This window comes from Acetobacter sp. UBA5411, from assembly GCF_002409645.1.
Classification (GTDB): domain Bacteria; phylum Pseudomonadota; class Alphaproteobacteria; order Acetobacterales; family Acetobacteraceae; genus Acetobacter.
The window spans coordinates 1-57,671 of the sequence record NZ_DHNR01000001.1; the positions used below are offsets into that span (position 1 = coordinate 1).

General features: G+C 56.9%; 49 protein-coding genes (1 of these 49 running past the window's edge). 28 read left to right on the forward strand and 21 right to left on the reverse strand.

The genetic code is table 11. The features are described from left to right. Positions 1-197: 197 nt before the first annotated feature. Genes B3759_RS00005 through betB form a run of 4 tightly spaced genes read right to left on the reverse strand, consistent with a single transcriptional unit; the run spans position 198 to position 5,520 of the window. Positions 198-1,079, reverse strand: coding sequence for a carbon-nitrogen hydrolase family protein (locus B3759_RS00005; protein ID WP_291362429.1), 882 nt, complete (start codon positions 1,077-1,079; stop codon positions 198-200). Beyond that, positions 1,079-1,720, reverse strand: coding sequence for a GNAT family N-acetyltransferase (locus B3759_RS00010; RefSeq protein ID WP_291362431.1), 642 nt, complete (start codon positions 1,718-1,720; stop codon positions 1,079-1,081). The genes B3759_RS00005 and B3759_RS00010 overlap by 1 nt, the downstream gene beginning before the upstream one ends. Before the next feature lie 33 nt (positions 1,721-1,753). Then, positions 1,754-3,412 carry a choline dehydrogenase gene (betA, locus tag B3759_RS00015; protein WP_291362433.1) on the reverse strand — a complete coding sequence of 553 codons (1,659 nt, stop codon included), beginning with the start codon at positions 3,410-3,412 and terminating at the stop codon, positions 1,754-1,756. A gap of 11 nt (positions 3,413-3,423) precedes the next feature. Further along, the gene (gene betB, locus B3759_RS00020) at positions 3,424-5,520 is read right to left on the reverse strand and encodes a betaine-aldehyde dehydrogenase (RefSeq protein WP_291362435.1); all 2,097 of its coding nucleotides are present in this window, start codon (positions 5,518-5,520) and stop codon (positions 3,424-3,426) included. A gap of 501 nt (positions 5,521-6,021) precedes the next feature. On the opposite strand from betB, the gene choW reads away from it, so the two are divergent. The 3 genes from choW to choX all read left to right on the forward strand — a co-directional run bounded on the left by choW (position 6,022) and on the right by choX (position 9,220). Next, positions 6,022-6,867, forward strand: coding sequence for a choline ABC transporter permease subunit (choW, locus tag B3759_RS00025; RefSeq protein WP_291362437.1), 846 nt, complete (start codon positions 6,022-6,024; stop codon positions 6,865-6,867). 13 nt (positions 6,868-6,880) lie between these two features. Continuing rightward, positions 6,881-8,110 carry a choline ABC transporter ATP-binding protein gene (choV, locus tag B3759_RS00030; RefSeq protein WP_291362439.1) on the forward strand — a complete coding sequence of 410 codons (1,230 nt, stop codon included), beginning with the start codon at positions 6,881-6,883 and terminating at the stop codon, positions 8,108-8,110. Positions 8,111-8,284: 174 nt separating this feature from the next. Then, positions 8,285-9,220: a choline ABC transporter substrate-binding protein gene (gene choX / locus B3759_RS00035; RefSeq protein ID WP_291362441.1), complete on the forward strand. Its 936-nt coding sequence runs from the start codon at positions 8,285-8,287 to the stop codon at positions 9,218-9,220. Positions 9,221-9,298: 78 nt separating this feature from the next. Here choX and B3759_RS00040 read toward each other — a convergent pair whose 3' ends face one another. The 5 genes from B3759_RS00040 to B3759_RS00060 form a co-directional block, all read right to left on the reverse strand. After that, positions 9,299-9,805, reverse strand: a complete 507-nt coding sequence (locus tag B3759_RS00040) for a transcriptional repressor (RefSeq protein WP_291362597.1) — start codon at positions 9,803-9,805, stop codon at positions 9,299-9,301. A 58-nt stretch (positions 9,806-9,863) separates the two neighbouring features. Further along, entirely contained in the window at positions 9,864-10,631 is a 768-nt protein-coding gene (locus B3759_RS00045; RefSeq protein WP_291362444.1) for a TIGR03915 family putative DNA repair protein, read from the reverse strand. Beyond that, positions 10,628-11,860: a putative DNA modification/repair radical SAM protein gene (locus B3759_RS00050; RefSeq protein ID WP_291362446.1), complete on the reverse strand. Its 1,233-nt coding sequence runs from the start codon at positions 11,858-11,860 to the stop codon at positions 10,628-10,630. The genes B3759_RS00045 and B3759_RS00050 overlap by 4 nt, the downstream gene beginning before the upstream one ends. A 212-nt stretch (positions 11,861-12,072) precedes the next feature. Further along, on the reverse strand, positions 12,073-14,286 hold the full coding sequence (locus B3759_RS00055; protein WP_408736425.1) for a TonB-dependent siderophore receptor: 2,214 nt from the start codon (positions 14,284-14,286) through the stop codon (positions 12,073-12,075). A 416-nt stretch (positions 14,287-14,702) separates the two neighbouring features. Continuing rightward, the gene (locus tag B3759_RS00060; RefSeq protein ID WP_291362448.1) at positions 14,703-15,959 is read right to left on the reverse strand and encodes a dicarboxylate/amino acid:cation symporter; all 1,257 of its coding nucleotides are present in this window, start codon (positions 15,957-15,959) and stop codon (positions 14,703-14,705) included. A gap of 237 nt (positions 15,960-16,196) precedes the next feature. Between B3759_RS00060 and B3759_RS00065 the strand changes: the two genes are divergently transcribed. From B3759_RS00065 to B3759_RS00095, 7 genes are all read left to right on the forward strand, one after another. After that, positions 16,197-17,177 (forward strand): hypothetical protein, encoded by a 981-nt coding sequence (locus B3759_RS00065; RefSeq protein ID WP_291362450.1) that lies wholly within the window; start codon positions 16,197-16,199, stop codon positions 17,175-17,177. Positions 17,178-17,292: 115 nt separating this feature from the next. Then, a complete protein-coding gene (locus B3759_RS00070; RefSeq protein ID WP_291362452.1) occupies positions 17,293-18,753 on the forward strand; it encodes an amino acid permease in 1,461 nt (486 codons plus the stop codon). 264 nt (positions 18,754-19,017) lie between these two features. Then, positions 19,018-19,914, forward strand: a complete 897-nt coding sequence (locus B3759_RS00075) for a fructose bisphosphate aldolase (RefSeq protein ID WP_291362454.1) — start codon at positions 19,018-19,020, stop codon at positions 19,912-19,914. A gap of 169 nt (positions 19,915-20,083) precedes the next feature. After that, positions 20,084-21,766 (forward strand): alpha-keto acid decarboxylase family protein, encoded by a 1,683-nt coding sequence (locus tag B3759_RS00080; protein ID WP_291362456.1) that lies wholly within the window; start codon positions 20,084-20,086, stop codon positions 21,764-21,766. 307 nt (positions 21,767-22,073) lie between these two features. Then, a complete protein-coding gene (locus B3759_RS00085) occupies positions 22,074-22,817 on the forward strand; it encodes a (Fe-S)-binding protein (protein WP_010667856.1) in 744 nt (247 codons plus the stop codon). Positions 22,818-22,912: 95 nt separating this feature from the next. After that, positions 22,913-24,352, forward strand: a complete 1,440-nt coding sequence (locus B3759_RS00090) for a lactate utilization protein B (protein WP_291362601.1) — start codon at positions 22,913-22,915, stop codon at positions 24,350-24,352. Beyond that, on the forward strand, positions 24,352-24,969 hold the full coding sequence (locus tag B3759_RS00095) for a LutC/YkgG family protein (protein WP_291362462.1): 618 nt from the start codon (positions 24,352-24,354) through the stop codon (positions 24,967-24,969). The genes B3759_RS00090 and B3759_RS00095 overlap by 1 nt, the downstream gene beginning before the upstream one ends. A 119-nt stretch (positions 24,970-25,088) precedes the next feature. Here B3759_RS00095 and B3759_RS00100 read toward each other — a convergent pair whose 3' ends face one another. Then, positions 25,089-25,631 (reverse strand): YceI family protein, encoded by a 543-nt coding sequence (locus B3759_RS00100; RefSeq protein ID WP_291362464.1) that lies wholly within the window; start codon positions 25,629-25,631, stop codon positions 25,089-25,091. Positions 25,632-25,680: 49 nt separating this feature from the next. After that, positions 25,681-26,418, reverse strand: coding sequence for a hypothetical protein (locus B3759_RS00105; RefSeq protein ID WP_291362466.1), 738 nt, complete (start codon positions 26,416-26,418; stop codon positions 25,681-25,683). Between the two features lie 133 nt (positions 26,419-26,551). Between B3759_RS00105 and dnaE the strand changes: the two genes are divergently transcribed. The 6 genes from dnaE (at position 26,552) to recO (ending at position 34,551) form a co-directional block, all read left to right on the forward strand. Next, a complete protein-coding gene (dnaE, locus tag B3759_RS00110) occupies positions 26,552-29,971 on the forward strand; it encodes a DNA polymerase III subunit alpha (protein WP_291362467.1) in 3,420 nt (1,139 codons plus the stop codon). Between the two features lie 80 nt (positions 29,972-30,051). Beyond that, entirely contained in the window at positions 30,052-30,333 is a 282-nt protein-coding gene (locus tag B3759_RS00115; RefSeq protein WP_291362469.1) for a hypothetical protein, read from the forward strand. A 208-nt stretch (positions 30,334-30,541) separates the two neighbouring features. Continuing rightward, the gene (locus tag B3759_RS00120; protein WP_291362471.1) at positions 30,542-31,687 is read left to right on the forward strand and encodes an aromatic ring-hydroxylating oxygenase subunit alpha; all 1,146 of its coding nucleotides are present in this window, start codon (positions 30,542-30,544) and stop codon (positions 31,685-31,687) included. A 262-nt stretch (positions 31,688-31,949) separates the two neighbouring features. After that, positions 31,950-32,750 carry a 30S ribosomal protein S2 gene (gene rpsB / locus B3759_RS00125; protein WP_291362473.1) on the forward strand — a complete coding sequence of 267 codons (801 nt, stop codon included), beginning with the start codon at positions 31,950-31,952 and terminating at the stop codon, positions 32,748-32,750. Positions 32,751-32,856: 106 nt separating this feature from the next. After that, entirely contained in the window at positions 32,857-33,762 is a 906-nt protein-coding gene (gene tsf / locus B3759_RS00130) for a translation elongation factor Ts (protein ID WP_291362475.1), read from the forward strand. 18 nt (positions 33,763-33,780) lie between these two features. Continuing rightward, a complete protein-coding gene (gene recO / locus B3759_RS00135; protein ID WP_291362477.1) occupies positions 33,781-34,551 on the forward strand; it encodes a DNA repair protein RecO in 771 nt (256 codons plus the stop codon). A 167-nt stretch (positions 34,552-34,718) separates the two neighbouring features. On the opposite strand, the gene B3759_RS00140 is transcribed toward recO, so the two are convergent. After that, positions 34,719-35,486: a 2-keto-4-pentenoate hydratase gene (locus B3759_RS00140; protein ID WP_291362479.1), complete on the reverse strand. Its 768-nt coding sequence runs from the start codon at positions 35,484-35,486 to the stop codon at positions 34,719-34,721. Positions 35,487-35,670: 184 nt separating this feature from the next. Continuing rightward, entirely contained in the window at positions 35,671-36,123 is a 453-nt protein-coding gene (locus tag B3759_RS00145) for a hypothetical protein (protein WP_291362481.1), read from the reverse strand. A 45-nt stretch (positions 36,124-36,168) separates the two neighbouring features. Between B3759_RS00145 and parC the strand changes: the two genes are divergently transcribed. The 7 genes from parC to B3759_RS00180 all read left to right on the forward strand — a co-directional run bounded on the left by parC (position 36,169) and on the right by B3759_RS00180 (position 45,242). Beyond that, positions 36,169-38,388 carry a DNA topoisomerase IV subunit A gene (parC, locus tag B3759_RS00150; protein ID WP_291362483.1) on the forward strand — a complete coding sequence of 740 codons (2,220 nt, stop codon included), beginning with the start codon at positions 36,169-36,171 and terminating at the stop codon, positions 38,386-38,388. An 89-nt stretch (positions 38,389-38,477) separates the two neighbouring features. After that, a complete protein-coding gene (locus tag B3759_RS00155; RefSeq protein ID WP_291362485.1) occupies positions 38,478-40,244 on the forward strand; it encodes a hypothetical protein in 1,767 nt (588 codons plus the stop codon). After that, the gene (locus B3759_RS00160) at positions 40,241-41,275 is read left to right on the forward strand and encodes a hypothetical protein (protein ID WP_291362487.1); all 1,035 of its coding nucleotides are present in this window, start codon (positions 40,241-40,243) and stop codon (positions 41,273-41,275) included. The genes B3759_RS00155 and B3759_RS00160 overlap by 4 nt, the downstream gene beginning before the upstream one ends. Further along, positions 41,272-41,886 carry a hypothetical protein gene (locus tag B3759_RS00165; protein WP_291362489.1) on the forward strand — a complete coding sequence of 205 codons (615 nt, stop codon included), beginning with the start codon at positions 41,272-41,274 and terminating at the stop codon, positions 41,884-41,886. Before B3759_RS00160 ends, B3759_RS00165 begins: the two co-directional genes overlap by 4 nt. Continuing rightward, positions 41,886-43,070 (forward strand): hypothetical protein, encoded by a 1,185-nt coding sequence (locus tag B3759_RS00170; RefSeq protein ID WP_291362491.1) that lies wholly within the window; start codon positions 41,886-41,888, stop codon positions 43,068-43,070. The genes B3759_RS00165 and B3759_RS00170 overlap by 1 nt, the downstream gene beginning before the upstream one ends. Beyond that, the gene (locus B3759_RS00175) at positions 43,067-44,698 is read left to right on the forward strand and encodes an NADH:ubiquinone oxidoreductase (RefSeq protein ID WP_291362493.1); all 1,632 of its coding nucleotides are present in this window, start codon (positions 43,067-43,069) and stop codon (positions 44,696-44,698) included. Before B3759_RS00170 ends, B3759_RS00175 begins: the two co-directional genes overlap by 4 nt. Before the next feature lie 55 nt (positions 44,699-44,753). Next, on the forward strand, positions 44,754-45,242 hold the full coding sequence (locus tag B3759_RS00180; protein WP_099348112.1) for an NADH-quinone oxidoreductase subunit B family protein: 489 nt from the start codon (positions 44,754-44,756) through the stop codon (positions 45,240-45,242). Between the two features lie 53 nt (positions 45,243-45,295). Here B3759_RS00180 and B3759_RS00185 read toward each other — a convergent pair whose 3' ends face one another. Next, a complete protein-coding gene (locus tag B3759_RS00185; protein ID WP_291362498.1) occupies positions 45,296-46,186 on the reverse strand; it encodes a CDP-alcohol phosphatidyltransferase family protein in 891 nt (296 codons plus the stop codon). Between the two features lie 47 nt (positions 46,187-46,233). Then, a complete protein-coding gene (locus tag B3759_RS00190; RefSeq protein ID WP_291362499.1) occupies positions 46,234-46,929 on the reverse strand; it encodes a phosphatidylserine decarboxylase in 696 nt (231 codons plus the stop codon). A 172-nt stretch (positions 46,930-47,101) separates the two neighbouring features. On the opposite strand from B3759_RS00190, the gene B3759_RS00195 reads away from it, so the two are divergent. Both B3759_RS00195 and B3759_RS00200 read left to right on the forward strand, forming a co-directional pair. Next, entirely contained in the window at positions 47,102-47,806 is a 705-nt protein-coding gene (locus B3759_RS00195; protein ID WP_291362502.1) for a lysophospholipid acyltransferase family protein, read from the forward strand. A 419-nt stretch (positions 47,807-48,225) separates the two neighbouring features. Beyond that, complete coding sequence (locus B3759_RS00200; RefSeq protein ID WP_291362504.1) at positions 48,226-49,293, forward strand: DUF2125 domain-containing protein; 1,068 nt, start codon at positions 48,226-48,228, stop codon at positions 49,291-49,293. Positions 49,294-49,313: 20 nt separating this feature from the next. Here the strand turns inward: B3759_RS00200 and B3759_RS00205 are convergent, their stop codons facing one another. After that, a complete protein-coding gene (locus B3759_RS00205) occupies positions 49,314-50,432 on the reverse strand; it encodes a lipase (RefSeq protein ID WP_291362506.1) in 1,119 nt (372 codons plus the stop codon). 468 nt (positions 50,433-50,900) lie between these two features. Continuing rightward, positions 50,901-51,626: a hydroxyacylglutathione hydrolase gene (gene gloB, locus B3759_RS00210; protein ID WP_291362508.1), complete on the reverse strand. Its 726-nt coding sequence runs from the start codon at positions 51,624-51,626 to the stop codon at positions 50,901-50,903. A 28-nt stretch (positions 51,627-51,654) separates the two neighbouring features. Here gloB and B3759_RS00215 point away from each other — a divergent pair, with 28 nt between their 5' ends. Together B3759_RS00215 and B3759_RS00220 are read left to right on the forward strand one after the other, a co-directional pair. Continuing rightward, complete coding sequence (locus B3759_RS00215) at positions 51,655-52,392, forward strand: methyltransferase domain-containing protein (RefSeq protein WP_291362510.1); 738 nt, start codon at positions 51,655-51,657, stop codon at positions 52,390-52,392. After that, entirely contained in the window at positions 52,389-52,901 is a 513-nt protein-coding gene (locus B3759_RS00220) for a hypothetical protein (protein ID WP_291362511.1), read from the forward strand. The genes B3759_RS00215 and B3759_RS00220 overlap by 4 nt, the downstream gene beginning before the upstream one ends. Before the next feature lie 28 nt (positions 52,902-52,929). On the opposite strand, the gene B3759_RS00225 is transcribed toward B3759_RS00220, so the two are convergent. From B3759_RS00225 to B3759_RS00235, 3 genes are read right to left on the reverse strand one after another with little or no spacing between them, the layout of a single operon-like run. Next, positions 52,930-53,532, reverse strand: coding sequence for a YdcF family protein (locus tag B3759_RS00225; protein ID WP_291362513.1), 603 nt, complete (start codon positions 53,530-53,532; stop codon positions 52,930-52,932). After that, on the reverse strand, positions 53,529-54,491 hold the full coding sequence (locus tag B3759_RS00230) for a cell division protein FtsX (protein ID WP_291362515.1): 963 nt from the start codon (positions 54,489-54,491) through the stop codon (positions 53,529-53,531). The genes B3759_RS00225 and B3759_RS00230 overlap by 4 nt, the downstream gene beginning before the upstream one ends. Continuing rightward, the gene (locus tag B3759_RS00235; RefSeq protein ID WP_010667535.1) at positions 54,484-55,158 is read right to left on the reverse strand and encodes a cell division ATP-binding protein FtsE; all 675 of its coding nucleotides are present in this window, start codon (positions 55,156-55,158) and stop codon (positions 54,484-54,486) included. Before B3759_RS00235 ends, B3759_RS00230 begins: the two co-directional genes overlap by 8 nt. Before the next feature lie 177 nt (positions 55,159-55,335). Between B3759_RS00235 and B3759_RS00240 the strand changes: the two genes are divergently transcribed. Next, positions 55,336-57,243 (forward strand): zinc-ribbon domain-containing protein, encoded by a 1,908-nt coding sequence (locus tag B3759_RS00240; protein WP_291362519.1) that lies wholly within the window; start codon positions 55,336-55,338, stop codon positions 57,241-57,243. A gap of 104 nt (positions 57,244-57,347) precedes the next feature. Here the strand turns inward: B3759_RS00240 and B3759_RS00245 are convergent, their stop codons facing one another. Further along, a protein-coding gene (locus B3759_RS00245; protein ID WP_010667533.1) for a hypothetical protein crosses the window boundary here: on the reverse strand, positions 57,348-57,671 show its 3' portion. 84 nt of this gene lie beyond the right edge of the window; the window shows 324 of its 408 coding nt (coding positions 85-408); its start codon lies off the right edge, out of view — the gene reads right to left on this strand; its stop codon occupies positions 57,348-57,350.

The window sequence follows — 57,671 nt, forward strand, 5'->3', positions numbered from 1 at the left end:
TCCGCCAACGAAGACTGGAAAAAACTCTTCAACGTGTCCGTGCTCATGATTTTTGCCGTGCCCTGAACTGATGTTCGGCAGTGAAAGAATGGAAGGCCATTCTTCGGGCTGCCGCTATTACATGAAAATATAGGAACAAGGAGCCGTTTGAGACTTTCATATTTGCGACGTCTCCTTGCCCGGAAACGCTGAAATTTTTACGCATCCGAAAAAGTATTTTTCCCGGCGGACGGAACGACGGTCGGCCAGTCCCGACAGTTACGAACAGCACCATTTTCCCGCACTTCGTCCAGTGCGTCGGGAGAAAGTGTGGCAAAGATCCAGCCATCTTGGTCAAGTTTTCCTTCGGCGATCACGCCGTCATCGGGAAAGCCCCGGTCAACCGGGCCATATATCCCGGCACAGCCATGATTTTCGTCCAGTGTGGCCAGCCATGGCGCATCACCGACAGTGGGTGAAACCGCCACGAAACATTGATTTTCCAGCGCTCGCGCCTGCGCGGAAATCTTCACACGGTTAAAGCCATGCATGGAATCTGTGCAGGTCGGCACAAGGATCAGCCACGCTCCCGCCTCGACCTGCGCCCGCGCCAGCATCGGAAATTCCGAGTCATAACAGACAGAGGTTCCAATCAGTCCCCACGGTGTTTCGAATACGCCGGGTGGATTGCCTGCTTTCACACCCCATGATTCGGTTTCGAACCGCGTCATGACGTGCTTGTCCTGAAACGCCACGGATCCATTTGGTGCGATCAACGGCGCACGGTTTCGCACGCCTGCTGCTTCCGGACGGGGCAGTGTGCCCGGCATCAGCCAGACCGAATGCTTTTTCGCGGCCGCACGCATGATGGCAAGAATGGCGTCACTATGTGCGCACATTGCATCCAGTTCGGCGGAGGGATCTGGTTCTTTCGTGACGGCTGCCGCTGCTTCCATGCAGGAATATTCCGGCATCAGCAAAAGGTCAGCCTGTTTGGCGCCTTCGGCCACCAATCTGTCGAGATGGTTTGCATAGTCTTCCAGAGAGTCGATTTTCGCGACTTCCCAAGCCAGAACACCTAGTCGGAGGGGTTTGTTCATCAATCCTCGTCCTGATCTTTTTGCAGGAGCGCCTCGGGGATCGGGTCGCCTCTGAGTGGTTTGATATGAAAATCGAGAAGGTGGTCCCGCTGGCCGGGGACGCCGGGTTCCTTCCAGCCCAGATGGCAGAACACGCCGGGCAGGGGCGTAAAGCCACGTTTCATCCAGAAATCTGCAAGAGACTGAGCATTTTCCGGTCGACGTGGATCGGTTTTCCAGCGACGGACGGCACAGAATACAGTGAACGGCGCATCGCTTGCGGAGCGCGCGTGACGCTCGCGTTCCTCAAAAAAACGCACGCCGATACCCTGCCCACGATAGGATTCCAGCAGGACAGATTCCCCGAAATAGAAGAAATCCTTTGTGGATAGGCCACGTTCTTCAAAAGGTGCGCGGATGCACGCCATCTCATCTTTCAAGGGGAGACAGGTCGAAGCGCCGACAACCCTGTCACCATCTTTTGCGACGACGACTGCGGTGCCGGGACTCTGCATGTAGGCGTGCAGATATTTCTCTTCGTAGGCAAGGTTTCCATCGTAGAGATAAGGCCATTCCCGGAAGATCGTGATCCGCAACCGTGCGAGATCAGGGACAACCGAAAGAAGGCGTTCTCCGGTAAGGGTTTCAATCGTCACTGACATGACATTGGATTTCCCATTTTCATGCCCGACAGGTCAGCGCTGCCGGGTCTCCCAGTGTGGTGCGACGTAATACGGCGCATGCGACGGCGGCAGCATAGGCCGGTTACGGATGTGATCGGCAGCCTTTTCCGCGATCATTGTCGTCGGCGCGTTCAGATTGCCATTGGTGACACGCGGCATGATGGAGGAATCCACCACGCGCAGTCCTTCCACGCCAATCACGCGCGTTTCCGGATCGACAACCGCCATGGGGTCGTCGAGTGAGCCCATCTTGCAGGTGCAGGAGGGGTGAAGTGCGCTTTCCACTTTCTGACGGATGAACTCGTCAATCTGCTCGTCGGATGTGCAATCCTCACCGGGTTGCAGTTCGTGACCGTGGAAAGGCTGAAACGCTTCCTGATTGAACAGTTCGCGGGTCAGGCGAACACAGGCGCGCATCTCTTCCAGATCATCAGGATGGCTCAGGTAGTTGAAGAGAATCTTCGGCTTATCCTCGGGATTTGCCGATTTCAGGCGCACATGACCGCGACTCTTTGAACGCATCGGGCCGACATGCGCCTGATAGCCGTGACCGGACGCCAGTCCCTTGCCGTCATAGGTGACAGCCAATGGCAGGAAATGGAACTGGATGTCGGGGTAGGGGACGCCAGCCTTGCTGCGGATGAAACCACAGCTTTCGAAATGGTTTGTTGCGCCCAGACCATCTTTCCGAAGAATCCAGCGCAGGCCGATCTTCAGTTTCGCCAGCGGGCTCATGGCCGAATAGAGAGTGATCGGTTTCTTGCAGGCGATCTGGAAATAGAACTCCAGATGATCCTGCAAGTTCTCACCAACGCCCGGACGATCCGCAATCACCGGAATTCCGAGAGCCTTCAGTTGTTCAGCAGGTCCGATTCCGGAAAGAAGCAGAATCTGTGGCGAATTGATCGAACCGCCGGAGAGGATCACTTCTTTCCGTGCCCGTGCGATGCACTCCTTGCCTGCGCGGGTATAGGCAATGCCGACAGCCCGCTTGCCTTCAAACAGGATCTTTGTGGCGCGGGCCTGCTGGTGCACCTCAAGATTTTTTCGATGCATGACTGGACGCAGATAGGCATTCGCCGTGTTCCAGCGCCGACCGTCCTTGACGGTCATGCTCATCTTGTCGAAGCCTTCCTGCTGATAACCGTTATAATCATGCGTGACGGGATAGCCGGCCTGATAACCGGCTTTCAGCCATGCTGAATGGAGAGGATTATCCACCGTGCCATACTGGGTGTGCAACGGACCTGTCCGACCACGATAGGTGTCATCACCTTCCGTGCAGGACTCGGCTTTTTTGAAATAGGGTAGAACATCGGCATAGGACCAGCCGGTCGCGCCTTCCTTCACCCAGTCCTCAAAGTCGAGCGCATTGCCGCGCACATATACCATACCGTTGATGGAGGAGGAGCCGCCAAGCCCCTTGCCGCGCGGAGTGAACATGCGCCGGCCACCAAGGTAAGGCTCCGGCTCACTTTCGTAGAACCAGTTGAAGCGTTTGGAGTGCATAGGCATCGCCAGCGCAGTCGGCATCTGCACGATGATCGACTTGTCGCTGCCGCCGAACTCCAGAAGCAGCACAGTGTCCTTGCCGTCTTCCGTCAGGCGGTTGGCCAGCACACATCCGGCAGACCCGGCCCCGACGACGATATAATCAAATTCCTGTTCCATGGCCTGCCTCCTCAGTAGGGGGATTCGACATTGCCGAGCGCTACGTAAACGCTCTTGATTTGTGTGTAATGATCCAGTGCAGCCTGACTGTTTTCACGACCCAGACCGGACTGCTTGTAACCACCGAACGGCATTTCGATCGGCGTGATGTTGTACTGGTTGATCCAGCAGGTGCCTGCTTCCAGAGCGGCGACGACACGGTGTCCACGCGCGAGATCGTTTGTGAACACGCCAGCCGCCAGACCGAACTCTGTCGCATTGGCGCGGGTAACGACTTCATCCTCGTCGTGGAAATCGAGAACGGTCATGACCGGACCGAAGATTTCCTCACGGGCGATCTTCATGTCATCATTGCAGCCGGTAAAGATGGTCGGCTGCATGAAGGCACCCTTGCCAAATGCACCTTCTGTAAGGCGATGACCGCCGGTCAGAAGCTGCGCTCCTTCGGCCACGCCGCTCTCTACATAGGCCATGACCTTTTCCAGATGCGGCATGCTGATGAGTGCACCAACATCCGTATCTGCCGCCAGCGGATCACCGATTTTCATCGCTTCGACGCGCCGCTTCAGTTCGGCAAGAAACCGGTCACGGATTCCGGACTGCACGAAAACACGCGTTCCGTTCGAGCAGATTTCACCACCCGAGTAGAAGTTGCCGAGCAGCGCGGCGGAGACAGCATTGTCCAAGTCTGCATCGTCAAAGATGATAAGCGGAGATTTTCCACCCAATTCCAGTGTGACATATTTCAGCGTATTTGATGCTTCACGCATCACTGCCTTTCCTGTCGGAACGGAACCCGTGAGGCTGACCTTGTGAATATCGGGATCGGCACACAGGCGTCGTCCCACATCACCCGCGCCGTGCAGCACGTTGAATACCCCGTCGGGCAGGCCGGCCTCACGATAGATCTCGGCCAGCCGCACCGATGTCAGCGGTGTCATTTCGGAGCTTTTGAAGATCATCGCGTTGCCGCAGGCTAGCGCAGGAGCAGACTTCCAGCAGGCGATCTGGATCGGGTAATTCCACGCGCCGATGCCAGCCGTGACGCCCAATGGTTCGCGGCGCGTATAGGCGAAGGCCTGCTCGCCAAGATCCATTGCTTCGCCATTGATCGCGCAGGCGACGGAGCCGAAATATTCGAGAGCGTCCGCGCCGGAGAGAATGTCGACAGCCGCCGTCTCGGCAATCGGTTTGCCCGTGTCGAGCGTTTCGATGCGGGCGAGCATGTCGTTATCGCGACGAAGAAGATCAGCCGCTTTGCGCAGGACACGACCGCGCTCGGTGCCGGTCATCCGTGCCCAGATTTTCTGTCCGCGTTTGGCGCTTTCCACCGCAGCCGCGTGTTCCCGCTCGCCAGCGATTTCCACTTCTGCGAGCACTTCGCCGGTGGCGGGATTGCGCGTCTCGAACCGCACGCCCTTCGTCGGCATGGGACGACCGTTGATCCAGTTTGTGCAGACGTCTTCACGTCTAGCCTGAAGTGATGGTGCAGGGAGGTTCGCCTGATGCAGGGCGATCTGGCTGTCCAGAAAAGCCGTAACCTGCGCACGGGCGGCTTTGCTGTCCGCTTCCTCCCAGTCCGAAAGCGCTGCCCGAAGCCAGGTGCCATCAATAAGTGCTGCTATCGAGGTGGCGAGAGAATGCACATCCCGGCCAGGCAAAAGTGCTTTCAGATCGTAGGAAAGATTGGACAGAATCCGCTTCTGGTAGATTCGCTGGATACGTTTGAGCGTTGGCACATAAGGGACCTGTCCCCAGAAAGACAGCCATGTCGCGCCTTCCTCCCGCTGAAACTGGTCACGGGCAAGCAGGGAATCAATGGCGGCCTGCAGGCGCTCGCGCGGTGTGTGGGCTGTCAGAAAGCGCTTCAGGATCTCATGACGCAGCGACTCGGATTGATACCAGAAAGCCGTGCCGAGCAGGGTGTCCTTGTCGCCAAAATAATGAACCAGCAAACTGGGGGAAACGTCAGCACGTTCGGCGATCCGGGCGAGGGTCGTTCCGACATACCCGTTGTCGGCAAGAACGGAGAGTGTCGCGGCAACAAAATTGCGACGACGCTCATCATCCAGTCGTGTCATGGCGGAAGAAGCGGAGGGCTGCATCATGAAATCCGAATGCCTTTGAATGATCGTTCAATAACGTCTTTATGTCGAAACGAAAAAGCAATGTCCACAGAAAATGATTAATATGAAAAGCTGATTCGTTTGCAGATTGTTGGTGTTTTCACTCAAGTTTCAGGTATTTTTACGACGGCGGGGCATTGTTGAGCGTTGGTTCAACGATACTGGTTGTTGAAGCAGTCGAAAAGGGTAGGAGACGGCGACTTTATCCAATGCGACGTCGGAATAAATCAATTCCTTTCTGTTTCTTGAACGCAATGATGGGGTATGAATAAACTGTAGTCAGCCTGAACGGTTTCAGATCAGGCGGCGTAGGATGTGTTTTCTGACGTGATACGCGAAAGAACTTTATATCCTTCGGCTTTCGGTTACGATGTCGAACTGAAAAAGGGTGGGTCCATATGACACGGCTCACGGGAATACCTGCTCACGGTTTTCTGCCTGCCTTGGCCAGACCTGAAATCTCCGGACTGTGAAGCGAGATCAATGAACGGGCTCGAAGACTGGATCACATCGCATAAAATACCTGTCGGTGAAGTGGCGTCGAATGCCGTCGACTGGATCAGGGATCATTGTCAGGGTGGTTTCGACGTCATCAGTGAGGCGATAGGCTCCTGCGCTGATGGTTTCACCAATCTGTTGACGTCTGTCCCGCCCGTCCTGTTTGTGGCGGTTCTGACAATCGGCGTGTGGTTCTGGAAACGTGCCATCGGCACCTGCGTGCTGGTGGCGCTTGGCCTTCTGTTCATCATCAATCAGGGATACTGGCAGGAAACGATGGCGACCCTGTCGCTCATCTTTTTTGCGACGGTCACATGCATGCTGGTTGGCGTGCCGATCGGGATTGCGTCCGCGCATCGTCCATGGCTTGCCAAGGCGCTTCATCCGGTTCTGGATCTCATGCAGACCTTGCCGACCTTCGTTTATCTGATCCCGACCCTGATTCTGTTTGGTCTGGGCACCGTTCCCGGCACGATTTCCACCGTGGTGTTCGCCATTCCCGCGCCCATTCGCATGACCCAGCTTGGGATTTTGTCTGTTCCCAAAGCTTTGCTTGAGGCGGGCGATGCATTTGGAGCCACACCAAGACAACGCTTATGGAAAGTTGAGGTGCCAGCAGCACTTCCCATGATCCGCGAAGGACTGAGTCAGTGCATCATGCTCAGTCTTTCCATGGTGGTGATTGCCGCGCTGGTCGGTGCTGGTGGGCTGGGCGTGCCGGTCGTCCGGGCGCTGAATACGGTCCAGATCGACACCGGGTTTGAATCAGGTCTGGCGATTGTTTTAGTCGCCATCATTCTGGACCGGCTCTGCCGCAAGAAAACGCACTGAGGAGACTATCTGTATGGAAGCCGTGCGGACAGAACCACAAGGTAAAACTGCTGCTCTCTCCTTCAAAAACGTGGATATTCTGTTTCACCGGAATAACTCGTCAAGTGCGATTGCCCAAGCCGTCAAGCGTCTGGATGAGGGTGGTACGCGCGAGCAGATCGCCTCTGAACTGGGTGTGACTGTCGGTGTGGCAAACGCCAATCTCGAAATCAGGCGTGGTGAGATCAGCGTGCTCATGGGGCTGTCCGGTTCCGGTAAATCGACATTGCTGCGGGCTGCCAATCGTCTCAACAAGGTGACACGGGGCAGTGTCGAGATTGGGAACGGCACGGCCTTTGTCGATATTGCCAGCTGTGATGATGAAACATTGCGCGATATGCGGCGCACCCGCGTTACGATGGTTTTCCAGCAGTTTGGTCTATTGCCGTGGAGAACTGTGCGGGAAAACGTCTCGTTTGGTCTGGAGCTTCGTGGGTTTGCTCCCAATGCACGCCGTAAAATTGCCGAGGAAAAACTGGAGTTGGTCGGCCTTACACGCTGGGCCAATTCCTATGTTTCGGAACTCTCGGGCGGTATGCAGCAGCGTGTAGGACTGGCGCGGGCTTTTGCTACAGATGCTGACATTCTCCTGATGGATGAGCCTTTTTCAGCGCTTGATCCGTTGATTCGGCGCAAGCTTCAGGACGAGCTGCTGGATCTTCAGACACGCCTCAAGAAAACCATTGTATTTGTCAGTCATGATATTGATGAGGCTCTCAGGATTGGCAGCAATATTGCCATCATGCGGGAAGGGCGCATTATTCAGGCAGGGCCTCCACAGGAAATCATTTCCTCGCCCGTCGATGATTATGTCCGTGACTTTATAAGGCACATGAATCCGCTACCATTGCTGAATGCAGCAAGTGTCATGCGTCTTCTGGAGGTTTGTCCCCGGTGGGATGAGAATACCATTCAGCTCGACGCAACCGGTTATTATGGTTTCAATCCCGTGACCGCTACCGTGACCGATAGGTCGGGAGCAGAAGTTGCGCTGCAATTTCACGACACTGACGACATTTCAGAACTGCAAGTGATTTCAGGCTGTGTTTATTGTGTGCCGGTTGCGGCTTCACTCAACACAGTGGCCCTTCTGCGCCAGAAAAGCGGAATGCCGGTCCTTATTTCTGATGCCAATCAGATTATCGGATTGTGTGATGACGCTGACATGATCGGTGCGATCACGGGAGTTTCTCGTGCATCATAAGGTAATTGTTCGTTTTCCAGTCACGGAAAATACAACGTCTTGTATGTGAGGAAATAACTTCTGGCGCGGCAGAGGCGCCTGATCACGTAGGGTTTAATTGTTTCTGTTGCGGAATGTGTTTCGGTGCGCCCATACTTCGGCAACGGGCAGACAGGAAAAGGACGTGTCACTGGTATGAAGAAGAAACTTCTCGCTTCCATGGTTTTTCTTGGCGTCGGACTGCGCATTCTGCCAGCTCAGGCCGCCGAACCTGAAGCCTGTCAGATGGTGCGTATCGGGGATGTCGGGTGGTCGGATGCCGCCGTTACCAATGGTGTCACGATGAACCTTCTCGCCGGTCTGGGTTATAAAACCCGCGAAACGATGGTGACGCTGGCTGTCGCTTATCTTTCACTAGAAAACCATCAACTCGATGTCTTTCTGAGTGACTGGGAGCCCTCGGGCGCGTCCTATGTTGATCCCTACCTGAAAAGAGGGAAGATCGAACGGATTACAAAGAATCTCTCCGGAGCACGCTATACTCTTGCTGTTCCTGATTATGTTGCACAACAGGGCCTGAAAGATTTCAAGGATATCGCGAGTTGGGCTCCCAAGCTGAACAATACGATTTATGGAATTGAATCCGGAAATGACGGAAACAAGATCATTCTTGATATGATCAAGGCCAATGACTTTGGGCTTGGAAAATTCCATCTCAATGAAAGTAGTGAACAGGGCATGCTGTCTCAGGTGTCTCGCGCCATCCCAGCACAGAAGCCGATCGTGTTCCTTGCCTGGGAACCGCATCCGATGAACATGAATTTTCATCTGACCTATCTGACGGGTGGTGAAAAACAATTCGGCGCATCAGCCGAGGTCAACACGGTTGTTGGCAGCGGCTACGTGGAAAAATGCCCGAATGTTGGACATCTTCTGAAGCAGCTGACTTTCACCATTCCGTCAGAAAACGAGATGATGAAAACCATTTCCGAAAGTCATACAAAGCCTGCGCAGGTGACCAAGGACTGGATGAAAGCGCATCTGGAAGCTGTGGCGAAATGGCTTGATGGCGTCACAACGGTGGACGGTAAGCCGGGTCTGCCAGCGGTTCAGGCATACCTCGGACAGTAAGGCAGATTGCGTAAGTCGGGGTTTGCATGCCCCGGCTTCATTATCAGTCTTGAATGTGGACTGATTTATCTCGCCATATTAGGCGAGAGCCACACATTTCGCGCACAGACCTTCAACCTCGACGGTTGTATGCTGGAGCCGGAACCCTGATTTTTGGGACGCAGCGACAATCGAAGCGAGAATTGTGGGATCTTCAAGTTCGGTGACACTGGAGCAGTTTCGGCAGATCAGAAACTGGCTGGCATGGACACAATCCGCATCATGCTCGTGACAGGGTGCGCGGCCAAGAGTGTGGGTGCAGGGCATGAAGGCCGACAGTCGTTCGATCTTGTGAATCAGTCCGAATTCCATGAGAAATTCGAGCGTCCGATAGACCGTTGGCGGGGCGGCGTTACCCTGAATGGCCTGCAAGCGTTGCAATAGATCATACGCGCCCAGCGGAGCATTGGCTTCCAGCATCAATCCGAGAATCTGACGTCTCAAGGCAGTTAACCGGACATGCCGTTTGGCGCACAGTTCGTCCGCACGAGCAAGAAGGGTCTCGACGGAAGCAGAAAACAGGTGAGGGGCAGCGTCAGTCGTCATCGTGGACGGGATGGTAGGCCAGAACGTGTCGATTGCCCAGCCATCCAGCAACGCAACCTCACCATGTCTGGCGGGCAGCCTGAGCGAGCATCTCGGGGATCAGCTCGGTTTCCGGGAGGTTTTTCCAGTATTTGGGAGACATTTCCGACCGCATCGCCTTCACCTTGACGCGGGCGGGATTGAAAATGGAGCGGTAGTAGGTCTTCCATAAGGCCTCCGCCTCGTCTTCAAAGATCGTCCGTGTGCAGGCTTCTCTTGTGACGACGCAGATTTCTCCGTCCCAGCCGATGGAGCCTTTGGGTGTGAGAATCATCCAGTTCATGTCGGAGAACCGGCGCGCGAAGAAAGGCGCTGCCTTCTCAAGGATGTGGTGCTCCGGCTCAAACCACGCGGCAAAATGACGCATGTTGCTGCCTTGGGGCGTTTTCTCCCTGAAACGCACAAACGCCTTCATCTTGTGCACTTCACGACCGATCTGGTGGGCCATCCTGTTGGCCATGACGACATCGGGGTCGGTTCCTGTTTTCAAAAGAGCGCGTTCTCTCCTGCTTCGCCAGAGAATGCGGTAGGCGAGGGAGAATCTTTCAGGACTGGCATGACAAAGAACGGTTTCGAGAAACCGCAGGCAGTCCTTGCTGATTGTCTGTGACGTGGCTGTCTTGGTTTCTGGCGGCGGCTCAGACTGTGAAAACAGGTCATCCTGTTCGGACATGCTGCGCCAGACGACATGTTCAGGTGCAATCCCGGCTGCCAGAAGCGGGCGGGCATGAAGCCGCCACAGGGAAAAGGGAGCCGCGTCCGGCAGTGAAACGAGATGCTCTTTCATAGAAGTGACAGTTGCTGAGGCGGTGGCGCAAAAAGGGATTTGAGATCCATCCGGTCGATTAGTCTGACAGGTCGCCAGTCCGGCGTGGTGATGAACGGACGTATTTTTCTTATGCTGACGCGCAGTCGCTCCAGATCATCCAGTCGGATGGTTTTATGGCGACGCGTTGCCAGAAGCACCTTTACGGAACGCGGTCCCAGCCCGGGCACTCGCAGCAGGAGTTCGCGGGGAGCATGATTGATGTCCACCGGGAAGACGGCACGGTTGTCCAGAGCCCAGCTCAGTTTTGGATCGACTTCCAGATCAAGCATGCCGTCTGGACGGTTCTCGGTAATTTCCTGAAACTGGAAACCATAAAAACGGAACAGCCAGTCCGCCTGATACAGACGATGCTCGCGCAGGAGTGGTGGTTTCTGCGCGGGGAGAGCCTGCGAGGCGTGGGGAATGGGGCTGAAGGCGGAATAATAAACCCGCTTCAGCCGGTAGTCGGAATAAAGTGCGGAACTGCTTGAAAGAATATCCTGATCAGTAGCAGCGTCCGCACCGACAATCATCTGTGTGCTCTGCCCGCCGGGCGCAAAGCGAGGCGGGCGGCGTCCGGCGAGGGTTTTCTCCTTCGTCGCATCCATTTTTTTGCGGATGTGCCCCATGGCGGACCGGATACCGAGAGAATCCTTCTCCGGCGCATATTGGGTCAGCCCGGTCTCGGTGGGCATCTCCACATTGATGGAAAGACGATCAGCATACAGTCCGGCTTCCGCCAGCAGGTCCGGGGAGGCGTCGGGGATGGCTTTCAGGTGAATGTAACCGCGAAAACCTCTGTCCAGACGCAGGACCTTGGCGACACGCACAAGCTCTTCCATGGTGTAGTCGGACGAGCGGATGATGCCTGAAGACAGGAATAGTCCCTCGATATAGTTGCGGCGATAAAACTCCATCGTCAGCCAGACGATTTCCTCGACCGAGAAGCGGGCGCGTTCCACGCCGGACGACACCCTGTTGATGCAGTAGGCGCAGTCGTAAATGCAGAAATTGGTCATCAGGATCTTGAGCAGCGAGACGCAGCGCCCATCAGGTGTCCATGAATGACAGATGCCGCTTCGCTCGGTTGACCCCAGTCCCGGCTCCTTCTTTGACCCACGCCGATCCGAGCCGCTCGATGCACAGGAGGCATCGTATTTTGCAGCGTCTGACAGAAGGGCGAGTCTTTCCGAGAAGGTGCGTTTCATGGCGTGTTCATGTTATGTTCCTTTTTGGGGGCCGTCAAACATTTCTGGCGGCCTGTGGGGGAGAGTTTTGGCTAAAAGATATATCTATTTTGAATGTATATGAGGCGACTTTCAGGGTTTTGCCCTGCCCCCCTCAAGGAGACCTAGTCCCTTTGATCTTGGCTTTTTAAAAAGGAGAGAGCGGCTCAACACCACTCTCTCCCTGAACTGATCTACCAAGTGTACCCGATAGAAGCCTGCGCGTTACGGCGCTCTCCGTAGTAACAGAATTCCTGCCCGTAAGAGGCATAAGCCAGACAGTTAGCGACGAACCGTTTGTCGAAAATGTTACGGACACTGGCCGCTGCCGTCCATCCGCGAAGGGACGGAGAAAGCTGGGCAAGGTCGTAACGCAGGGAGCCGTCGAACAGCGCGTACTGCGGAACCCACACGCTGCCGTAAGAGGCTTCGCCACCGTAAGCCTTGGCGGTGTAACGCATGCCGCCGCCAAAACCGAGGCCTTTGGCCGGACCGGAGGGCAGTGTGTAGAACGCAAACAGGGAGGCATTCCCCTTGCCCGACTGGATCAGCGGTTTTCCCGTTGAGTCATCGTGGACTTTCTGCACGCTGATCGCAGCAGTGAGAACAAGGTTCTTATAAGGCTCGGCATGGGCTTCAAATTCGAAGCCATCGGAGTGGACTTTTCCGCTTTCAGTATTGAAACCAAGAGAGGAATTTGTCGCCACGAGAACATTAGTCTGTTCGATATGGAAGCCGGCGACCGTAAAGAGAACCGAAGTGCCGGGAATCTGATACTTCAGGCCGCCTTCAAGCTGTTTACCAAGGGACGGATTGGCCTGACGCATGGTTTTCCCACCATCGTTCGAGACAATTCCTGCCTGTGGCTGGAAGGACGTGGAATAGCTGATGTAGGGAGCAAGTCCGAAATCGAAGTGATAAAGACCTGAAGCACGCCAGGTGATCTGGCTCGGATCCTGATTACTGTCAGTGTGAGTCAGTGTTTCCATCTGATGGGAACGATACCAGTCATTACGCAGGCTGCCCGTCAGCACCAGACCACGCCAGCGAATTTCATCCTGCCCATACACACCAATCTGGTGCGAGTTGGTCTGATACGCCACATACGGGTTCATGGGAGCGATCGCCATGTGATAGTCCGGATAACGAACATCCATATCGGGCGCGTTACCAAAATATCCCATTTCTCCTGCGCTCTGCTGCATGTAATCAAAGCCGAACATCAGGTTGTGCTGCAAGAAACCGGTGCGGACCTTCCCCTTGAACTGGCTGTCGAACTCCAGATTGTGCGTATGCTCGTCAGTACCGAAAGCGTAGCGGGGCAGTGTATAGGTATTGCTGTAGTAACCGGCATCATAAACGCTGCGATAGCTGGTTTTCAGGTCGTCATAACGCCCGCGGGTAGAGAAGCTCCAGTCATCATTGAAGCGATGATTGAGGATATAGGTGATGGCGCCCTGTTTCCGGTTGAACTTTTCAAAAGAAGAGTCTCCATCGTAGAAATCGCGTGGCAGATAGCCAAACGAAGCGCGTTTCAGCGATCCGACCAGCGGTACGCCACCATAGGTGCCGTTTTCCGGATCATACTGGTAGTTTCCCAGAAGAGTCAGTGTTGTCGGACCATCGCCGCCGAACGTGAAGGATGGGCTGATGGAGAAGCGTTTGCTTCCCGTGCGGGCAAGCTGGGTATGCTGTCCGTTGGCGGTGCCGTAGATCCTGTAGCGGACAAATCCGTCATCCGTCGCATATCCGCCAACATCCGCGTCCACACGATACAGATTGAAACTGCCGCCTGTCGTGTTGATGCCGCCATAAAAACGCTGATCAGTAGGCAGTTTGCTTGAGAGTGCAGCCAGTCCACCGGGGCTGGATTGCCCATAAAGTGCGGAAGCCGGACCTTTCAGGATTTCCACACGTTCGAGGCGGGATGTGTCGGTCTGCGCTGTCGCGTAGCCGGTCGGACTGTCCTGCAGTTTCAGGCCATCAAGAAAGGTCGGAACCGTAAAACCGCGGAGTTGGAACTGGTCATAGCGTGTGCCGACCCCGCCACGCAGATTGGGGGTTATGCCAGCGGTGTAGCGAACGGCCTGATTGAGATCCAGCACGCCGCGAATGTCCATTTCATTGCGGGTGATGACGCTTACAGACTGGGCCGTCTCGATAAGGGGTGTATTTGATTTTGTGGCTGACGAGGCAATGGTCGAGGCCCGTCGCCCATGCACTTCCAGATGTTCGACTTTTGTCGCGGGTGTAGCGCCTTTTCCCGGTTTCTGAACTGCTGCGGGTATTTGCTGAGAGTGCGTCATGCCGGGCTTTTCTTCCTGATCGGCAGCAAGGACCTCGCCGCTCATGAGGAGCGAAAGAGGGAGGGCGTAAACAACCCTGCTGCGGCGCATGGCGGACTTCATTGGGGGCTCCTGATCACTGGTATGACAGGGCCGTATCGGAAATGCGAATCAGTTGCAATATTAAATGGTGTGTCGGAATGGCTGTTGCCGTCATAAGCAGGGCAGGCGCTCGTAGAATATGGAAGCTCAGTATCTCTACAAAAAAGAGTATAGCTTTCTTGTTTTTTTGATTATTAAACAATAACAGGAAAATAATCATGTAATTACATGTTAAGAAGTGCAGTTATATAGTGATCTTTTTCTTCGTTATTTTTTGAAGGTGTTCCACAAAATCTCGGGTAAACTGGAAATAAAGTTCATGGCGAAATGTTTTGAAAAAGCTTTAGAGAGCATCGTCTTTTAAAAGACGACGCTCTCTAAAGCGGCATTATGCTATCGTTCTGTTGCTGGAAAAGAACTTTTTATGTCAGGTGCTTTTACATGACATCTTTCGTCGGCCCATCTGAAAGCTCGCCTTCCCATTTTGCAGAAATGGCGGCCGCATAGCCATTGCCGAGCACGTTGGTAGCGGTCCGGGCCATGTCGAGAAAATGATCGATCCCCAGAATGAGAGCGATACCGGCCTCTGGAAGTCCAAACTGCGGCAATACAGCAACGAGCGTGACAAGGGAGGCGCGTGGCACGCCTGCAATGCCCTTGCTGCTCAGCATCATGACCAACACCATGAGAGCCTGCTGCGACCAGGGAAGGTTGATCCCGTAAGCCTGAGCGATAAAGATCGCGCCAAATGACTGGAACAGGATCGAACCATCCAGATTGAAGCTGTAACCGAGGGGCAGAACGAACCCGCTGATGCGGGTCGGCACACCAAAGTTTTCAAGTTTCTCAAGCAGCAGCGGATAGACGGATTCACTGCTCGCCGTGGCGTAACCAAGGATAATGGGCTGGAAAAGCTCCTTGAGGAGATCCTTGATGCGGGGGCCAAGCACCAGAAAGGCCAGACCCGTCAGAACGCACCACAGGATAAGGATGGTGCTGTAGAATTCGACAAGAAAGCGTCCGTAATGCAGCAGCATCGCACCGCCGCCGCTAGCGAGACTGCCCATTACGGAACCGAAGACAGCCATGGGCGCCAGCAGCATGACCATGTCCGTCATCCGCAGCATGATGTGACCGAGCTCTTCGGTCCAGTTGAGCATGGTTTTACCCGCCTTGCCCGCAGCAGGCAGTGCCAAACCAAACAGCACCGAGAACACGACAATTTGAAGGATGTCGTTTCGCGCCATGGCGTCCAGAATGCTCGTCGGCGCAATGTGCAGGATGAAGTCGATCGGCTGGAACGGATGCTTGAGAGACGCAATGTCCGTGATCGGTGGCGGTGAAAAACCGATGCCGGGCTGCAGGATGTTGGCCGCCAGAAGACCTATCGTGAGAGACACGAAGGACATGGCGATAAACCAGAGCAGGATACGCCCTCCGACACGCAGGACCAGCGTATCGTCACCCAGCTTCCCGATGCCGCTGACGAGCGTGGCGAAGACAAGCGGCGCGATGACCATCTTGATCAGGCGCAGGAAAAGCCCGGTCATCAGCTTGCCTGCCTGTTCCGCTCCATGGATGGCGCTGTCACCCAGCGTGTGAAGAAGAAGCCCGCTCACAACACCGAGACCCAGTGCGATGAGGATGGCGTAAGTGCGTCTTTTTGTATCGACCTGAGGTGAGGCTGCGGCCATCGAGCTTTTCTTCTCCGTTGAGTGGTGTTAGACGCGTGGCCGGTTTTATAGAGGAAAAACTGTTGATACGTCAAAGTAATAAAATTCCGTTTTCAGGAACATGATGTTTTTCGTGAATTTCTACTCTTTACTTTAAGGTGTAGTTAAAGGATCTGTTTTTACTTTTACCATACAAATACTTGACAATATAAATGATATGTAGTGTTGGTCGCCGCAAAGGATGACTGATCTGGCGAAATGATGAAGATGACGGGCAGGGTGTTGGTGCGAAACACAGGTGGTTACGTTTGCGGGGTGTTTCTCCTGTTCGCGACCGGTTTGTCGGATGCCAGAGCCGCACAATGGTACACGGGATCGCTGGTCTCGCCTTCCGGAGCCAAGAACCATGCTGGCGACGCGGGGATCGAGCCCTATTTCTCCTATAGTCAGCCCGTCGGGACGTTCGCATCCAACGGCACGGGGCATCCGCTGCATCCGCGTCAGCAGACATTCTCCAACTCCACGATGTGGAAATACGGCATTCTGGATGATCTCAGCATTCAGGCGCATACGGTGATCAGTTACGGCTGGAAACACGGTGCCGGGCATGCGCATGGCCCCAAGTTCGGTGATTTCCCGGTCGATATGATCTGGCATTTCATGCGCGCCAACCCGAAACGCTACATCCCTGATCTGAACCTTTTTGCGGGTGTCATTTTCCCGACGGGTGACTATTCCCGTCTGGGAGCATCGCAGGACGGCTTTGGGACTGGAGCCTATGTGTTTCGTATGGCTCTGACGGAACAGTCCACTTATACATTGCCGGGTGGACACGAACTGCGCCTGCGTGTGTGGAGCTGGTTCAGGCATGCGCTGAATTCGGCGCGTTTGCGGGATGTCACCAGCTACGGAACGTCGGAGGGCTTTGTCGGACGAGGAAGTCCGGGAATGAGCGGGCAGGTGGGTTTTTCGCTGGAATACGCCCTGAGCCAGAAATGGGTGCTGGCTGCTGACGTGGCGCGGGACTGGTCAAATGGCTCCCGTTTGAAGGGACGTTACGCGTCTGGGTTGACCGTCAACAAGACAGGTTCCGCTTCGACAGACTGGCAGGTGGCGCCTGCCATAGAATATAACTGGAATGCACGTTGGGGCGTGATCGCGGGTTCGTCGGTTTACTATGCCGGGCATAATACCGGCATAAAGGTCTCTCCCCAGTTCGCCATCAACACGGTTTTCTGAGATCTTCCTTCTCTCTGAGTCCTGAAAAAATCTGCCGTTTTTCGATGGACAACATTCCGGGTTCGAACCAATCTATTCCGTAAGGCTCCTGCAGGAGAGACGGGATCGGGATGGAATGACTGAATCGACAATCAACCGGAACAGCCCCAGCGAAGGCTATAAAAAGACCCTGGGTCGCAGGCAGATGCAGATGATCGCCATTGGCGGCTGTATCGGCACCGGGCTTTTCCTTGGCGCAGGAAGTCGTCTCCAGCAGGGTGGTCCGTCGCTGGCCATCGTCTATGCGGTGTGCGGACTTTTCAGCTTTTTCATTCTGCGGGCTCTTGGTGAGCTGACCATGTACAGCCCGAGCAGCGGGAGTTACGTGTCCCATGCCCGTGAGTTTCTGGGAGACAAGGCGGCTTTTGTGGCGGGTTGGGTGTCATTCCTCAACTGGGTGATGACCGGAATCGCCGATATTACGGCCGTCGCTCTTTATATGCATTTCTGGAGCGCATTCGCTTCTTTTCCGCAATGGCTGCTGGCGCTGATTGCTCTGTGCATTGTGACGGGCATGAATCTCATCGGCGTAAAATATTTTGGGGAAATGGAATTCTGGTTCTCCATGATCAAGGTCGTCGCGCTGATTGTCTTTCTGATTGCGGGTTCGGTCATTCTGGGGACCGGCATGCCTGTGGCGGGACATGAAACAGGATTCCACCTCATCGTCGATAATGGCGGTTTCTTCCCTCACGGGCTGCTCGCGGCGCTCGCTCTGACGCAGGGAGTGGTGTTTGCCTACTCCGGGATCGAACTGATCGGCACGGCGGCAGGTGAGTGTGACAATCCGCATGAGATCCTGCCCCGGGCCGTCAACAGCGTGATCTGGCGGATTGCCGTGTTCTATGTCGGGTCCGTTGTGCTGCTGGTGTGCCTGTTGCCGTGGACGGCCTATCAGGGGAGCGAAAGTCCGTTTGTGACCTTCTTCAATGCGCTCGGCGTGCCTTATGCGGATAGCGTGATGAATTTCATCGTGCTGACGGCGGCCCTGTCCAGCCTGAACTCCGGCGTTTATTCCACCAGTCGTGTTCTGCGCGCTCTGGCGCTCGGTGGCTCTGCTCCCCGATTCCTGAGCGCCATGAACAGTCATTCCGTGCCGTATGCCGGTATTCTGCTGATCGCTGCGTTTTATCTTGTCGGTGTCGTTCTCAATTACATTGTGCCGCAGAGTGTTTTCGAGATTGTTCTCAGTTTTGCGGCAATCGGTATCATCTGTACCTGGGGTATCATCATTCTCAGCCAACTCGCTTTCCGCCGGGCCGTCGCCCGTGGGGAAATAGCCGCTCCCACATTCCGGATGCCGGGCGCACCGTTCACATCGTGGCTGACGCTGGCTTTTCTGGTGGCGGTGGTCGTGTTGATGGCGTGCGATTATCCGGCCGGGACCATCACCGTCGGAGCGACGCCGCTGCTGGTGATCCTCTTTGTGATCGGCTGGTATATGACGCCGAGAAAGCCACCCATGCTGATGCCCGAAACGCGTGGCTCATCAATCCTTACGGACATGGTGATGAAGGAGCAGCCGGAAACGCCCTGATGCCGCCGCTTTTAGGATTTTTAATATTATCTTCTCCACGGAGGAGGTGGCGCAGGCCGTCACTCCGTGTAAATGTCACGCGGTCTGGATTGGGCCACTCGGATTTCAGTCCTTCTTGGGTTTCGATGGTGTGCATGCAGGGAACCGGAAGGGTGTGGGGTTGATGTTTCTTCTGTCGCGGCATGGCCCGGACTTGAGAGGCAGCATCGGCTGTTCGGGCGTTCCCAGGCACGCACCATACGTTAAGAATAAAGGGTAATAAGAATGTCCAACGACCGTATGAAGAGCCAGATTTCGGAAAAGGGCGGCTTTATCGCGGCACTCGACCAGAGCGGCGGCTCAACGCCGGGCGCTCTGAAGGCTTATGGCATTCCTGAGACGGCCTATTCTTCCGAAGAAGATATGTTCCGCCTTATCCACGACATGCGCGTGCGGATTATCACCGCTCCGAGCTTTTCCGGCGAGAAGGTGATTGGTGCGATCCTGTTCGAGCGCACCATGGATGGTCTTGCAAACGGCAAGCCGGTTCCGACCTATCTGTGGGAAGAGCGTGGCGTTGTCCCGTTCCTGAAGATCGATAAGGGTCTTGAGGACGAAGCAAACGGCGTGCGTCTGATGAAGCCGAATCCCGGTCTTGATGCGCTGCTGGAGCGTGCTGCGAAGCTGGGCATTTACGGCACGAAAGAGCGTTCGGTCATCAACCTGCCGAATCAGGAAGGTATTGCCGCTATCGTGAAGCAGCAGTTCGAGATTGCCCATCAGGTCGCGTCTCACGGTCTGGTTGCGATCATCGAGCCGGAAGTTCTCGTGAAGAGCCCGGACAAGAAGGGTGCTGAAGCCATTCTGCATGATGAGCTGCTCAAGGCGCTCAATGCGATGCCGGGCGACTACAAGGTCATGCTGAAGGTCACGATCCCGGAGGTCGCCGACCTGTATGAAGACCTCGTCAAGCATCCGCGCGTCGAGCGTGTCGTCGCTCTTTCGGGCGGTTATTCACTTGATGAGTCCTGTGAGCGTCTGAAGAAGAATCACGGCATGATTGCCAGCTTCTCCCGCGCTCTGCTCGGTGGGCTTCAGGACGGCATGTCCGACGCAGAATTTGACGCCACACTCGGTAAAACAATCGACAAGATTTATGACGCTTCAGTGAACAAGGTCTGAGTCTTCCGCCAGATCTGGCGTTTCTCTGCGAACAGCGCGACCCATATTTTTAATATATGGATCGCGCTGTTTCCATATAGTGGTCATAAGGCGACTCTCCCGTCAGAGTGCTTTCTAAATTGGGGTGTCGGGCAGGAAAACCCGGCAAATCCTTTAGAGGAGGCATTTCATGACCAAGCCATATACTGTCGGCCATTATCTTTCCGAGCGTCTGGGCCAGATCGGCCTGAAGGACCATTTTGCGGTTGCGGGTGACTTCAACCTCGTCCTGCTCGACCAGCTTCTGGAAGAAGGCTCCACCAAGCAGCTTTACAGCTGTAACGAGCTGAACTGCGGTTACACCGCTGAAGGTTATGCCCGCGCCAACGGTGCAGCGGCCATGATTGTCACCTTCAATGTCGGTGCCCTGTCAGCCATCAACGCCATTGGCTCCGCTTATGCCGAGAGCCTGCCGGTGATTTTCGTGTCCGGTGGACCGAACACCAACGATCAGGGTTCAGGTCATATCCTGCATCACACGATCGGCAACTCGAACTACGGCTATCAGGCCGAGATGTTCCGTCAGGTCACCTGCGCTACGGAAGTCATTCTCTCTGCCGAGAACGCACCATCGCAGATCGACAACGCCATCCGCACGGCGCTGCGTATGCGCAAGCCCTGCTACATCGAAATCCCCTGCAATCTGGCGTCCGCCGAGTGCGTCCGTCCGGGTCCGGTCGGCACCCTGCTGGCGGAAACAACGCCTGACAAGGTCAGCCTTGATGCTGCCGTGAAGGCCGCCTGCACGTTCATCGAAACGCGCAAGAACATCGTTATCCTCGTCGGCAGTCGCGTCCGTACGCTGGGTTCGCTTGAGCCGATCGTGGCGCTTGCAGACCGCATCGGTTGCGCCGTGACGGTGATGGCTGCCGCGAAGAGCTTCTTCCCTGAAGGGCACAAGGCTTTCCGTGGCGTTTACTGGGGTGAAGTCAGCTCGCCCGGTGCTCAGGAACTGGTCGAGAAGGCTGATGGCGTGATCTGCCTCGCTCCGATCTTCAACGATTATGCAACGGTTGGCTGGCAGTCCAAGCCGCCTGCGTCACAGGCTCTGATCGCCGATCTCGCCGAAGTGACGGTTGACGGCAAGAGCTTTGCAGGCTTCCATCTCGGCGCATTCATCGCTGCCCTGAGCGAGAAGGCTCCGAGCCGTCCGGCTACGGTGGAAAACACGACCTACACACCGGTCAAGATTCCGGAAACGGCTCCGACCGTGCCGCTGACCAACGACGAAATGGCGCGTCAGATCAACGCCATGGTCGATGGCAACACCACGATCACGGCTGAGACGGGCGATAGCTGGTTCAACGCTGTTCGCATGCATCTGCCGAGCGGCGCTCGCGTCGAGACGGAAATGCAGTGGGGCTCGATCGGCTGGTCAGTGCCGGCGGCTCTGGGTAACGCCATCGGTTCGCCGGACCGTCAGCACCTCCTGATGGTTGGTGATGGTTCCTTCCAGCTCACTGCGCAGGAAGTCGCGCAGATGATCCGCTACGAAGTGCCGGTGATTGTGTTCCTTGTGAACAACCGTGGTTACGTCATCGAGATCAAGATCCATGACGGTCCATACAACTACATCAAGAACTGGGACTATGCCGGCCTCATCAAGGCGTTCAATGCCGAGGATGGTCATGGTCTGGGTCTGCACGCCCGCACCGGCGCAGAACTGGCTGACGCCATTGCGAAGGCCAAGGCCAACAAGAAGGGCCCGACCTTCATTGAGTGCCATATCGCGACCGAAGACTGCACCGACACACTGGTTCAGTGGGGCAAGAAGGTCGCCAAGGCCAACAGCCGTCCGCCTCAGAAAAACTGAAGGCATACGGTTTTAAAAGATCGTTGATTTCTTCGCCCCGGCAGTTTCGTCGGGGCGATGTCGTCTGGGGGCCTGAGTATCGAACTATTGATCAGTATCGGTTTACTTGTGGCGCTCTGGACGTAATAGTCACGACCGAATCAAAAATGCCGGTTTCATTTCCGGGTCTGGCGGGAATTTCTGTCTGAAACGGGCGGATCTGAACTCGACAGGAGTGTGCGAAAAGAGCATTTCCGGCACCTGTAATAGCTATAAGATGACACCCCCTTTCGAGAATGGCGGGGTCATCTCTTTGAGGAAGCGTTCCATGCGAGTTGGGTTGTTTGTTCCGTGTTACGTTGATGCGTTTCACCCCGAGGTGGGGCAGGCGACGCTCGAGTTACTGGAGCGCTTTGGCTGCGAAGTTGAATATCCGTTTGATCAGACCTGCTGCGGTCAGCCGATGACCAACACGGGCTGTCACAAGGAATCAAAGGCGACGGAAGAGCTCTTCGTTCGTAACTTCAAGGATTATGATTATATCGTTGCGCCGTCCGGCAGCTGCGTGAACCACATCCGCAATAACTTCGACGCTGTTGCGCAGACGGACGATGTGAAGCACGTTCGCGAGCACACATACGAACTGGTCGAGTTTCTGCATGACGTGCTGAAAGTGGACGGTTTTCCGTGGGCAGAATTCCCGCACAAGGTGGCGCTGCACAATAACTGCAACGCCCTGCGCGGCCTCAATATCGCCAGCATGACGGAACTCCGCGAGAAGACATTCTCCAAGCCGCGTGATCTGCTCGGCATGGTGAAGGGGCTCGAACTGGTCGATATTACCCGCCCGGATGAATGCTGTGGCTTTGGCGGCACCTTCTCCGTGTTCGAGGAAGCGACGTCCGCCCGCATGGGCCAGGACAAGGCGCGGGATCAGGCGAAGTCCGGCGCGGAGTATGTAACTTCTTCAGACAGTTCCTGCATGATGCACCAGGAAGGGTGCGCCAAGCGGCTCGGTCTGCCGACGAAATACATCCACATTTCGCAGATCCTGAACGGGGAACGGGTATGAGCATCGAGAATCAGACGGCGCCGACCACTCCGGCCGGTCGCACCAACGATGGCGCACCTGCCAATCTGACGCATGGTGCTGGTGCGTCCGTCACCATGCCGGCGCGTGGTCCTGAGCCGCAGCCTCGTGGCGCGATCATTCGGGGCAATCATCCGATCGATCAGCAGGAAGCAGCGCGTCGCTTCATGGCAGCTCCCCAGCATCTGGCCATGCATGACCAGCGTCTGTGGGATCTGCGCAAGAAGCGCGATGGCCAGAAAGAGATCATCGAAGAGTGGGAAGATCTCCGCCAGCTTGCGTCCGATATCAAGACACACACGCTGACGCATCTGGACACTTATCTCGAGCAGTTCGAAAAGAACGCCATTGCGAATGGTGTCAAGGTTCACTGGGCTAAGGACGCTGCCGAGCATAACAGCATCGTTGCGGAGATCCTGCGTTCCAAGAATGCCAAGAGCCTCATCAAGAGCAAATCGATGCTCACCGAGGAATGTGGCTTCCGTGAAGCGATGGCGCATGAAGGGGTCACTGTTGTCGAGACCGACCTTGGTGAGCGGATCCAGCAGCTTGATAATGAAAACCCCAGCCACGTCGTGGTGCCTGCGGTTCATAAGCTGCGGACGGACGTGGCGGAGGTGTTTGCAAAAACACTCGGCTCTGACCCGAACAACTCTGACGTAAGCTATCTGACCGAGCAGCAGCGCGAGCATACGCGTCCGCTGATCCTGAAAGCGGATGCGGGCATGACGGGCTGCAACTTCGCGGTTGCGGAAACCGGCTCGGTTGTGGTCTGCACCAACGAAGGCAACGCCGATCTGTCAGCCAACACGACGGGCCTGCACATTGTCTCGATGGGCATCGAGAAGATCATCCCGAACCTGAACTCGCTGGCCGTGTTTGTTCGGATGCTGTCCCGGAGTGCTTTGGGCTCACCGATCACGCAGTATACCTCGCATTTCCGTGGCCCACGCCGTGGCGCCGAGATGCACATCGTGATCGTCGATAATGGCCGGACAGATCGTCTGGGACTGGAGAAGTTCTGGACTTCCCTGAAATGTATCCGTTGCGGCGCGTGCATGAACACCTGTCCGGTGTTCCGTCGTTCCGGCGGTCTCAGCTACGGCGCAACCTACGCCGGTCCGATCGGGCTGATTATCGATCCGACCTTCAATCGCCATAAATATTCGACGCTGCCGTTCTCTTCGACCATGAACGGAAGCTGCACGAACGTCTGTCCGGTGAAGATCAACATTCACGAACAGATTGCCGACTGGCGTCAGGTTCTGGCCGAGAATCATGAAATTCCGGCTTTCAAGAAGAGTATGATGAAAGCGGCTGGAGCCCTGCTGGCGTCACCGAAGCTGTATCGTGCAAGTCTGCCGATGGCTGACAGCGCCCTGCGTCACCTGCCGCGCTTCGTGCTGTATAACAAGCTGAATACTTGGACGCGTGGTCGTGAAATGCCGCATGTGCCAAAGGAAACATTCCATCAGTGGTATAAGCGTACCCGTGGCGTGGATGGGAAGAAGAAGTGATGAGCAGCACAGACAGCCGTGCGGCGATTTTCGCCGCTATCCGGGCCAATCGTCCGAAAATTCAGCCTCCGCTGCCGGACGTGCCGCTGTTCGATGAGAAAGCTCCATCTGATCTGGTGACGGCCTTTTCCGAAATGCTCGTAAAGATGGGTGGAAAAGTGCTTGATCCTCAGGGGCAGGATCCGATTTCCGCGCTTCGCGCCGCAGTGGCGGACAAGGGCATTATCGCCACCTGTGTGCCGGAACTGCATGGGGATGCATCGCTCCAGATCCGTCAAATTCTGCCGGACATGGACCCGCATTCTCTTGCTGATGTGGAAATCGGTGTTGTACGTGCGGCTTTCGGCGTGGCCGAGACAGGTTCGCTCTGCCTCACCGATGACGAACTGATCGTCAATACGAGCGGTTATCTCCCGCAGCATCTGATTGTTCTGCTTGATCCTTCGCAGATCGTGGCCAACCTGCATAATGCTTACCGGCGTCCGGAACTGCGCGAGCATAAATACGCGGTTTTCCAGACGGGGCCGTCTGCAACTGCAGACATTGAAGGTGTGCTGATCCACGGAGCGCAGGGTGTGCGATCGCTGCGTGTTCTGTTCTGCCCAGAGCAGGACTGACAGGTAATTTCCCGTATGCAGGGGAAGATGTTCTTCCTCTGCACTCGTACCAAAATGATACTCGTTGGTGCAGGTCAAATTATGTATTTATCCTGTGCCAGTCGCGTTTATGTATATTTTTATTTCAGGGTGATGATTGCCTCGGTCTGAACGACTGGATCGACCGTATCCAGCATCGTGCTCATGCCCCATTGTCGCTGATCAAAGCTTGCTGTGCTGCTGATTTCGGTCAGTGTATTACGCGAAAAATGCATCCCGACCTTGAAGGTCAGAGGATGCGTCTGTCCCCGCATGGTGAGTTTGCCAACCAGTAAGGTTTCCAGCTTTCCGTTTGTAATTTTCGGCTGACAATCACCAACAAAATGCATTGAAGGATGGCTGTCACTGTCCAGCATGAGCCCGGATAGCATGGCCGTCCGCAGAACAGCGCTGCCCACCTTCAGGGAATTGACATCCATACTCATATCAACGTGGCAGACCTGTGTTTCAGGATCGTAGGAAAGCGTACCTGAGACTTTCTCGAATGTTCCGTCGACGGATGTCACCAGCGTCTTGGCGTGAAGTCGGGACGTCGTGTTGGCAGGCGTCAAGGTGACATGCTGTGTGGCCGCGTGAGCCAGCGTTGGCATGACAAGCAATGCGGCGAGGAGTGGACGTTTCATCAACTGGACCTTTTTCCGGACTAGGTTGAAAGGATGAGAGCTTAAAAATTCAATGGTGGGACTCACAGGTTTCCGGTGGAGGTTTCTGCCACATGGTGATCTCGGCCTGACATTTTCCTGCCTTGTCAGGGTCTCCCGGTATGACGTCAGAAAAGCAGTGCGGATATTGTTTATGTGCCTGCTCGATCCAACCAGCTGAGAATGCCGCAGTTGCGACTGTAAAGCCCTGTAGAATTGTACAAAATCTTGCAAACCAGAAAAGAACTCGAATATGATTCTGGTATCTGCATGCGCAATCGAGAGTCAGGGCGGTTATTTTTGCCTGAACTTCTGTTTTTGTCATATCGGGTTGTGGTTTGTTGTTCTTTATTTTCTTCCACATTTTTTGAAGTGATTTGATTGGGTATTGAATATTTATCTGGTTGACCGTGTCAGCGGTAATAAATATTTTTGCGACTTCAAATCCGAAAAATATGATGAAAGATGTATTGAATGCCCATGAGAAGGGCACAAATCCATTTATGTTTTTTGCAATTGAATAGAATGGTGGAAACAGTGTTGACGGGGCTGTCGTGTAAAATAGTGTACCCATACCCGCGACAAGAATGCCAGAAGTGATGAGTTCAGGCGTTTTCAGGTTATTGGTCAGGATACTTCTGTTTGTTTCGGGGAGGGACTGTATGTAATCGTCAGTCAGAGCGCATGCTTCAGGATAGTCGTCCCGACAGTCATTGAGTGTGTTAGTAAGGCTGTTTGCAATAGAGTTGAGTGATTTTTTTCTTTTCATGGTTTTTATCATTCTTGTTTAATGTTTCAGGATTAATATTGTTGCGATCACTATAGATCAACAATTTTGTGAATATAGTGAGGCAGGAAGGCGGGCCTCCCCATAATCGCCCTTGCTATGCTATTCTGCCCTCATGCCACACGCCGATTTCGTCCATCTCCGCGTTCATTCTGCCTATTCCCTCAGTCAGGGTGCCATCCGCATCCCTGAACTGGTTGCGTTGGCCCGAGGCATGGAGATGCCCGCAGTCGCCATTACCGACACAGGCAATCTTTTCGGTGGGCTGGAATTTTCGCAATACTGTGCGGGGAAGGGGGTTCAGCCGATCATTGGTTGTCAGATCGGCCTGCCGCCGCGTGATGATCGGCCGGGTGCGCCTTCCGAGCCGATCGTATTGCTTGCGCGTGATGAGGAAGGGCTGGCGAATCTCCAGTTCCTGTCCTCCGCAGGGTTTCTTGAAGGCGACACGGCGGACCCCACCGTTACGCTCGATATGTTGTGTGAGCGCAGTAAGGGGCTTTTCCTGCTGACAGGCGGCACGCGCGGTCCGCTCTATCAGATGCTGGCGGAAGGACAGCAGGAGCAGGCGGAAGCATGGCTGGCTCAGTTGCATGAGGGATTTGGCGAGAATCTCGTTGTGGAGCTCAATCGGTTCGGTCTCCCGATAGAGGAAGCCGTTGAGCCCGGGGTGCTGGCGCTTGCTGACCGGATGCGTCTGCCGATTGTGGCGACCAATGAGTGCTTTTTCCCTCAGCCGAAGATGCATGAGGCGCATGATGCATTGATCTGCATCGCGCAGGGGCGGACGATGGCGGAAAAAGACCGCTGGAAAGTCTCGCCAGAGTGTTGGTTCAAGCCGCCCGCCGACATGCGCAAGCTGTTTGCCGATCTGCCGGACGCCTGTGACAACACGCTGGCGATTGCAAAAAGCTGTGCCATCAAGGTCGAAACTCGCAAGCCACTGTTGCCAATCTGTCCGAAGGTGCGCGAGGGCCAGACTGAAGACGAAACCGTTCGCGCCATGGCACGAGAGGGGCTGGAGCTTCGTCTCGCTGCTATCAGCGCTGATGAGAAAACGCGTGAGGTTTACAAGGAACGGCTTGAGTTTGAGCTCGACATCATCTCCCGTATGGGATTTCCGGGCTACTTCCTGATCGTTGCTGACTTCATCCAGTGGGCGAAAGCCCATGATATTCCGGTGGGGCCGGGGCGTGGTTCCGGCGCAGGCTCGCTGGTGGCCTATGCCCTTACCATCACCGACATCGACCCGCTTCCGTTCAACCTGCTGTTCGAGCGCTTCCTGAATCCGGAACGTGTCTCGATGCCTGACTTCGATATCGACTTCTGTCAGGACCGCCGCGATGAAGTGATCTCCTACGTCCGTCGTGAATATGGCGGCGATCGCGTGGCGCAGATCATCACGTTCGGAAAATTGCAGGCCCGCGCTGCGGTTCGTGACGTCGGCCGTGTGCTTGGCCTCCCTTACGGCATGGTCAACCGTGTCGCCGAGTTGATCCCCAACAATCCCGCCAAGCCCACTACCCTGAAGGACGCCATCGCCGGCGAGCCAAAACTTCAGGAAATGCGTGATACGGACGAGGCTTTGCGTCGTCTGATGGAAATCGGGCAGCAGCTGGAAGGGCTCTACCGTCACGCCTCGACTCATGCCGCCGGCGTGGTGATCGGTGATCGTAAACTTGTCGATCTTGTCCCGCTCTATCGCGATCCGAAGAGCGACATGCTCGTCACGCAGTTCAACATGAAATATGTTGAACAGGCGGGACTGGTGAAGTTCGACTTCCTCGGTTTGACCACGCTGACTATCCTCCAGCGCGGCGTGCGGTTCTTGAAAGGACTCGGCATCGAGGTCGATCTTGCGAAAATCCCGCTCGACGACAAGCTGACTTACGAAATGCTGTCACGCGGCGATACCGCTGGCGTGTTCCAGTTCGAAGGCGCGGGCATGAGGGACGTCCTCAAACAGATGCGCCCGACCCGACTGGAAGACCTGATTGCAGCCGTGGCGCTCTATCGTCCGGGCCCAATGGCCAACATCCCCGATTACTGTCGGCGCAAACACGGCGAGGCATGGGAACCGCCGCATGAGGAAATCCGTGACATCCTGGAAGAGACCTATGGCATCATGGTCTATCAGGAACAGGTCATGCAGATCGCCCAGAAGATGGCGGGTTACAGCCTCGGTGCCGCTGACCTTCTGCGTCGTGCAATGGGTAAAAAGATCCGCGCCGAAATGGACAAGCAGCGCGAGATCTTCACCGAAGGCGCGACGGGTCGCGGTATCCCGAAAGACAAGGCCGTCGAAGTCTTCGACCTTATGGCGAAGTTCGCTGACTACGGCTTCAATAAATCCCATGCCGCCGCCTACGCTCTGGTGTCGTATCAGACGGCGTGGATGAAGGCGAACTATCCGGTGTCGTTTCTCGCCGCGTGTATGTCGCTGGCGCGGGAACGCACGGAAAAACTGGCGGCTTTGCGTCAGGAAGCGGAGCGTCTCGGCATCCGCGTGTTACCGCCCGACATCAACAAATCCGATGCCGACTTCAAGGTTGAGAAGCAGGAGGACGGCACACTCGCCATTCGTTATGCACTGGCGGCGGTGAAGAAGGTTGGTTTTGTCGCCATGCAGGGTTTGATGGAAGCGCGTGGCGGCAAGCCGTTCCGTGACCTCGCGGATTTTGCTGCCCGCGTTGACCCGAAGAACCTGAACAAGATGCAGCTCGAGAACCTCGCGCGCGCTGGGGCTTTCGACTCAATGGAGCCAAATCGGGCGCGCGTGTTCAGCGCCATCGAAATGATCCTCAAGCGCGCTCATGCCCGCGTGCAGGAGATGAATAGTGGGCAGGGGGGGCTGTTTGGCGGTCCTGCCGAGCCGGAACCCTTGCATCTCTCAAAGGAGCAGGACTGGCCCGAGTTTGAGAAGCTGTCGTACGAAGCGGATGCGATCGGCTTTCATATGACCGGCCATCCGCTCGATTCCTATAAACCGGTCATGCGGCGGCTGGGTGTGGTTCCCATGTCCCAACTGCTGCCAACGGCAGAGGGTGGCATCATGCGGGTCAAGATTGCGGGGTGTGTTGTGGACCGCAAGGAGCGTCCAACTCGGAGTGGCAGCAAGATGGCCTGGTTGCGGCTTTCAGACGCAACCGGAAGTTGTGAAGTGACACTGTTCTCAGAGGTGCTTGGGCGAGTCAGGGACATTCTGGTGGCTGGTCGCGCCGTACTTGTGACGGCTGATCTGAAACTGGAAGGGGAGGCGATGCGCATTACAGCCTCCGATCTTGTGGAACTGGAGGATGTGGCCTCCCAGACCGGTGGAGAAATGCGAATCTGGCTTGAGGATGCTGATGCCGTCAGTGATATTCAGGCGGTCCTGTCCCGACAGCAGGGTGGTAAAGGCAAGGTCATTCTACTGCCGCGTATTTCAGACACGCAGGAACTCGAGGTGCGTCTGCGCACCGGTTACCGGCTGAGCCCGGTTGTCGGGCAGGCGCTGAAGATGATTTCTGGTATTACGGCAATCGAGATAAGGTGATACAACTTTTGGTTGCATTATTGTCTATAAAATGACACAGGTTGAATCCTGAATAACTAGACTGTCCTCGGAGAAGCAGGATGGATATCTCGACAACAGCTACTGCCACTATGCAGAATCCCATTGTGTCTTCAATGAATGACGATGCGCGCAATGGTTCGTCAGCAAATAAAACCACGACTGCCGCCACAACAGCGGCGAGGCTGAACGCCCTGCCGGTGATTAACCCGGCATCCCATATCGACCCGGCGCTCGGTATTGTGGTGGTCGAAACCTATAATACGACTGGAGAGGTGGTTGATCAGTATCCGACCAGCCACATGATGCAGCAGTATTCACTCTACGGTTTGTCCCAGAGCTGATTGATCTTGCTTCCAGCGCGGCAGGATATTGATTGATATCAAGGCCGAAACACAATCCGGTTGTGCTGGTATGCAGATCGACGGCTTGTATTCGTTGTGAGGGAGGTTGATCCTTTCACGCTGTCATTGCACGTTGCCAAAAAGAGTGAATTGGTATTGCCGCACTTTGGATCGGCAGTCGTGCGGGTGAGGCGGGAGAATACAGGACATGTTGACACAGCAGGAAAGCCGGGAAAATCAGGCGGCTGAGGTGCAGGGTGACGCGGAGCAGAAAACTCCGACAGTCACAAGTGAGCTTTACCACCGCACCGGTCCCGATCTGCGTCGTGTCGGCCTCAACCCTGATTTCTGGTATCCGGTGGCTTGGTCCAAAAAGGTCAAGCCCGGCAAGGCGTTTGCAACACGCTTCGCTGGTGATCCGATTGTAATCGTCCGTCCTGACGATGGCTCTCCCATCTATGCGCTTGAGGATCGTTGCGCCCATCGGCAGGTCCCCCTCAGCAAGGGAACAGTAGATGGGGACGTCGTTCGCTGCTGTTATCATGGCTGGTCATTTGACCGGAAAGGCTCCTGTGTCACGGTGCCTTATCTTAACAAGCCGGGCGTTGGTCGGGGCGTAAAGACGTATCCCTGTCAGGAACGTAGCGGTCTGATCTTTATTTTCCCCGGTGATCCTGAACTGGCGAAGACTGTTCCGGTCCCGGTTCCGTGTCAGGCTGACAATCCTGAATTTAAGACGCGGCACTTCGATCCACTGGTGAACTGCCATTACTCCTTCATGCATGAGAATCTGATGGATATGAATCATCAGTTCCTGCACCGGAAACAGATGGGGCAGATCACGGCTCGCTTCATGGGGCAGAGCAAAGGCGAGAACTTTGTTGAGGCCAGCTACAGCTTCGCTCGGAAGGGCGGCGATCAGCCGCTGGCCGAACGCCTCATCTTCGGCAAGCATGACAAGACCATTGATGTCAAAGACCAGCCGGTCGATGAAATCGTCACTATTCGCACGACCTATCCTTATCAGACGTTGCAGATCAGGGATAAAGATGGCGACCTCGTCATGGATCTCTGGGTGGCCTACGTGCCGCTCGGCAAGGACGAGACGGTAACGCAGAGCTATGGTCTGCTCTCGGTCAAACGTCCGAAATGGAAGTTCCTGCTCGATCTGGCATGGCCGGTACTGGGCATCTTCACCAACCGAATCTTCATGGAAGACAAGGAGATTGTGGAGATGGAGCAGCAGGCCTGGAAAGAACTCGGCGGCGACCACAATGTGGAAGTCTTCCCGGTCGTGCGCAATCTGAGAGAGCTGCTGATCCGCTCTGGCGTCCCGCTGCAGGCAGAAAGCTGAGACTGGAATCAGGTTTCTGCGCTGGATTATTCGCTGGTCGGGCGCTGCACTATCATAGTGGCGGTTTTCCGTCCGATTGGGCAGAAGGTGACCGTTCCATTGCGGTCTGACCTTCAGGGTTGCTTTTTTCGCAGAAAATGGTCATACCGCGCCTGCCTGTGTCCAGTGACACGGGACTTCACACGCAGCGTCCGCACTGGTGTCCGTTCTTTCGGATTTGGTGCGCTGCGGAGGAACAACCGGAACGCAAGGATTCTGAATCATGGCGATGCCTGATTTCACACTGCGTCAGCTTCTTGAGGCTGGCGTCCACTTTGGTCACCACACCCGCCGCTGGAACCCGCGCATGGCGCCGTACCTGTTCGGTGTGCGTAACCAGGTTCACATCATTGACCTGCAGCAGACAGTTGTTCTGCTTGACCGCGCCCTGAAGGTCATCCGTGATACAGTCGCAAGCGGTGGTCGTGTTCTGTTCGTCGGCACCAAGCGCGCAGCATCCGATCAGGTTGCTGAAGCTGCTCAGCGTTGCGGCCAGTACTACGTCAACCATCGTTGGCTCGGCGGCATGCTGACCAACTGGAAGACCATCACGGGCTCCATCAAGCGTCTGCGCCACATCGAAGACATGCTGGGCGGTGAGACGCAGGGTCTGACGAAAAAGGAAATCCTCGACATCACCCGCGACAAGGACAAGCTTGAGCGCTCCCTCGGTGGTATCAAGGAAATGGGTGGCCTGCCTGACATCCTGTTCGTCATCGACACGACGAAAGAGAAGCTGGCAATCGAAGAAGCCAACAAGCTTGGCATTCCGGTTGTCGCCATTCTCGACAGCAACTCGAACCCAGAGGGCGTGACCTACCCGATCCCGGGTAACGATGACGCCATCCGTGCGATCGAGCTGTATTGCAACCTCGTTTCCAGCGCTGTTCTCGACGGTATCTCCGCCGAGATGACCGCTTCGGGTCGTGACTTTGGCGCAGCTGAAGAGCTGCCTGTTGCCGAGGCTGTCGCTGTTGAGGAAACAGCTGAAGCTCCGGCTGCGGCCCCTGCTGAAGCAGGTTGATTGAAGGGCGGGAGTTCGTGGAGCATATCCACAGACTCCGCCACTGAAAGATTGCAAGCACGTCCCGCAGGGTGACGTGCTTGCTGCTATTGTGGAGATATGAATCATGGCGGAAATCACTGCTGCCCTCGTGAAGGAACTGCGCGAGAAGACCGGTGCAGGCATGATGGACTGCAAAAAGGCGCTCAAGGAAGCTGCCGGTGAGATCGAAGGCGCCATTGACTGGCTGCGCACGAAGGGCCTCGCCGCTGCTGCGAAGAAGTCCGGCCGCGTAACCGCTGAAGGTCTGATCGGCGTTGTTTCCGAAGGCAAGCGCGCTGCGATGGTTGAGGTGAATGCCGAGACCGACTTCGTTGCCCGTAACGAAGCATTCCAGGGTTTTGTCGAGGAAGTAGCCAAGGCTGCTCTGACGGCTGGCGAAGACCTTGAGAAGATCAAGAATGCTACGGTTGCATCCGGTCGCACGGTTGCTGACGAGCTGACGCACCTCATCGCCACGATCGGTGAGAACATGTCGATCCGTCGCGCACGCGTTCTGGAAGTGCCGTCGGGCGTTGTCGCTACCTACATCCACGGCGCCCTGAAGCCGGGCCTTGGCAAGATTGGCGTTCTGGCTGCTATCGAGGCACCGTCCGAGAGCGACGCCATCATGGCTCTGGGTCGTCAGGTTGGCATGCACGTCGCAGCGACCCGTCCGGCTGCTCTTGATGTGAGCAGCATTGATCCGGAAGCTGTCGAGCGTGAGCGCGCCGTGCTGAAGGAGCAGGCTCTGGCCTCCGGTAAGCCGGAAGCGATTGTCGAGAAAATGATCGATGGCCGTATCCGCAAGTTCTACGAAGAAGTCGTTCTTCTTGAGCAGGTCTGGGTGCATGACGGCGAGAGCCGCGTGAAGGACGTTCTCTCCAAGGCCGGTGTGAAGCTGGTCGGGTTTGATCGTTATCAGCTCGGTGAAGGCATCGAGAAAGAAGAGAATGACTTCGCTGCTGAAGTGGCCAAGGCTGCTGGCAGCTAAGATCAGGTCGTTCTGATTATGAATGGGGGCGGGGCATCTCTTGAATGGGAAGCACCCGCCCTTGTTTTATCTGTTGCTCCCTTTGGGGAGGCTGATGCGCTTGTGCATCTTTTTTCACCGGCTCAGGGCGTATCGCACGGGCTGGTCAAAGGCGGCCTTGGTCGCCGGAATGCTGCGACGTGGCAGAATGGCAATCTCGTGCAGGCCCAGTGGCGGACGCGTATTCCGGGGCAGCTCGGGACAGTCACGGGAGAAATGGCCGGCCCTAATGCTGCCCGTGCGCTGTCATCGCGCTCCAGCCTTGCCTGCCTGACTTCTCTTTGTGCTGTTGCAGACAGCGCGCTGGCGGAAGGCGAGCCTTATCCCGGTCTGTGTCAGGACAGCGCTCAGGTATTGGCGATGCTCGGCACGCAGGATGTTGATGCTGAAATCTCAACGCTCATCCGGTGGGAGACGATCCTGCTGCGGGATCTCGGTTTCGCGCTGGACCTGTCCTGTTGCGCCGTTACAGGACAGACGGACGACCTGATTTACGTTTCTCCCCGTACCGGACGTGCCGTGTCTCAGGAGGGGGCTGGAAAATGGGCTTCACGCCTTTTGCCGTTGCCGCGTTTTCTGCTTGATGATTCGGATTTTGGTACGCCAGAGGACTGGCGGGATGGCCTGCGTCTGACAGGGCATTTTCTGTCGCGTGACGTTTTTGGACCTCTTCACCGTCCTTTGCCCGCAGCACGAATCAGACTGGCGGATATTGTGCAGTCTTTTGTGACGGGGCCGGAAGGGGACTGATCTCAATCGCGGTCTATCGCTTCAATGGAAGCGCATGGTTTCAAAGACGAATCTTTGATTGAGTATGGGGAGGGACCTCTTAAGTCCCTTTCAATCATGATGTCAGATGGGGCGGACAGGCACAGTCAGGTTTTACCGTGTAAAAATAACCCGGAAGAAATTGAATATTATTCCAGAAAGGCAGTGACGGTGCCGAGCGTATCGAACTGTACGCTTACATGCGTCCGATGAGGCACAAAAAATGCACCCGAGAGTGAGCCTGTCGTCACAACCGTTCCCGTTTCGATAGGCAGTCCACGCCGGGCTGCATGACCGGCCAGCCAGACCAGTAACCGTGTCAGATCACCTGCTGCATTGCCGCCGACCTGTTCGGATACACGGCGGTGATCGACCCTCATCACAAATTTTTCCTGCGCAGGATCGAAATGGCGCCAGTCGGAAAAAGCCGGACCCAGAATAAGGGCGCCGTGGTTCTGCTGATCGGCCATATGCACCAGCCGGGACTGGGAGCCGGGTTTGATAAAACGTGTGTCCACCACTTCGATAGCTGGATGCACGCTGCCGACAGCTGCCAGAACGGCATCCGGACTCAGATCTGGACCTACGGCCCTGTCGAAACGATAGGCAATTTCTGCTTCCACGCCACGATGATGAAAGAAATCCGCCGGGATAACGGCACCATCCGCAAATAATGTTTCAGCGTGAAGCGGAGCGGCGGAAGGTTCTGCATCCGGTCCTGCCGCGCCGACCTTCCAGCCGCGCACAGGGCCATTCAGGGCGGCGACGTGATTCTGCACCTCGTAGGCAGCTTCTTCCGAGGCCGGGATACAATGAGGAGGCAACGAGATAATGGGGGGGACGTCACCTTTGCGAACGACATGCAGGGTGCGCGCCAGTGTCAGGGAATTGCTCGGATTGCTGTGGTTTTCTGGCATGAACCTGCCTGTGTTCAGATGTAAAATTTTGTCATGATTTATAAAACCTGAATCCGGTCAAACAAAAGGCAATCTGAGCGGAAATCCCTCAGTTTCTTATTTTAATGGTTCTTTTGCCCGAAAAAGGACAAGGATCTGCCAGCCAGAAGTCTGAAATGGCTGGTTCTCTCCGTGTGGAGAGCGCTTACCACTCAGCGCCAATGACATGCTTTGGCTGATTGGGACCCGGATCAGCGCTTTCTGACCAGACGGTCCAGTCCCAGCCGGGATGCTGATTGATTTCCGCGGTCATGGCGGCCTGACTCGGTATGCCCTTCATGGTTTTGTGCGAATAATCGACGAAAGCAGCCTGACTGCCCATATAGACACAGCCACAACCGATGCGGTCAGCGTAGAGATACACAGGGCCAGTGCTGGTGGGCCGATAGGTCAGCATGCCTGCGGGCAGAATGTTCATGAGCTCATAACGGGCTGTGGTGTCCGCCGGATGAGCGGTAAAGCCGCTGTAAGCGAGTTGTTCACCGGTCCGGAGGTAGCGATCAGCCGGTGAACAGGCGGCAAGGCCGCTCAGCACGGCAAAAAGAGAGGCAAATCGAAATGCCGGACGGCGTGAAAAACCGGTCAGGACGTTGGCCAAAGCGTATCTCTCCGTTATGGGTGCGCACGACGGAGGACACAGGACATGAGTGACACGTTCGCAGGCCATATCGAGGACACCCGACTTACCGACGCCCTGAGCGAGCGGTATCTGGCTTACGCGCTGTCGACAATCATGTCCCGCTCGTTGCCGGACGTGCGGGACGGTCTCAAGCCAGTGCATCGCCGTCTTATCTTCGCCATGCACCAGCTTCGCCTTGATCCCGCATCCGGGTTTAAAAAGTGTGCACGTGTCGTTGGTGACGTGATCGGTAAATATCACCCGCATGGTGACGCCTCGGTCTACGAAGCGCTCGTGCGGCTTGCGCAGGATTTCGCCGTCCGATTCCCGCTCGTGGAAGGGCAGGGCAATTTCGGTTCGGTGGACGGCGATAATGCCGCCGCCATGCGATACACCGAAGCCCGTCTGACCAAGGTCGCGCAGGCGCTGCTCGAAGGCATCAATGACGACGCCGTCGATTTCCGCCCCACCTATGATGGCGAGGATGCCGAGCCGGTCGTTCTGCCCGCCGCCTTTCCGAATCTGCTCGCCAATGGTGCTGCGGGAATCGCCGTCGGCATGGCCACCAGCATTCCGCCGCACAACGCCGGTGAAATCTGCGCCGCTGCTGGCCTGCTGATCCGCAAGCCCGACGCCACCGTGGCTGAACTCCTCCAGCACATGCCCGGACCGGACTTCCCGACAGGCGGCATTATCGTCGAGGATTCGGACGCCATCCTGAAGGCGTATGAGACCGGACGTGGCGGCTTTCGCATTCGCTCCCGCTGGCAGACCGAGCAGGGGCGCTTCGGCACATGGCAGGTGGTGGTCACCGAAATCCCCTATCAGGTGCAGAAATCCCGCCTGATCGAGCAGATCGCCGATCTGCTGGTGCAGAAGAAACTGCCGCTGCTGGCCGATATCCGCGATGAAAGCTCGTCTGATATCCGCCTCGTGCTGGAACCGAGAAACCGCACCATCGAGCCGGAAGTGCTCATGGAGACGCTGTTCAAGGCAACCCAGCTCGAAAGCCGCTTCTCGCTCAACATGAACGTCATCGGCCCGGACCGTGCGCCGGGCGTGCTGGATCTGCGTTCCGTGTTGCAGGCATGGCTCGACCACCGCCACGAAGTGCTGGAACGCCGCAGCGCCCATCGTCTCGCCGCCGTCGAGAAGCGCCTCGAAATCCTCGAAGGCTTCCTCGCCGTCTATCTCAACCTTGATGAGGTGATCCGCATCATCCGCGAGGAAGACGATGCCAAGGCCAGCCTGATGGCGACCTTCAACCTCACCGAAATGCAGGCCGAAGCCGTTCTCAACATGCGCCTGCGCAGCCTGCGCAAGCTGGAAGAGATCGAGATCCGCAAGGAGCACACGGCTCTCTCCGCCGAACGCGACGAACTCCGCGCTCTGCTGGGCGATGAGAAACTCCGCTGGTCCCGCATCGCCGCCGAGGTGAAGGAGATTGGCAAGAACTTCGGCTCCGGAGCACTGGGCGCTCGTCGCAGCACGCTTGGCGCGCCGCCTCCGCAGATCGACCTGTCCGCCGCCACGCTGGTCGAGCGTGAACCGCTGACTATGATCCTGTCGGAAAAGGGCTGGGTTCGTGCGGTGAAAGGCCACGGCATCGACGCCAGCGCCCAGAAATTCAAGGAAGGCGACAGCCTCCTCCTCGCGCTGCCCTGCCAGAGCACTGACCGTATCTGCTTCTTCGCCACGGACGGTCGCGCCTATACCGTCAATGCTGGCGACCTTCCGCGTGGCCGCGGCGACGGCCAGCCCGTGCGCCTGCTAATGGATCTGTCGAACGACGAGGATATCCTCTCCGTGTTCGTCATTGAGGACGGCAAGAAGCGCCTTGTCGCCTCCAGCGTCGGACGCGGCATGATCGTGGCCGACACCGACTTCGCCGCCGAGAAGCGCAGCGGCAAGCAGGTGCTCAATCTCAAGGGCGACGAAAGCGCGCGCCTCTGCATCCCGGCGCAGGGCGATCAGGTCGCGGTCTATGGCGGCGACAAGCGTCTGCTCGTCTTCCCCGTCGATCAGCTTCCCGTCATGACGAAGGGACTGGGCGTCACGCTCCAGAAATACCCGGACGGCGGCGCGAAACTCGGTCTGCGTCAGGCTGTCGTGTTCAGTGCGGAGGAAGGGTTGCTCTGGCCGGGCGCGGTGCGGGTGCGCAGCTTTGCCGAACTTGAACCGTGGGTCGGAAAGCGTGCCGCGACCGGCAAGGCGGCACCCCCGTGGGCGATGAAGAAAGCCTGAGACTCTCCCTGCGGGTTTGATTGCCCGTATAGCATCGCGTCGGTTCGCATCATGCAGGACATTTCCCCATCCTGACGATCCTCATCCTGTTGCCGGTCATCCTCGCCAGCCTGCTTTCGGCCACGGCCGAGCGATGGATCGGGTTGCCTCCGGGACAGCAGCGGCTGGCCTGTCAGGCGATGTGGCTGGTCGCGGCATTGGGTGCGCTGATCGTGCTGCCATGGAGCGCGGGTGATGCGCGTTCCGTTCTGCCGTTCTTCACGCTGGACCCGCTCGGTTGCCTGTTTCTGGTGGTGTTCACCATTCTCGGTTGCTGTTCGGAGCGATGGATCAGACCCGGAGGCCGCCTTCCGCTCGCCTGTGCGGTCGCGTGTCTGGCCACCTTCGCCAATGATGCCGCTGCTCTGATGGTAACGGGCTGTCTGGCGCTGATGCTGGCGCTTCCGGAACGTCAGAAAGCATCCGCCGGGTGTCTGCGGACTCTACTTTTCGCGGCAGCCTGCGCGCCCGGTGTGCCTCACGGTGCCGAGTGGATAGCTATAGCCGCCGCTCTGGCCTGCGCGGCAGGAGCGGGACGTCGGCAGCCGGACTTTGCGGTCGCCCCGATGCTGGAATCCGGCTGTGGTCTGCTGCTGCTTTGTCGTGTTCTTCTCAGGCCCGACACCGTGATTACGCCCGCCATGACTGCGACGCTAATTGCCGGTGGGATGCTGCTGGCGTTCGTGCGCGTGGCTTCTGCTCTCACCACACGAAAAGGGTGCATTGCGAATGCGGGGCTGGCTGGGTTGCCTGTCGCGCTGAGCATCACCTCGATTGGGTTGTTGCTGCTCGCGGGTGCTTCCGGTTCCGCTCTGACAGCGCATGCCGCAGCCTGCACGCTGGTGCTTGGGCTGGTGACGCTCTGGCCCGTCGCCATTGCGTTTCTGCGCACTGGTGGTCTGGTCGCAGAAGGCGCGGGGTCAGATCATCTCGGTCGTCTGGGCGGTCTGCTCCTGTTTGCGCCCCGACTGGCAGGCTTGTTCGCCATAACACTACTGATTCTTACCTTTCTGCCCCCAGCCAGTGGTTTCACCATCCTGTGGCTGCTGGTTGAAACGGCTCTTGGTCTGCTGCCGGATGGCTTCACCGCGGCCCTGCCGTCACTGGCTTTCCTGCTGGCTCTTGGTGTGCTTGTTGCGCTGACCGGGCTGGCAGCACTGAGACTGGCGGCGCTTCTCTTGCTGGGTAGCGCACGCAGTCCCCGCATGGCGGCCTGCCCGGATGCGATCTGGCCTGCTTTGGTGCCGGTTTCTGGTGCGCTCCTGTTCGCCGTTGTGGCCGGGTTTGTGCCGGGCGGTGTGCTGCGTCTGGCTGAACCTGTCCTGCAACAATTGACGGGCGCGCCGCGTGTGACAGTACAGCCTTTCTTTACGCTGGTTGCGCCGGATGGGCTGTCGTCATGGATGCCTGTTGGCGTTACGGCGCTTCTGTTGCTGATCGTGCTGATCATCCGGCTGGCGCAGCAACAGGTTCTTCGTTCGCGAACCCATGCTCCCGTGCTGAAACGCGAGATACTGCCTGACACTCACGTCGGCGAGACGACACCTTGGCTGGGTGGGCTGACAACGCGAGCGCCGTGGCTCCCATTTGGTGAACCGTTGATCTGGTCGGGTGTCGATATGGCACCGTCCTCACTGAGGTCAGTGCTGTTCCTGCGGGGACGATGCAGGATCATGTCCCGCTTCCGGATGCTGCGTCTTGGTGCGCGCGGCTTGCACCGCCTCCGACAGGCGCTCCGGAAAACGGCTCCTTTTGCGGATCATGCGACTGCTGTCGTGCTTGTTCTGGTGGCTTCCCTCTCGGCGTTGCTGTCATGACCCTTCTCCAGATCGTTCTTTCCGTTCTGCTGACAGGGCTGCAACTGGCGCTGATAGTGTTTGTCGGGCCGCTTCTGAGCGGGTTTCGCCGTTTTATCTCGGCACGGATGGCGGGCGTTCCAGCACCGCCTGTGCTGCGTCGGTGGTTCGTCATTGGTCGTGAATTAGGACAGGTTCCGCCGGTTCAGCAGAGCGATGCGCCTCCACTGGTCGCGGGGATGATCACCGGGATTGTCGCGCCGTTTTCTCTGGCCGCCGCCGTATGCGCAGCCCTGTTTGTGCCTGCCTTCACTCAGGGGCTTTTGACCCGTTCGTGGTCTGATCTGCTACTCGTGGGACTGCTGCTGGTGCTGGCCCGTTTCACCGCTTTGCTGCCGGGACTGGCCCAGCCTGCGGAACGCGCCACACTCGCATTCGGACGGGCTGTCGCTCTGGCGTTGGTGCTGCCTTGTCTGTTTCTGCTGGTGGCGCTGCTGTTCAGCGCCGGAGCGACCACCGACCTTGCTTCCGTGCTGACGGGCATGAATCATGAAAATCCGTTTGTGGAAGGCGCGCCCTTCGTGCTGGCTGGCGCGGCCATGCTGGCGGCTGTCGATCCGGTGGAGAAGTCCGATTCCGAAGAGCCGGGAAGCGATGGGGCGCTTCTGATGCTGTCGCGGGACATCGCGGCTCTGACATGGCTCACTCTGGCCGGTGATCTCATGTGGCCCGGTTCGCTGGCCTCGGTTCTTGATAGCCCTTCCTTTCTGAGTGGCTGCGGTGCGCTGGCGCTCGGCGTGCTGTGCTGGTTGTTACGCAGTTTTCTTCTGGCGATCATTCTTGCGACTGGGCGGGCCTTTGCGCTTGGTGATCTGGCAGCGGTGCGTCTGCGGGCGGCCTCCGCGTTGCTGCTGGCGGTGCTGGCGCTTCAGTTGATGACCGCTGCCCGTCTGATGCCGCCTGTTGGCGTGATGCCTGAGGAAAATCGCGTTTCAGAAAAAGCACCTTCGGTACACCCTGCCACCCGTCGAACGGATATCGAAAAACGATGACGCTCGCGCTTGCCCTTCTGCCGCTGCTGGCTCTGTTAACGCTCCTCGCCGGTCTGATGGTGACGCCGGTGACGGGACTTCTGACCGCCCTTTCCATCCTGCTCCTGCGTCATGTGACGCCGGAACCACTTCCCGCCGTCATCCTGTTTGCGGCGGGGAGCGCGCTGATTCTCTCGATTGGTCCGGCATGGTGGTTGGGGCGCTATACGGATGAAGCGGCTCCGTCGCGTGTGGCCGGGGCAGTCATTCTCTCTCTGGCGTTGCTGATTGCGGGCAGCCTCAGTCTTCCGTCCGAGGACATGCTTCAGAACCCCGCGCTTCTCGCTGCTCCGTTTATTCCAATCGACGCGGCAGTCGTAACGGTGGCGCTTGGTGTGACCTTTATCGGTCTGGCCACGCTGTCTCTGCGGTCTGGCGCACGCTATCAGCTGGCCGGACTTCTGACGGCCTGTGACGGATTGCTGCTGACAGCGGCCAACATTCGCAATCCTTATGCGGGTTGGCTCATCGGTGTGTGCGTTCTGTTGCTTGCCGGAGCCGGAACCTGGCTGGTGCGGCGCCTCTCCCTTCTGCGACTGAAATCCACAGAGCGCGGGGAGGGCGGGTTCTGATGCTTATTGCAGCGGATATCATCCTGTTCCTCGGCCTTGTCTGGCCATTTCTTGCCGGTGCGATCATTGCCGCCTTTGGCCCTGAAAGTCGGACGGGCGATGAGGAGACGCAAAGCCGATTCTCCCAGCTTGCTGCTAACTTCTCCCTTGTCGCGGTGGCGCTGGCTGCACTCAACGTGCCACTCTCGCTCTATCTGGCGGCAACCGGGCAGGGTGTTGAACTGGGATGGATGATCGAAGCGCCTCTGGCGACGGTTGGGTGTCTGCTTCTGCATGTCAGTCTGGTGTCGCAGTGCTTTGCGCCACCGCTGCCTGAGGAAGAGCGTGCTCTGGTGGCGCGGGACGCCGTTCCGTTCTGGACTACCGGACTGCTGGCCCTCGCGATGATGCTTTCGGAGCCCGTTGCTCGTGCGGCCATGCTGCTGTCAGCTCCTGTTTTGAGTGTCATTCTGCTTAATACAGGCGCAGGTCGTGCGCTTGCGGGCTGGAACACTCTCCGTCGGGCCGCCACGGGGGCTCTTTTGGTCTGTAGTGGATTTCTGCACCCTGATCCGATCATTGAGGGGATGCTGGCGGGATGTGGATTCTGCCTGCTCGCCAGCCTGTTTCCCTGCACGCTGTCTCTGAGCGCAACACGGACAGACCGGGCAGGCGACGCATCGGAAATCCTGAGAGCCAATGCCGCAACACTGGCCGTGGTGGCATTGCTGGTGACATTCCCTCTGCCGCCAGTCACTGTATTGGGTCTTAGAGGACTGTTCTTTGCGTCCGGCCTTGCGACACTCGCGCTCGCAGCTGTGCGTCTCAGACTGAGATCCGCACAGGCGACTTCCCTGCTGACACAGGCTTCGATGGGGCTTGCCGCCGTCTCAGCAGGTCTTGCCCATCCTCTGGTGGCTGATCTGGCTGTATTCGGTCCACTTGTCGCCACGCCTTGGCTTTCGCTGTCCGGAAAGCCGAATTCCCGCGTAACGCTGTTGGCGGATCAAGCGTTTCTTCTGCCGGGATTCGCAGCGCTTCTTCTGGCGGTAATGCTGGTAGCGGGGACATCCCTGCCGCTCGCTCTGCTGCTGATTGCGGCGGCATGGCCTGCGTTGCGCCCCGGTGTCCGGCTGTTTCCGTCCAGAGTAGCGCTTCCCAAAGTCAGTGGCGCAAAGCCCGTCAACAGGGAGGGACGGCCATGAGTATTCCGCCCATTCTGTTCGGAGGTGGGGCTCTTGTGACGCAGGAGCCGTCCAGACCCACTGTGCGGACCCTCATTCGCAACGGTCAGAAGACCGAAACGGCATGGCGCTTCGAACTAACTGAAGACGCATGGTTCGATCTGGTGGAATGCCTACGTGACGATCCGGCGGTTCTGCTGGGGCTCTGGTGTGACGGCAAGGCAGTGCACGCTTTTTTCAATGATGGCGTGCCGGGAGGCGAGGTTGGACTCAGGCCGCTTATGGCGTCTCTGGTGCTGGATGGTCCACGCTATCGTGGTTTTTCAGCTATCCGTCACCGTGCTGCGCCATTCGAACGCATGATCCGCGATCTCTGGGGCGTCGAGGCCATGGATGCGGCAGACACGCGGCCATTGGTCGATCGTGGCGCATGGACGGTAACAGCGCCCTTGTCGGAACGCCCGGTCCCCACTTCAGGGATGACCGATATGCCAGAGTTTGCTGCGCCTGACCCGGTGGTTGCCGCGCAGGGGATGGTCTTTTCCCGTGGACCGGCATCCGGTGGATCTGAGGGGCCCGTACATTTTCGTCTCGGTGTCGCCAATGAACGGGTCCGCACTGTCGAAGCGCTGACCGGCTTTGCGCATCGGGGGATGGAAGCGCGGATGGCTGGTGTCTCGCTTACCGAGGCAGCGGCCCTGAGTGGGCGAATCCATGTGGGCGCGAGTGTGGCGCATCAATGGGCCTTCAGCGCTGCTGTCGAGCAGGCGATGGGTACGACGATCGCGCCGATGATTGGGCATATCCGGGCAATGCTGTGTGAAATCGAGAGGATTCACACACATCTCACCAGTCTGGCGCGAACGGCGGATGCTGCGGGTGCGGAAATGCTGGCGACCCGGCTTTATAAAGCGCGCGATATTCTCTCCCGTGTCTGTCAGGCGGCCATAGGGCGGCGTCTGTTACTCGACTGCGTGGTGCCGGGTGGCGTTACGCTTGCCATTTCCGGGTATGAGCAACTTCCTGAAGATGTCGTTCTGGACGGGCTTCGAACCCTGTGTGAGGAAATTGCCGTCTTCGGAACGGGGGATTTTCTCGATATTCAGGCGCTCTGGCAGGCAACCGGCGTCGTGACATCGGGTCTGGTCGGAGAGGGTGTGGTGCCGAGGTCTCTGGCTGATGCTCTCGTGCTGGGTGGAGCAATTGGTCGGAGCTGCGGACGGGGAGCCGATCTGCGCCAGTCCATGGAAGCGTATTCGGGTGTTCGAATCCGTACACCTGTCGCGATTGAAGGCGATGCTGCTGCCCGCTGCCGGATCCGTTTCGAGGACATTGCCGAAAGCCTGCGGATGATCGCTGCTTTCGGGGCCATGTTCTCACCTGATGACGAAGCGGAGCGTCCTTCATTTCTTGTTCCGCTGAAGATCCCTCAAGAGCGATGCGAGGGATATGCCGCCGTTGAAGGGCCTGACGGGCTGATCTGTCATGTCGTGATTTTACAGGCAGGACGGGTGGAGCGCACCTTTATTGCAGAACCTGCCGGTGTGCTGCAGGGCGTGCAGGAAACAGCGCTTCCGGGGTCTAGCCCCTCTAAATTTGATGCCGTGCGTTGTTCGTTCGGTGTTTCTGTCGCGGCCGTTGATCTGTAAGAATAGTCCGGCTACCGCCACATTTCTGTGACAGGCCAAGAGGGAGGGGGTTACCGTGTCGACTGTTCTGATCCGCGCGTTGTTCACATCCCTGCTTGCGCCTGCCGGTCCTGCGCTGCCACCGGTCGTGTCACGTTCTCCGCTGGTTTTCTTTCATGTGGATAGCGGCGGCTGTGAAGCCTGTAGTCTTGAGGTCGAGGCGCTCAGAAAGGGCGACTACGGCTTGGCCGAAGCAGGAATTGTGTTCACCGATGCGCCGCGTCTTGCGGATATGCTGCTTGTGACCGGCACTTGCACCCGGATGATGGCTCCCGTGGTCAAGGCCGCATGGGAAGCGATGCCGCAGCCCAAGGGCCTGCTCGCTGTAGGGGCCTGCGCGATTGACGGAGGGCCATTTGCCGAGAACTACGCTGTTCTTGGTGGTCTGGAGAAGCGGGCGTCCGTGGATTGCGCCATTCCCGGTTGTCCGCCGACCCCTGACGCTATCCTGCAAGGGATCGTAAACCTGCTCTCCCCAACACCTGCACCCATCATGGAAGCGTAGGTTCGACCAGCATACGTCAGCAAGCTGGTCGTATTGAAAGCATGGCTTTGTCCTTATTGGTGAGCAGTGTGCTCTGGAAGAGCTGCGTGCTCGGCCAACTGAGTTTCGTCCTCGTCTTCCTGCAGGGCTTCAGCGGCTCTTCTAAGGCGCTGGAAGCTCATTCGGCTGACCGGAAGAATGGCGACGTAAACCACGCCCATCCCCGCAAGAACGCCCCAGGGATCCGCGACAAGCGCGACGAGGTAAGCCCCTATGCCCAGCATCATTGGCAGGACATATTTGGCTGGAACCTTGAAGTTCTTGAATGACCAGACCGGCAGGGTCGACACCAGAAGAAACCCGGTTCCGATCAGACTCAGTATCGGCAACCAGGGCAGCCGGGTCATTTCGTACAGGCTGGTATAGCCGAGTTTTTCTGCTTCAAGACCCAGAAAAAGCGGGAATAGAGCCAGTCCTGCGCCTGCTGGAGCCGGGACACCGGTGAAGAAGTTGCTCGCATATTTCGGACGTTCTTCCTCGCCGTCGAGGCTGGCGTTGAAGCGAGCCAGACGCAGCGCCATGCAGACTGTGAACAGAATGCCGGGAAGGAACGAGTACCGACCAGCGTCTTTCAGGGCCCAGAGATACAGGACGAAAGACGGGGCTACGCCGAAGCAGAGGAAGTCCGAGAGACTGTCAAACTCTGCGCCAAAGCGGGTGGAGCCGCGCAGAAGACGCGCAATCCGACCGTCTAGCCCGTCGATAATCGCCGAAGCCAGAAGGGCAAGAGCAGCCTGATGGAAACGGCCATCAAGAGCGAAACGCATCCCCATCAGACCGCTGCAAAGTCCAAGCATGGTGAGCAGGTTGGGGATGAGCCGGTTGAAGGAGGGGCCGCGGACACGCGCTCGCGCAGGACGGCTGCCGCGCAGACGACGACGTCTGCGCCTTGTTGTTTCAGCCATGGACGAAAGGCTCCCGTGTCACGGGAAAGAGACGGGTCAGCACTGGATCAGGCGTCAAGCTCGGCCACGACCGTCTCACCGCCGATCATGGTCTGACCGACTTCCACCAGCGGCTCGACGCCGGGGGGAAGATAAACATCAGTCCGAGAACCGAAGCGGATCAGACCGAAGCGCTCTCCGGCCTCCAGACGCTCGCCTTCCTTGACGGAGCAGACGATGCGACGGGCGATCAGTCCTGCAATCTGCACAACGGCAACCATGCGGCCATCGGGCAGAGTGATGCTCATGGCGTTGCGCTCGTTGTCCGTCGAAGCCTTGTCGAGACTGGCATTCAGGAATTTGCCTTCATGATAGGCAATGCGCGTCACGGTTCCGGCGACAGGCATGCGGTTCACATGCACGTCCAGAACGGACAGGAAGGTCGCCACACGCCAGACCGGGGTTTCGCCCATGCCGAGTTCGACGGGGGGAGCGATCTTTTCAATCGACACGATCCGTCCGTCAGCCGGAGCCAGAACCAGACCTTCCCGCGCGGGAGCAATCCGTTCCGGGTCACGGAAGAAATACAGGCAGAATCCGAAGAACAGACCACTGGCCGTGCCAATGCCCCGGAAAATCGGGCAGTTGCGACGCCAGCCCAGATAGCGGGCAGCGACCGTCACAGCGCCGGATACGCCAAGGAACGGGTAGGCCTCGCGATGCGGGCGGGAAAGGACGAACTTGAGAGAGCCTAGGAGTGACATGCTACCGTTCTTGGCCGTTCATCGCTGCGGAATCAAGAGAAACTCGTGACATTCGGGCTCTGCCTTGCGTCATTCCGTCTTTTCTGGTCTCCATCCGCACCTGTTCGGCCCGCAGGACGCGTGTCGGAAAAGCCTGTTCATCCAGCCGTGAGGCCCAGCTGGGAGCCCTGATATGCGCGTGATCCGTTCTGCTCTGTTCCGGATCTATATCGTCGTCATTTCTGTTCTGATGGGGTGGGCAGCTATGCCGGTCCGGTTTTTCTGGCCGCGTTATGCAATGCCTTACGCCAAACTCTGGGCGCGATTCTATCTGGCGGGTGGACGTTTCTGGTGCGGTATCCACACGCATGTTGAAGGGCTGGAAAAGCTCCCGAAGGACAAGCCGTTCATCATTGCCTCGCAGCATCAGTCGGCCTTTGACACGCTGGTCTGGATGAATCTTGTGTCCAAACCGACCTACGTCATGAAGGAAGAGTTGCTGAAAGTGCCCTTCGTTGGGCCGATGCTGAAGCTCACAGGCATGATTCCCGTTCAGCGTGCGGGCGGAAGCAAGGCGATGCGAGGGCTGTTGAAGGAAACGGAACGGGCGGCTGCCGATGGTCGGCAGATGATCATTTTCCCCGAGGGCACTCGTATGGCTTACGGAGAGACCGTTCCTCTAAAGCCGGGAATTGTCGCCATGGCGCGTCATACCGGCCTGCCGGTCTATCCCGTCGCCACCAATTCCGGGCTGTGCTGGCCGAACCGGGGTTTCCTCAAGCGGGCCGGAACCATCTCGGTCGTCATCGGAGATCCGGTTCAGGCCAAGGGACGCGGAGAGATGCTTCAGGCCATTGAACGGGCCTGGCAGGAAGAACAACCGCGTCTGAACGCTTGACAGGCTGTCTTTAATCGTCAGGGGATACCCTTGTGGATAACTCTGTGGGATAAAATGGCGTCTTACAGGGTTGTGGGCCTGATCCGTGAAATCTCCTGCTTTTTCCACGCTTCAATGAAGTCAAGTCGGTTTGTTGCATAAAAATGATACTCTGCGATTTTTCCGCAGAAGACAGCGGTTTTCTGTGAAAATCCGTTATCCAATCGGATGTTTCTTTTCTGATGTTTCAAGGAAAACAACTTTTCAGAAAACGTGGATGCTTTGACTGATGAATTGTGGATAAGTTTTGTCAAGCCACGCTGAGCCTGACTATTTCGGGGGATTTTATTGAACGAGTTCCGACATCTGGTCCCTGAAACTGAGGTGGGGTACAAACTGGATAACGGGCGAGGTAGCAGGAGCGTCAGCTGAAACATCGCATGCGCTTCTTTGTAGCCATTGGACTGGGTCTGGTGCTGGTCGTGTCAGGCTGTGCCGGAATGATGGTCGCCAGACAGAGTCTCATCGGAAAAATTGATGCGGAGCGTGAAATTCTTCTCAAGCAGGGCTGGAGTGTTTCCTGGCGGGTGTCGGGGTTCAGTCTGTTCGCGTTTCCGTGGCAGGTGACGCTGCGAGATGTACGTCTGGACGGTCCTTTGAAAGACACGCGTCTCGTCTACGGAGGTGACGCTGTGACCGTATCGCCCGCTGCGCCGTTTTCCTCATTAGTCCGACTGGATTTTACGGGACAGCAGGCATTTTTGCTGGGACACGATTCTGCCCATCCGGATGCTGCATTCAGACTGACGGGAAGCGGGCTTCATGCGACTGTTGGTGCTGCTAACAGTGGCGAGGAAATTCATGCTGCCTTTATGGCGGATGATGACCAGTTTGAAGTGTATGCAATGCCTTTCCCTCTGGGGCAGTCGGCTCTTCCGTTCAGTGTCGGTTTGAGAAAACTCCAAGGTAGAACGGAATGGTATCTGAAACAGAACTATCTGGAAGGTGCGGCGGCAGATGTGACAGTCGAGACTGTCACATTACCTGTTGCATGGCCCGGTATCGGCAATCTGGCGGAGAAAGTGCATGTCGCGCTCTCTTCCAGTGAGACGGAAGGTGGCGACCGAGGTTTGACGCTACATATTGGCGAGGCGCGGTTTGGACCGTCCACTGTCGCCGTCACGGGGAAACTTGTCTGGCAGCGTGATGCGACGGGTGATTTCGACCTGACCTTACGTGGTCTGGAAAAAGTCGTTGATGCGATGATGGTTGGGCATGTGGTCACGCCGGAAGTGCGTCACATGACAATGCTGATCGAGCGTTTCAGGGCGCAGGGAAATCTTCAGTCACCACCGAAAACAGAAAAAACCGGAGAGGCAACAGCGCCGGACACGATCATTGCCCTGCCGCTGAGATTGAGAAAAGGCGAGTGGACGATAGGGACTTTGCCTGCGGCCACGTTACTGGAAGCGTGGCGATCAGGGAAAGGAAAGGTAGCCTCCCCCTGATCGCTACTTCTTGCAGTTAATCAGCTTGTAAGGCTGGACGTGCGATCGGCATTGTCTGTCAGGAGCTGTGCAATGCTGTCATTGCCTACATTGAACACAGCACCGCTCTGATAATGTGTCGTATCGCCAAGAGACACATAGGGAGTCATCGTGATGCCCATATCGGCTGCCTGTGTTCCCGGCAGATGATATCCCGCGAACGAGGCGGCGCTGAGCAGTTCACCGACATTTCCGATTGAGCTGGCATTCCAGTTACTGACGGCTGCGGCCAGTGGGGCATTGTCCGCCGGATTGCCCAGCATGACGACCTGACCGTAATGGTTGAAATCGCCAGCAGCACCCGCGGGCATGGATGTCACGAAAGATGAGCCCGGCATGGTGTCGTTGGCATATTCGGCGACAGGATCGCCATAAGTCACAACGCTGGCGAAATTTGAACCATCGCCTTTTGCTGTTGTGGAAGTGGGGATACCGGTCGGTTCAAACGCGATGCCGCCAAGACCCGTCTGCTGGGCAACATAGGAAGCCTCGATCCCGCCCAGCGAGTGACCGGTGACAAAGATGTTGTTGGTGTCGATGCCCTGCTTCTGGGCCATGTCCACGATATAATGCGTGAAGGACAAGGCATCTTTCTGCGCCTGCGAAACGCTCTGGTTCCAGATCTGGACGTCTGAAAGAAAACCTGTCGCGACAGCTGCCGGATTGGTGATGGCATTAAAGCCGCCGCCCGTCCCCTGAAACGCGATAATCACCTGATCGTTGTCAGTGACCCAGACCTTGGCTGACATGTCGCTGGTTTCATCGATGACGGCCAGTTGCTGACCATTAACGAGAAATGGTGACATGCCGGTGGGTGTGCCTGTCAGGGCATATTCAGTATTGGCTGCGTTCAGGAACTGGGAAACTGTTGGGGTCTGGTTGAGATTCTGATGGGTAGGAACGGGGATTGCCGTATCGTCATTAAGGAAGGTCAGCAGGTTATTTGGGGTCGTGTTGTCGAGGATGTTGCTTGGCAACGCCGCCAGAGAGCTCCAGATCTGATTGATGCCGGTGTCATTCAGAAAATCATCTGCCGACTGAATGAGACTGGTTTCGATATTACGTCCTATGTTCCAGATGTCGGCAATCAGATTGCTCATGGTGTCCCCATTGATATTGATAAAAGTTTTGATTCTGAAAGATTAGTTTCCAGTCCGGACGCGCACGAACAGTCCACAGGTTTACGCCTGCAGACACCGGATAAACGACTGATTGGCACTGGAAAGATAAGGAAAAGCCAGAAACAGCTTTCATAAACATCCTGTCTGTAATGAGCGTTTTGAACCACAGCACAGAATGGAAAACTGGCTTCTCGTTATTGTTTCATCATGCAATCCGGAAGATTTGGTTCGAAAAAGAAACTTATCTCCATAAAATGTATCATATTTTATTATTTTGTCAGTAAGTAATTTGAAGTATAAAATATGTAATACATTTACATGAAAATAGATTTTTCTATAACGACAAAATTACATTTCATTTGAACCACAGCGTTTGGTTTTCCCTGAAAAAACAGGCGTGCAATGAAAGTTCTTGTCGCTGATAGAAGAATGTTTCTGACGTGGAATTCACGCCAGATCTTTCTGTCGACGCAGCTTGCCCAATTCGGCTGAGGAAGAAGCGCGCAGAAAAGGATTGCATGCCCGTTCAGATCCAAGAGTGGAAGGAACAGTCGGGCGACCTTCCGCTCTTAAGCGGGTGACTTCCTCTGCGCGGTGCTGAAGCGCCTTGTTGTCTGGTGACACGGAAAGGGCGAAGCGCGCATTGGAAGCTGTGTATTCATGACCGCAGTACACCAGCGTTTCGTCTGGCAGGGCGTCGAACTCATGCAGGCTGGCGTACATCTGCTCCGGCGTACCTTCAAAAAGACGGCCACATCCCAGACTGAACAGTGTGTCGCCACAAAAAAGCGAGGCGGGATCGTCGAAGTAATAGGCAATATGCCCCAGCGTGTGTCCCGGCGTTTCCAGCACCAGAGCCTGACTGTCCCCGAATGCAACCCGATCCCCGGCACGGACGGCTTGATCAAGGGTAGGGAGACGGGATGCGTCTGCTGCCGCACCGATAATGCGGGCGCCATATCGGTCACGCAGCGTTTCAGCGCCGCCTGTATGATCCGCGTGGTGATGGGTCAGGAAAATTGTGTCCAGCCGTCCACCATGCGCCTCAATGGCCGCCCGGACCGGCGCGCATTCGCCGGGATCGACCACGCCGACCATGCCGGTCTCCGTATCCGTCAGCATCCAGACGTAATTGTCGGAAAGAGCCGGAATGGGCAGGACGGTAATCGACATGGCGGAACTCCGGTAGTGCTGCGTCTGGATGACTTATGATACTGTACGCATCATGCTGGATGAAGTTCGTTCTGCTGACGTATTCTATGACACATCGGCGGGTGCCGGAGTGGTGCGTCTTCTTGCCCGCCGTCTGACAGCCTGCTGGCCTGATCTTCGGGGACTTAACCTCCTCGGGTTGGGCTACACAGCGCCTTTTCTGTCGGAATGGCGCGATCAGTCGGCGTTCACGGTGGCCGCTCATGTCGGAACGATTCCCGACACGATGCTGCACCGTCATGAGGCTGATTGCGTTGTCAGTTGCAGCCATTTGCCTTTTCCCGATCTGTCGTTTGACCGGATCCTGATGGTGCATGCGCTGGAAACCGCGCCATCAGGTCGCGAGCTTCTGCGCTCAGTGTGGAAAGTTCTGCGCGACAACGGAAAACTGATTCTCATAGTCCCCAACCGGCGCGGTCTTTGGGCGCTGAGCGATACGACGCCGTATGGGCAGGGAACGCCTTACTCCCAACGTCAGGTGCGTCGTCTGCTGCAGGAAGGCATGTTCCACGTCGAGACATGTGAAACGGCCCTTTACCCGCCACTGTTTCCCCTTCTGCGCAGTCCGCGTCTCAGCACGGCCATTGAGCGGGCCGGAGGAACGGTCTTGCCTGCCTGTGGTGGTGTGGTCATTCTTGAGGCTGTCAAAAATCTGTGGGGAGGCGTTCCGCTGACTGTAGGAAAACGAACGTTCAGTCTGAGGCGTCGTCTGGTGGAAGCTGAATGACGGAAACTGTTCTGGATCGGATCAGCAGGCTTGATACGGCGCTGCTCAAGGCCTCCAGCGCCACGATTGCTCTGGAGACATGGTGTGAAGAAAACGGTCTGGGCGCACCGCCTGTCCGGTTAAGGGTGCAGGTGGGGCAACAGGCTGATGCGCCTCTACCGGCCATCGCTGCGGGTATTTTCGAGGCGAACGAACCTCTGCGCTACCGGCATGTCACCATGTTCTGTGGGGATCTGGCTGTAGCGCATGCGGGAAACTGGTATTCCCCGGAGAGACTGACGCCGGAAATGACCCGGAAACTGGATACGACAACAGTGCCATTCGGGCGTGTCGTGGGGCCCTTTTCCATAAGCCGCGAAACACTCGAAAACATTCGCCTGTGGAATGAAAACACCTTGCCGTCGCCATCCGCTTCCGTGATCCGCAACACAGCGATTGTAAAACGGGCGGACGGCACACCAGTGAGTGTGGTGGAAGAAACATTCACTGGCGCGCTGCTGAATTTCTGAAATCACTGAAGATGGCCCGATGGCCTGCTCAGGTCGCGTCTACCGTATGTCGGAACGCCTTCACCGGACCGATGCAGGCCAGCAGGAACTTGCCATACTCTCGCACCAGCAAATTCCATGTACCACGTGTAAAAGGACGCTTCATGGCAGGGGGCTGCACAGTATAGGGACTGAGACGAACGCCAGGCAGCATGCGTCCAATTTCCACTTCTGCCCGCCACATATGATAGCCGGCAGTGACAATGATCAGGCTGTGCAGCTTGTTCGCCTTCACCCAGTGCTTTGTTTCCGTGGCGTTGCCAGCTGTGGATGTGGCTTCCCGTCCAAGAGTGATACGTCCGCTCAGTCCGGCGGGAAGATCGGGTGCCAGTTCCTGCAACGTGACCTTGGGATCGACGCCTGAGACGAGCAGCAGGTGGCCACGGCCTTGTTCCAGCAGGGAAAGAGATGTTTCCACGCGTCCGTTGCCGCCGGTCAGAGCAACGATTCCATCAGAAACAGGTGGGAGGTCAGGAGCACGCAGGGCGCTGCGGAGAAAGAGCCCAAAGCCGATGACAAACAGCGAGATGCAAGCCGTGAAGAACAGGCCCACTGCACGCCACCAGCCCCATCTGGAACCCTCTTTCTTCATGGAAGCCGCCGCAGCCATACCCGCACGATGACCTGCGCCGTGACCCACCCAATCAGCGTGACGACAAAAGGAATGCAGCCCAGTCCGATCAGAAGGGACTGTGGCGCGGCTCCATGCCAGAACGCCAGTAGAGAGTCTTTCAGTATGGGAAACCAGTTCTCCCCATTCTGCGTGGTGCTCGAAACGGCTCCCGAAAAAGGCGCCATGAGGTGGCTCAGGATAGCGATCGGAGGGAGGGAGACCAGCGTTCCGGCCAGACCGCCCAGAAAAGACAGGACAGCAACGCGGGACGCGAAACGTCGGGCGACATAGCCGTCGGATGCGCCGAGTTCGTGGAGAATGGTTACGCTCTCACGCCGCGAGCCCAGTCCCAGACGGGTCGCCATCCCAATGACCGCAGCGCCGATCGTGCCGACAAGCGCTATCGCCAGCCCGGCGCAGAACAGCAGGCTGCGGGCAACGGTGTGAAGTTGGGAGCGCCAGTCATCGTTCTTCTCAATGAGCGTGCCTGGAGCGATGGTGGTGAGGGTCGATACAAGATCGTCTGACAGGACGCCGCCTGCAGTAAGATCGACCTCAATCACGGCTGGCAGAGGAAGCGCCGCAGTCCCAGTATTGCCAAGCCAGGGTTTCAGAAGAGCGTCGAGTTCCTGCTCATTCAGTCTGTGCAGTTGCACGATATCTGGCGCTGTTTTCAGTGTACCGAGCACCGCTTCAACCCGAGAACCACCTGTGGTGTGATTGTCTGTCACCGGTGCCTTGTCCGGATCAGGCACCTGCACGGTAATCAGATTGGCAGCTCCTCTCGCCCATCGTTCGGACAGGCTCTGGGCACCGACGGCAGCCGTGAAGGTCAGCGCGATGAGCAGACTCATGGCGGCGACCATGGTAAGCAGGCTGCGGTCGGGAAGCGCCCGGGACAGCGCGAGGCCGTCACGGACCCGTTTGTGCTTATTCATCGGAGAACAACCGTCCCTGCCTGAGTTGCAGCGCAGGTGCGGGAAAGCGCTGGACGAGCGTATCGTTATGCGTTGCGACGATGACAGTGGTTCCCAGATCCGACAGTTCTCTCAGCATGCCGATAACACGTGCCGCCTGACTGTCTTCCAGAGCATTCGTCGGTTCATCCGCCAGCAGAAGGCTGGGGCGCATGATCACGGCGCGGGCAATGGCTGTCCGCTGCTGCTCGCCGCCCGAGAGCTCGACTGGGCGCGCTTTCTTACGTTCAACAAGTCCCAGCCAGTCCAGCAGAGCGTCCACTTCCTGTGCGATTTCACCTTCCATGCGCTTCTGAAGCCGCAGGGGCAGGGCAATGTTATCGGCGACGGAGAGGGTTGGCATCAGGCGGAAATCCTGATGGATCATTCCGATTCGCTGTCTCAGGCGGGCGAGAGTGGAACGTTTGCTGCGCGATCCGATTTCGGTGCCAAGAATTTCCATGTCGCCTGAACGGGGTAGTGCCTCCATATGCAGAAGACGCAGCAGTGTGGACTTGCCTGCGCCGGAAGGGCCGAGCAGCCAGCGGAAACCGCCCTGCGGAATCGCAAGGCTGATATTTCTGAGTGTGGCCTGACCTTCATGCGGCAGAGTGCCGTGATGCCAGGAGACGTCACGGAGCCGGATCATGCAAGGCATACTCCCTGAAGAATGAGATCAGTCATGAGAAACACGCGATAGCATAACGCGTTGCCGGAGAAACTGTCGATTTTCACCTGAGGAGTTTTCTCCCTCTTTCACCGTTGTCGGATCATGTTTAGAAATTGGGAACCGATTACAAGGCATACTGTTTAACGAGGATTGTGCGTGTCTGCGGCCAGAGCGATTGCGCAGCACGAGAGAGGAACCCGGATGCTGATTGTCTGCCCGTCCTGTGGCATTAAATATAATGTACCTGCGTCTTACCTGACGAAGGACAGGACATTGAAGTGTGCAGGATGCGGCGCCAGTTGGCTCGTCAAGGCCGTTCCGCAGACTGCTGCTGAAACCGCAGATACGCCTCCAGCTACTCCAGTGCAGCCCCCGGTGCAGAAGCCGGTCGTTTCTCAGCCGGACGAACAGGTGGCGACGCCTGAGGAACCGGCCAAGTCTCCGGCTTCATCTGTGGCCTCGGAACAGCCCAAAGCACCTGAAGAGACAGTTTCCCAGTCGGATCATCAGCCCGTCGCAGCGGTCTCCGAGATAACTGAAGCTCAGGCAGAAGCACCGGCCACCAGTGTGGCTCCAGAGGCTCACACGGCTCCATCAGTTGCTGAAACACAGTCTCAGAAACCGGAAGCACCACTGCCCGACGAACACTCTGCGGTCAGGCAGGTTGAGCCGGTAAACACTCAGAAAGAGCAACCTGCCACGCCACCAGCCACTGCGGCTGAGACGATGGAAGCTGCGCCGTCGCCTGTTGCCGGGGAAAACTCGACATCGGTTCCTCACGAAGAACCACTTCAATCCGAGCTGCCCGTTCAGAATGAAGAGCAGGAAATCCGTCAGGAACAGGCTGCGGAGCCAGCAGAGATCCCTGCGCCTGTCGCAGCAGTGCCAGATGTCCCGGCGACCGAAGAAGCAGGCCAGCCTGATCGGGCGGAAGAGCAGAAGCCAGACAGTGAGCCGCACAGTGAAGCGCCGCCAGCCGAAGTGCAGGAGCCTGTTGCGCCACAGTCCGCTGCCGAGCCAGTCGAAGAGAAATTTTCCACTCTTTCAGAGCCGCCGGCTACCCAGCATTTCTCTACGCGCATTACGCCCCTTCAGGACAAGGCGCATTCAAATTCCCAAGGAGCTGAGGCCTCGGATGACGAATACGAAAAGCCTTTCAGTTTTCTCGATCTCCCTATTGAGCCCACCCCGGTAGCACCGCCGGTTGCTGAACAGGCTGCGCCAGAGAAGAAAGTCGTTTATCGCAGCATCTGGGATGACGAGCCTGAAACCCCAGCCTCGCAGCCGACCGGTTTTGGGACCAAGCCGGAGGAAGATCCGCATGAATGGCGGGAGAAGGATCTCGACGAACATTTCAGTGTGGAGAATACTGGTTTCACCGGTGCGGGTTATCAGGATGAAAACCTGGTTGAAAGCTCCGACAATCGGGATCACCTGAAAGACACCTCCGGGCAGCCGCCTGCGGAACACGAAGCCGAAGCGTTCCGAAAACATGTGGAAAAGAGTGACGAGCAGTCAGATGATGACGCGCCGTCACCAGCTCCGCAGGATAATACGTTCGATGACGTCATCACGCGTCTGCGGGCTGCCAGAAATAATCCTGGCGGGCAGGAAAGCGCCCAGCATCATTCTTCGGGAGAGGCGGAACAGGCAGAGACTGCTCCTTGGGTGCCGGTTTGGGACCGTGTTTCTGAAGTAGAGGAAGAAGAAGCTCCTGCTTCTGCCGAGGAACATCATGAGGCAGTCTGGGAACATACCGAAGTACCAGATGAGGTGGTGCCCTCCGAACATGCCGAAACAGTCGAAGAAGCCAAGGCGGAGGAAGAACCTGCTGTTGCTCCGCGGCATGTCACACCGGCGATTGATATATCCAGTCGTCTGAGGAACGATGTTCTCAAACGTGTCGCACATGCTGACGAGGGGCGTCGTTCTTTTCTTGAAAGTCCGGCGTTCTGGCGTAAGGCATGGATTGCCAGTGGCGTAGGAGCCGTTGTTGTGTTGGTCGTATGCACGCACTGGTTCGGTGCATTGCGTCACCTTTGGCCTGCATTGAATCTGCTCTGAGATTAACAAGAAAAGGCTCTCCGGTCAGGAGAGCCTTTTCTTGTTGGTGGACAGGTTTTGCCCTGTCGTGTTTCTGCCTGTCGGTGAAATGTCAGATAAAGGTTTTACATGGAGCGGGCGGCAATGGCGGACAGGGTCGCGCCAAAAGCAGCAACGGCCATAAGCAGGATGCCGTCAAAGATCAGACCTGAAGGGGTCAGGAGATGTGACCCCATCATGACTTCATGCGGAATAGCCTCTGACACATGAGACATCACGTCATGAGCCTGTGCATCGACATGGCTCGCGCTTGAGGACACGGCGTTTACGACGTGCGGCAGAGCGGCCCAGCCGACACCGGCGATCAGGAGCAGGGGAGCCAGCAGTTCAGCGATTTGCTGCGCCATGTAGAATAGAAAATACAGGACAGACCAGATTCCTAGTCTGAG

What these genes read in the sequence shown, in the direction of transcription:
- B3759_RS00005 (WP_291362429.1), bottom strand. Translation starts at nt 1,079, where the DNA reads ATGAACAAACCCCTCCGACTAGGTGTTCTGGCTTGGGAAGTCGCGAAA.
- B3759_RS00010 (WP_291362431.1), bottom strand. Translation starts at nt 1,720, where the DNA reads ATGTCAGTGACGATTGAAACCCTTACCGGAGAACGCCTTCTTTCGGTT.
- betA (WP_291362433.1), bottom strand. Translation starts at nt 3,412, where the DNA reads ATGGAACAGGAATTTGATTATATCGTCGTCGGGGCCGGGTCTGCCGGA.
- betB (WP_291362435.1), bottom strand. Translation starts at nt 5,520, where the DNA reads ATGATGCAGCCCTCCGCTTCTTCCGCCATGACACGACTGGATGATGAG.
- choW (WP_291362437.1), top strand. Translation starts at nt 6,022, where the DNA reads ATGAACGGGCTCGAAGACTGGATCACATCGCATAAAATACCTGTCGGT.
- choV (WP_291362439.1), top strand. Translation starts at nt 6,881, where the DNA reads ATGGAAGCCGTGCGGACAGAACCACAAGGTAAAACTGCTGCTCTCTCC.
- choX (WP_291362441.1), top strand. Translation starts at nt 8,285, where the DNA reads ATGAAGAAGAAACTTCTCGCTTCCATGGTTTTTCTTGGCGTCGGACTG.
- B3759_RS00040 (WP_291362597.1), bottom strand. Translation starts at nt 9,805, where the DNA reads ATGACGACTGACGCTGCCCCTCACCTGTTTTCTGCTTCCGTCGAGACC.
- B3759_RS00045 (WP_291362444.1), bottom strand. Translation starts at nt 10,631, where the DNA reads ATGAAAGAGCATCTCGTTTCACTGCCGGACGCGGCTCCCTTTTCCCTG.
- B3759_RS00050 (WP_291362446.1), bottom strand. Translation starts at nt 11,860, where the DNA reads ATGAAACGCACCTTCTCGGAAAGACTCGCCCTTCTGTCAGACGCTGCA.
- B3759_RS00055 (WP_408736425.1), bottom strand. Translation starts at nt 14,286, where the DNA reads ATGAAGTCCGCCATGCGCCGCAGCAGGGTTGTTTACGCCCTCCCTCTT.
- B3759_RS00060 (WP_291362448.1), bottom strand. Translation starts at nt 15,959, where the DNA reads ATGGCCGCAGCCTCACCTCAGGTCGATACAAAAAGACGCACTTACGCC.
- B3759_RS00065 (WP_291362450.1), top strand. Translation starts at nt 16,197, where the DNA reads ATGATGAAGATGACGGGCAGGGTGTTGGTGCGAAACACAGGTGGTTAC.
- B3759_RS00070 (WP_291362452.1), top strand. Translation starts at nt 17,293, where the DNA reads ATGACTGAATCGACAATCAACCGGAACAGCCCCAGCGAAGGCTATAAA.
- B3759_RS00075 (WP_291362454.1), top strand. Translation starts at nt 19,018, where the DNA reads ATGTCCAACGACCGTATGAAGAGCCAGATTTCGGAAAAGGGCGGCTTT.
- B3759_RS00080 (WP_291362456.1), top strand. Translation starts at nt 20,084, where the DNA reads ATGACCAAGCCATATACTGTCGGCCATTATCTTTCCGAGCGTCTGGGC.
- B3759_RS00085 (WP_010667856.1), top strand. Translation starts at nt 22,074, where the DNA reads ATGCGAGTTGGGTTGTTTGTTCCGTGTTACGTTGATGCGTTTCACCCC.
- B3759_RS00090 (WP_291362601.1), top strand. Translation starts at nt 22,913, where the DNA reads ATGCCGGCGCGTGGTCCTGAGCCGCAGCCTCGTGGCGCGATCATTCGG.
- B3759_RS00095 (WP_291362462.1), top strand. Translation starts at nt 24,352, where the DNA reads ATGAGCAGCACAGACAGCCGTGCGGCGATTTTCGCCGCTATCCGGGCC.
- B3759_RS00100 (WP_291362464.1), bottom strand. Translation starts at nt 25,631, where the DNA reads ATGAAACGTCCACTCCTCGCCGCATTGCTTGTCATGCCAACGCTGGCT.
- B3759_RS00105 (WP_291362466.1), bottom strand. Translation starts at nt 26,418, where the DNA reads ATGAAAAGAAAAAAATCACTCAACTCTATTGCAAACAGCCTTACTAAC.
- dnaE (WP_291362467.1), top strand. Translation starts at nt 26,552, where the DNA reads ATGCCACACGCCGATTTCGTCCATCTCCGCGTTCATTCTGCCTATTCC.
- B3759_RS00115 (WP_291362469.1), top strand. Translation starts at nt 30,052, where the DNA reads ATGGATATCTCGACAACAGCTACTGCCACTATGCAGAATCCCATTGTG.
- B3759_RS00120 (WP_291362471.1), top strand. Translation starts at nt 30,542, where the DNA reads ATGTTGACACAGCAGGAAAGCCGGGAAAATCAGGCGGCTGAGGTGCAG.
- rpsB (WP_291362473.1), top strand. Translation starts at nt 31,950, where the DNA reads ATGGCGATGCCTGATTTCACACTGCGTCAGCTTCTTGAGGCTGGCGTC.
- tsf (WP_291362475.1), top strand. Translation starts at nt 32,857, where the DNA reads ATGGCGGAAATCACTGCTGCCCTCGTGAAGGAACTGCGCGAGAAGACC.
- recO (WP_291362477.1), top strand. Translation starts at nt 33,781, where the DNA reads ATGAATGGGGGCGGGGCATCTCTTGAATGGGAAGCACCCGCCCTTGTT.
- B3759_RS00140 (WP_291362479.1), bottom strand. Translation starts at nt 35,486, where the DNA reads ATGCCAGAAAACCACAGCAATCCGAGCAATTCCCTGACACTGGCGCGC.
- parC (WP_291362483.1), top strand. Translation starts at nt 36,169, where the DNA reads ATGAGTGACACGTTCGCAGGCCATATCGAGGACACCCGACTTACCGAC.
- B3759_RS00160 (WP_291362487.1), top strand. Translation starts at nt 40,241, where the DNA reads ATGACCCTTCTCCAGATCGTTCTTTCCGTTCTGCTGACAGGGCTGCAA.
- B3759_RS00165 (WP_291362489.1), top strand. Translation starts at nt 41,272, where the DNA reads ATGACGCTCGCGCTTGCCCTTCTGCCGCTGCTGGCTCTGTTAACGCTC.
- B3759_RS00170 (WP_291362491.1), top strand. Translation starts at nt 41,886, where the DNA reads ATGCTTATTGCAGCGGATATCATCCTGTTCCTCGGCCTTGTCTGGCCA.
- B3759_RS00175 (WP_291362493.1), top strand. Translation starts at nt 43,067, where the DNA reads ATGAGTATTCCGCCCATTCTGTTCGGAGGTGGGGCTCTTGTGACGCAG.
- B3759_RS00185 (WP_291362498.1), bottom strand. Translation starts at nt 46,186, where the DNA reads ATGGCTGAAACAACAAGGCGCAGACGTCGTCGTCTGCGCGGCAGCCGT.
- B3759_RS00190 (WP_291362499.1), bottom strand. Translation starts at nt 46,929, where the DNA reads ATGTCACTCCTAGGCTCTCTCAAGTTCGTCCTTTCCCGCCCGCATCGC.
- B3759_RS00195 (WP_291362502.1), top strand. Translation starts at nt 47,102, where the DNA reads ATGCGCGTGATCCGTTCTGCTCTGTTCCGGATCTATATCGTCGTCATT.
- B3759_RS00200 (WP_291362504.1), top strand. Translation starts at nt 48,226, where the DNA reads ATGCGCTTCTTTGTAGCCATTGGACTGGGTCTGGTGCTGGTCGTGTCA.
- B3759_RS00205 (WP_291362506.1), bottom strand. Translation starts at nt 50,432, where the DNA reads ATGAGCAATCTGATTGCCGACATCTGGAACATAGGACGTAATATCGAA.
- gloB (WP_291362508.1), bottom strand. Translation starts at nt 51,626, where the DNA reads ATGTCGATTACCGTCCTGCCCATTCCGGCTCTTTCCGACAATTACGTC.
- B3759_RS00215 (WP_291362510.1), top strand. Translation starts at nt 51,655, where the DNA reads ATGACTTATGATACTGTACGCATCATGCTGGATGAAGTTCGTTCTGCT.
- B3759_RS00220 (WP_291362511.1), top strand. Translation starts at nt 52,389, where the DNA reads ATGACGGAAACTGTTCTGGATCGGATCAGCAGGCTTGATACGGCGCTG.
- B3759_RS00225 (WP_291362513.1), bottom strand. Translation starts at nt 53,532, where the DNA reads ATGAAGAAAGAGGGTTCCAGATGGGGCTGGTGGCGTGCAGTGGGCCTG.
- B3759_RS00230 (WP_291362515.1), bottom strand. Translation starts at nt 54,491, where the DNA reads ATGAATAAGCACAAACGGGTCCGTGACGGCCTCGCGCTGTCCCGGGCG.
- B3759_RS00235 (WP_010667535.1), bottom strand. Translation starts at nt 55,158, where the DNA reads ATGATCCGGCTCCGTGACGTCTCCTGGCATCACGGCACTCTGCCGCAT.